This window comes from Terrabacter sp. P2_E3 (assembly GCF_056403915.1).
Map to the genome: position 1 here is coordinate 279858 of NZ_JBFUEN010000009.1, position 56815 is coordinate 336672.

General features: G+C 71.5%; 51 protein-coding genes and 1 pseudogene (2 of these 52 only partly in view). 30 read left to right on the plus strand and 22 right to left on the minus strand.

Annotation, left to right across the window (positions count from 1 at the left end):
* A protein-coding gene (locus tag AC1DW8_RS13755) for a nitrate reductase subunit alpha (RefSeq protein ID WP_478094687.1) crosses the window boundary here: on the minus strand, positions 1 to 1528 show its start. 2249 nt of this gene lie to the left of the window's left edge; the window shows 1528 of its 3777 coding nt (coding positions 1-1528); the start codon lies at positions 1526 to 1528; its stop codon lies beyond the left edge, outside the window.
* A 258-nt stretch (positions 1529 to 1786) separates the two neighbouring features.
* Here AC1DW8_RS13755 and AC1DW8_RS13760 point away from each other — a divergent pair, with 258 nt between their 5' ends.
* Entirely contained in the window at positions 1787 to 2554 is a 768-nt protein-coding gene (locus AC1DW8_RS13760; RefSeq protein ID WP_056825093.1) for a helix-turn-helix transcriptional regulator, read from the plus strand.
* A 79-nt stretch (positions 2555 to 2633) separates the two neighbouring features.
* Positions 2634 to 2918, plus strand: a complete 285-nt coding sequence (locus AC1DW8_RS13765; protein WP_478094689.1) for an ANTAR domain-containing protein — start codon at positions 2634 to 2636, stop codon at positions 2916 to 2918.
* 52 nt (positions 2919 to 2970) lie between these two features.
* Here the strand turns inward: AC1DW8_RS13765 and AC1DW8_RS13770 are convergent, their stop codons facing one another.
* Both AC1DW8_RS13770 and AC1DW8_RS13775 read right to left on the minus strand, forming a co-directional pair.
* Complete coding sequence (locus tag AC1DW8_RS13770) at positions 2971 to 3207, minus strand: hypothetical protein (RefSeq protein ID WP_478094691.1); 237 nt, start codon at positions 3205 to 3207, stop codon at positions 2971 to 2973.
* Positions 3208 to 3247: 40 nt separating this feature from the next.
* Positions 3248 to 3694, minus strand: a complete 447-nt coding sequence (locus tag AC1DW8_RS13775) for a hypothetical protein (RefSeq protein ID WP_478094693.1) — start codon at positions 3692 to 3694, stop codon at positions 3248 to 3250.
* Between the two features lie 181 nt (positions 3695 to 3875).
* Between AC1DW8_RS13775 and AC1DW8_RS13780 the strand changes: the two genes are divergently transcribed.
* The 3 genes from AC1DW8_RS13780 (at position 3876) to AC1DW8_RS13790 (ending at position 7112) form a co-directional block, all read left to right on the plus strand.
* Positions 3876 to 6221: a molybdopterin cofactor-binding domain-containing protein gene (locus AC1DW8_RS13780; RefSeq protein ID WP_478094695.1), complete on the plus strand. Its 2346-nt coding sequence runs from the start codon at positions 3876 to 3878 to the stop codon at positions 6219 to 6221.
* 11 nt (positions 6222 to 6232) lie between these two features.
* A complete protein-coding gene (locus AC1DW8_RS13785) occupies positions 6233 to 6709 on the plus strand; it encodes a (2Fe-2S)-binding protein (RefSeq protein WP_056772970.1) in 477 nt (158 codons plus the stop codon).
* Between the two features lie 220 nt (positions 6710 to 6929).
* Complete coding sequence (locus AC1DW8_RS13790) at positions 6930 to 7112, plus strand: hypothetical protein (protein ID WP_156023350.1); 183 nt, start codon at positions 6930 to 6932, stop codon at positions 7110 to 7112.
* Between the two features lie 149 nt (positions 7113 to 7261).
* Here the strand turns inward: AC1DW8_RS13790 and AC1DW8_RS13795 are convergent, their stop codons facing one another.
* Positions 7262 to 9034, minus strand: a complete 1773-nt coding sequence (locus AC1DW8_RS13795) for a serine/threonine-protein kinase (RefSeq protein WP_478094698.1) — start codon at positions 9032 to 9034, stop codon at positions 7262 to 7264.
* A gap of 204 nt (positions 9035 to 9238) precedes the next feature.
* Here AC1DW8_RS13795 and AC1DW8_RS13800 point away from each other — a divergent pair, with 204 nt between their 5' ends.
* The 5 genes and pseudogenes from AC1DW8_RS13800 to AC1DW8_RS13820 all read left to right on the plus strand — a co-directional run bounded on the left by AC1DW8_RS13800 (position 9239) and on the right by AC1DW8_RS13820 (position 13437).
* Positions 9239 to 10261, plus strand: a complete 1023-nt coding sequence (locus tag AC1DW8_RS13800; RefSeq protein ID WP_478094700.1) for a YihY/virulence factor BrkB family protein — start codon at positions 9239 to 9241, stop codon at positions 10259 to 10261.
* Positions 10262 to 10343: 82 nt separating this feature from the next.
* Entirely contained in the window at positions 10344 to 11558 is a 1215-nt protein-coding gene (locus tag AC1DW8_RS13805) for an FUSC family protein (RefSeq protein WP_056772978.1), read from the plus strand.
* Between the two features lie 159 nt (positions 11559 to 11717).
* Complete coding sequence (locus AC1DW8_RS13810; protein ID WP_157623380.1) at positions 11718 to 11897, plus strand: hypothetical protein; 180 nt, start codon at positions 11718 to 11720, stop codon at positions 11895 to 11897.
* 33 nt (positions 11898 to 11930) lie between these two features.
* Complete coding sequence (locus AC1DW8_RS13815) at positions 11931 to 12326, plus strand: MerR family transcriptional regulator (RefSeq protein ID WP_056772981.1); 396 nt, start codon at positions 11931 to 11933, stop codon at positions 12324 to 12326.
* A gap of 75 nt (positions 12327 to 12401) precedes the next feature.
* Positions 12402 to 13437, plus strand: a pseudogene (locus AC1DW8_RS13820) (aldo/keto reductase).
* A 51-nt stretch (positions 13438 to 13488) separates the two neighbouring features.
* Here the strand turns inward: AC1DW8_RS13820 and AC1DW8_RS13825 are convergent.
* Positions 13489 to 15258 carry a hypothetical protein gene (locus tag AC1DW8_RS13825; RefSeq protein ID WP_056773055.1) on the minus strand — a complete coding sequence of 590 codons (1770 nt, stop codon included), beginning with the start codon at positions 15256 to 15258 and terminating at the stop codon, positions 13489 to 13491.
* Between the two features lie 169 nt (positions 15259 to 15427).
* Between AC1DW8_RS13825 and AC1DW8_RS13830 the strand changes: the two genes are divergently transcribed.
* The 6 genes from AC1DW8_RS13830 (at position 15428) to AC1DW8_RS13855 (ending at position 20374) form a co-directional block, all read left to right on the plus strand.
* Positions 15428 to 16081, plus strand: coding sequence for an MBL fold metallo-hydrolase (locus tag AC1DW8_RS13830; protein WP_056772985.1), 654 nt, complete (start codon positions 15428 to 15430; stop codon positions 16079 to 16081).
* A gap of 22 nt (positions 16082 to 16103) precedes the next feature.
* Positions 16104 to 16910 carry an ABC transporter ATP-binding protein gene (locus AC1DW8_RS13835; protein WP_056772988.1) on the plus strand — a complete coding sequence of 269 codons (807 nt, stop codon included), beginning with the start codon at positions 16104 to 16106 and terminating at the stop codon, positions 16908 to 16910.
* Positions 16886 to 18457 carry a hypothetical protein gene (locus tag AC1DW8_RS13840; RefSeq protein ID WP_056772991.1) on the plus strand — a complete coding sequence of 524 codons (1572 nt, stop codon included), beginning with the start codon at positions 16886 to 16888 and terminating at the stop codon, positions 18455 to 18457. The genes AC1DW8_RS13835 and AC1DW8_RS13840 overlap by 25 nt, the downstream gene beginning before the upstream one ends.
* Before the next feature lie 125 nt (positions 18458 to 18582).
* Complete coding sequence (locus AC1DW8_RS13845) at positions 18583 to 18756, plus strand: hypothetical protein (RefSeq protein ID WP_156415467.1); 174 nt, start codon at positions 18583 to 18585, stop codon at positions 18754 to 18756.
* Positions 18753 to 19445 carry a cytochrome b N-terminal domain-containing protein gene (locus AC1DW8_RS13850; protein ID WP_478094705.1) on the plus strand — a complete coding sequence of 231 codons (693 nt, stop codon included), beginning with the start codon at positions 18753 to 18755 and terminating at the stop codon, positions 19443 to 19445. The genes AC1DW8_RS13845 and AC1DW8_RS13850 overlap by 4 nt, the downstream gene beginning before the upstream one ends.
* Complete coding sequence (locus AC1DW8_RS13855) at positions 19442 to 20374, plus strand: serine/threonine-protein kinase (protein WP_478094707.1); 933 nt, start codon at positions 19442 to 19444, stop codon at positions 20372 to 20374. The genes AC1DW8_RS13850 and AC1DW8_RS13855 overlap by 4 nt, the downstream gene beginning before the upstream one ends.
* An 80-nt stretch (positions 20375 to 20454) precedes the next feature.
* Here the strand turns inward: AC1DW8_RS13855 and ppgK are convergent, their stop codons facing one another.
* Both ppgK and map read right to left on the minus strand, forming a co-directional pair.
* Positions 20455 to 21213, minus strand: coding sequence for a polyphosphate--glucose phosphotransferase (ppgK, locus tag AC1DW8_RS13860; protein ID WP_478094709.1), 759 nt, complete (start codon positions 21211 to 21213; stop codon positions 20455 to 20457).
* A gap of 109 nt (positions 21214 to 21322) precedes the next feature.
* Positions 21323 to 22198 (minus strand): type I methionyl aminopeptidase, encoded by an 876-nt coding sequence (gene map, locus AC1DW8_RS13865; protein ID WP_056773000.1) that lies wholly within the window; start codon positions 22196 to 22198, stop codon positions 21323 to 21325.
* A gap of 112 nt (positions 22199 to 22310) precedes the next feature.
* On the opposite strand from map, the gene AC1DW8_RS13870 reads away from it, so the two are divergent.
* Complete coding sequence (locus tag AC1DW8_RS13870) at positions 22311 to 22520, plus strand: hypothetical protein (RefSeq protein WP_056773001.1); 210 nt, start codon at positions 22311 to 22313, stop codon at positions 22518 to 22520.
* A 61-nt stretch (positions 22521 to 22581) separates the two neighbouring features.
* Here the strand turns inward: AC1DW8_RS13870 and panB are convergent, their stop codons facing one another.
* On the minus strand, positions 22582 to 23472 hold the full coding sequence (panB, locus tag AC1DW8_RS13875) for a 3-methyl-2-oxobutanoate hydroxymethyltransferase (protein ID WP_478094713.1): 891 nt from the start codon (positions 23470 to 23472) through the stop codon (positions 22582 to 22584).
* Between the two features lie 278 nt (positions 23473 to 23750).
* On the opposite strand from panB, the gene AC1DW8_RS13880 reads away from it, so the two are divergent.
* The 4 genes from AC1DW8_RS13880 (at position 23751) to AC1DW8_RS13895 (ending at position 31933) form a co-directional block, all read left to right on the plus strand.
* On the plus strand, positions 23751 to 26078 hold the full coding sequence (locus AC1DW8_RS13880) for an immune inhibitor A domain-containing protein (protein ID WP_478094715.1): 2328 nt from the start codon (positions 23751 to 23753) through the stop codon (positions 26076 to 26078).
* Positions 26079 to 26233: 155 nt separating this feature from the next.
* Complete coding sequence (gene glnA, locus AC1DW8_RS13885; protein WP_056758289.1) at positions 26234 to 27571, plus strand: type I glutamate--ammonia ligase; 1338 nt, start codon at positions 26234 to 26236, stop codon at positions 27569 to 27571.
* Positions 27572 to 27635: 64 nt separating this feature from the next.
* Positions 27636 to 30668 carry a bifunctional [glutamine synthetase] adenylyltransferase/[glutamine synthetase]-adenylyl-L-tyrosine phosphorylase gene (locus AC1DW8_RS13890; RefSeq protein WP_478094718.1) on the plus strand — a complete coding sequence of 1011 codons (3033 nt, stop codon included), beginning with the start codon at positions 27636 to 27638 and terminating at the stop codon, positions 30666 to 30668.
* Positions 30665 to 31933: an MFS transporter gene (locus AC1DW8_RS13895; RefSeq protein WP_478094720.1), complete on the plus strand. Its 1269-nt coding sequence runs from the start codon at positions 30665 to 30667 to the stop codon at positions 31931 to 31933. The genes AC1DW8_RS13890 and AC1DW8_RS13895 overlap by 4 nt, the downstream gene beginning before the upstream one ends.
* Before the next feature lie 66 nt (positions 31934 to 31999).
* Here the strand turns inward: AC1DW8_RS13895 and AC1DW8_RS13900 are convergent, their stop codons facing one another.
* The 3 genes from AC1DW8_RS13900 to AC1DW8_RS13910 all read right to left on the minus strand — a co-directional run bounded on the left by AC1DW8_RS13900 (position 32000) and on the right by AC1DW8_RS13910 (position 35231).
* Positions 32000 to 32941, minus strand: a complete 942-nt coding sequence (locus tag AC1DW8_RS13900; protein ID WP_478094722.1) for a peptidoglycan-binding domain-containing protein — start codon at positions 32939 to 32941, stop codon at positions 32000 to 32002.
* Positions 32942 to 33279: 338 nt separating this feature from the next.
* Positions 33280 to 34791: an MFS transporter gene (locus AC1DW8_RS13905; protein ID WP_478094724.1), complete on the minus strand. Its 1512-nt coding sequence runs from the start codon at positions 34789 to 34791 to the stop codon at positions 33280 to 33282.
* Entirely contained in the window at positions 34788 to 35231 is a 444-nt protein-coding gene (locus tag AC1DW8_RS13910) for a DUF1810 domain-containing protein (RefSeq protein ID WP_056773065.1), read from the minus strand. Before AC1DW8_RS13910 ends, AC1DW8_RS13905 begins: the two co-directional genes overlap by 4 nt.
* A 117-nt stretch (positions 35232 to 35348) precedes the next feature.
* Between AC1DW8_RS13910 and AC1DW8_RS13915 the strand changes: the two genes are divergently transcribed.
* From AC1DW8_RS13915 to AC1DW8_RS13930, 4 genes are all read left to right on the plus strand, one after another.
* Positions 35349 to 38204, plus strand: a complete 2856-nt coding sequence (locus AC1DW8_RS13915; protein WP_478094726.1) for a winged helix-turn-helix domain-containing protein — start codon at positions 35349 to 35351, stop codon at positions 38202 to 38204.
* Between the two features lie 108 nt (positions 38205 to 38312).
* Entirely contained in the window at positions 38313 to 39017 is a 705-nt protein-coding gene (locus AC1DW8_RS13920) for a hypothetical protein (protein WP_056773020.1), read from the plus strand.
* The gene (locus AC1DW8_RS13925; protein ID WP_478094729.1) at positions 39014 to 39742 is read left to right on the plus strand and encodes a DUF2306 domain-containing protein; all 729 of its coding nucleotides are present in this window, start codon (positions 39014 to 39016) and stop codon (positions 39740 to 39742) included. Before AC1DW8_RS13920 ends, AC1DW8_RS13925 begins: the two co-directional genes overlap by 4 nt.
* Positions 39739 to 39990 carry a hypothetical protein gene (locus tag AC1DW8_RS13930; RefSeq protein ID WP_478094731.1) on the plus strand — a complete coding sequence of 84 codons (252 nt, stop codon included), beginning with the start codon at positions 39739 to 39741 and terminating at the stop codon, positions 39988 to 39990. Before AC1DW8_RS13925 ends, AC1DW8_RS13930 begins: the two co-directional genes overlap by 4 nt.
* Before the next feature lie 209 nt (positions 39991 to 40199).
* On the opposite strand, the gene AC1DW8_RS13935 is transcribed toward AC1DW8_RS13930, so the two are convergent.
* A complete protein-coding gene (locus AC1DW8_RS13935; RefSeq protein ID WP_478094734.1) occupies positions 40200 to 41321 on the minus strand; it encodes a glycosyltransferase family 87 protein in 1122 nt (373 codons plus the stop codon).
* A 458-nt stretch (positions 41322 to 41779) separates the two neighbouring features.
* Positions 41780 to 43204: a type I glutamate--ammonia ligase gene (glnA, locus tag AC1DW8_RS13940; RefSeq protein ID WP_020145414.1), complete on the minus strand. Its 1425-nt coding sequence runs from the start codon at positions 43202 to 43204 to the stop codon at positions 41780 to 41782.
* A gap of 198 nt (positions 43205 to 43402) precedes the next feature.
* Here glnA (AC1DW8_RS13940) and AC1DW8_RS13945 point away from each other — a divergent pair, with 198 nt between their 5' ends.
* Positions 43403 to 43885, plus strand: a complete 483-nt coding sequence (locus AC1DW8_RS13945; RefSeq protein WP_478094737.1) for an RDD family protein — start codon at positions 43403 to 43405, stop codon at positions 43883 to 43885.
* An 89-nt stretch (positions 43886 to 43974) separates the two neighbouring features.
* On the opposite strand, the gene AC1DW8_RS13950 is transcribed toward AC1DW8_RS13945, so the two are convergent.
* The 5 genes from AC1DW8_RS13950 to lipB form a co-directional block, all read right to left on the minus strand.
* Positions 43975 to 44709, minus strand: a complete 735-nt coding sequence (locus AC1DW8_RS13950) for a DUF4191 domain-containing protein (protein WP_020145416.1) — start codon at positions 44707 to 44709, stop codon at positions 43975 to 43977.
* A gap of 5 nt (positions 44710 to 44714) precedes the next feature.
* Complete coding sequence (gene lipA / locus AC1DW8_RS13955; protein ID WP_478094739.1) at positions 44715 to 45740, minus strand: lipoyl synthase; 1026 nt, start codon at positions 45738 to 45740, stop codon at positions 44715 to 44717.
* Positions 45741 to 45863: 123 nt separating this feature from the next.
* Positions 45864 to 46913 (minus strand): ABC transporter permease subunit, encoded by a 1050-nt coding sequence (locus tag AC1DW8_RS13960; RefSeq protein WP_478094741.1) that lies wholly within the window; start codon positions 46911 to 46913, stop codon positions 45864 to 45866.
* Complete coding sequence (locus AC1DW8_RS13965) at positions 46910 to 47878, minus strand: ATP-binding cassette domain-containing protein (RefSeq protein ID WP_478094743.1); 969 nt, start codon at positions 47876 to 47878, stop codon at positions 46910 to 46912. The genes AC1DW8_RS13960 and AC1DW8_RS13965 overlap by 4 nt, the downstream gene beginning before the upstream one ends.
* 144 nt (positions 47879 to 48022) lie before the next feature.
* A complete protein-coding gene (gene lipB / locus AC1DW8_RS13970; RefSeq protein WP_478094745.1) occupies positions 48023 to 48682 on the minus strand; it encodes a lipoyl(octanoyl) transferase LipB in 660 nt (219 codons plus the stop codon).
* Between the two features lie 36 nt (positions 48683 to 48718).
* On the opposite strand from lipB, the gene AC1DW8_RS13975 reads away from it, so the two are divergent.
* Both AC1DW8_RS13975 and AC1DW8_RS13980 read left to right on the plus strand, forming a co-directional pair.
* Positions 48719 to 49786, plus strand: coding sequence for a Gfo/Idh/MocA family protein (locus AC1DW8_RS13975; protein WP_478094747.1), 1068 nt, complete (start codon positions 48719 to 48721; stop codon positions 49784 to 49786).
* Positions 49787 to 49910: 124 nt separating this feature from the next.
* Positions 49911 to 51401, plus strand: coding sequence for a protein kinase domain-containing protein (locus AC1DW8_RS13980; RefSeq protein ID WP_478094751.1), 1491 nt, complete (start codon positions 49911 to 49913; stop codon positions 51399 to 51401).
* Here the strand turns inward: AC1DW8_RS13980 and AC1DW8_RS13985 are convergent.
* Genes AC1DW8_RS13985 through lpdA form a run of 3 tightly spaced genes read right to left on the minus strand, consistent with a single transcriptional unit; the run spans position 51379 to position 55573 of the window.
* Positions 51379 to 52287, minus strand: a complete 909-nt coding sequence (locus tag AC1DW8_RS13985; RefSeq protein ID WP_056825143.1) for a TIGR01777 family oxidoreductase — start codon at positions 52285 to 52287, stop codon at positions 51379 to 51381. The two genes, AC1DW8_RS13980 and AC1DW8_RS13985, sit on opposite strands and share 23 nt — an antisense overlap.
* Before the next feature lie 24 nt (positions 52288 to 52311).
* Positions 52312 to 54162 (minus strand): 2-oxoglutarate dehydrogenase, E2 component, dihydrolipoamide succinyltransferase, encoded by a 1851-nt coding sequence (gene sucB / locus AC1DW8_RS13990; protein ID WP_478094754.1) that lies wholly within the window; start codon positions 54160 to 54162, stop codon positions 52312 to 52314.
* Between the two features lie 31 nt (positions 54163 to 54193).
* Positions 54194 to 55573 (minus strand): dihydrolipoyl dehydrogenase, encoded by a 1380-nt coding sequence (lpdA, locus tag AC1DW8_RS13995; RefSeq protein WP_056781308.1) that lies wholly within the window; start codon positions 55571 to 55573, stop codon positions 54194 to 54196.
* Positions 55574 to 55774: 201 nt separating this feature from the next.
* On the opposite strand from lpdA, the gene AC1DW8_RS14000 reads away from it, so the two are divergent.
* Both AC1DW8_RS14000 and AC1DW8_RS14005 read left to right on the plus strand, forming a co-directional pair.
* Entirely contained in the window at positions 55775 to 56122 is a 348-nt protein-coding gene (locus AC1DW8_RS14000; RefSeq protein ID WP_056781210.1) for a hypothetical protein, read from the plus strand.
* Between the two features lie 133 nt (positions 56123 to 56255).
* Positions 56256 to 56444, plus strand: coding sequence for a DUF5302 domain-containing protein (locus AC1DW8_RS14005; RefSeq protein ID WP_020145427.1), 189 nt, complete (start codon positions 56256 to 56258; stop codon positions 56442 to 56444).
* Between the two features lie 63 nt (positions 56445 to 56507).
* Here the strand turns inward: AC1DW8_RS14005 and AC1DW8_RS14010 are convergent, their stop codons facing one another.
* Positions 56508 to 56815: the 3' end of a leucyl aminopeptidase gene (locus AC1DW8_RS14010; protein ID WP_056825729.1), read on the minus strand. The gene runs 1162 nt beyond the window's last position; the window shows 308 of its 1470 coding nt (coding positions 1163-1470); its start codon lies off the right edge, out of view; it ends in the stop codon at positions 56508 to 56510.

Consider the following 56815-nt stretch of genomic DNA (forward strand, 5'->3'; position numbering starts at 1 on the left):
CCGGCAATCCTTCTCGCTCGACGCCGTACTGCGCGAGCATGAGGTCGTAGACGGTCGTCACGAGGTGGCCGCCGACGCGCCGGGCGGGAACTCCTCGACGCAGCACCGAGCCGGTGCCGTCGGGCTCGACGAACGCCGGGAGCAGCACCTCGACGGCCTCGGCGGCGCCGCCCGTCATCGTCAGGGCGGGGGCCACGCCGTCGAGGTCGAGGTTCCATCGGCCCTTGCCGGAGTCCGCGTAGCGAAAGCCCATCGAGCCGTTCGGCACGACCGGCTGTCCAGTCACCTCGTCGAGCAGCACCGTCTTCCAGGCATCTTCGTCGGGAACGGCGGCGCCATCAGCCGAGAGGTCGGACGCGGTGAGGAACTTGCCGGGCACGAAGGGGGCACCGGCCCCCTCACCCGACGCGGCGGCATACGGCTCCTCGGGTGCCTCCAGACGGATGAGGAAGGGGAGGTCGCTGTAGGTGCGCACGTAGTCGGTGAAGAAGGGCACCTCACGGTCGACGAAGAACTCCTTGAGGAGCACGTGGCCCATGGCCATCGCGAGCGCTGCGTCCGTGCCGGCCTGGGCGGGCATCCACTCGTCGGCGAACTTCGTGTTGTCGGCGTAGTCGGGGCTCACCGTGACGATCTTCGTGCCGCGGTAGCGGACCTCAGCCATCCAGTGCGCGTCGGGCGTGCGGGTCACCGGGACGTTGGAGCCCCACATCATGAGGTAGGTCGCGTCCCACCAGTCGCCCGACTCCGGCACGTCGGTCTGGTCGCCGAAGACCTGCGGGCTCGCGACGGGCAGGTCGGCGTACCAGTCGTAGAAGCTCGTCATGACGCCGCCGATGAGCTGGATGAAGCGGGTGCCGACGCAGTGCGACACCATCGACATCGCGGGGATCGGCGAGAAGCCGGCGACGCGGTCGGGGCCGTACTCCTTGATCGTGTGGACGTGCGCGGCGGCCGCGATCTCGACGGCTTCGCCCCACGACGCGCGCACGAGGCCGCCCTTGCCGCGGGCGCTCTGGTAGCGGCGGCGCTTGTCGGGATCGGTCGTGATCTCGTGCCAGGCGGCCACCGGGTCGCCGAGGCGGCCCTTGGCCTCGCGGTACATCTCGAGGAGGACGCCACGCACGTAGGGGTAGCGCACGCGGGTGGGGGAGTAGGTGTACCAGGAGAAGGCCGCGCCGCGCGGGCAGCCGCGGGGCTCATACTCCGGTCGGTCGGGGCCGACGGACGGGTAGTCGGTCTGCTGCGTCTCCCAGGTGATGATCCCGTCCTTGACGTAGACCTTCCACGAGCAGGAGCCGGTGCAGTTGACCCCGTGGGTCGAGCGGACGACCTTGTCGTGGCTCCACCGGTCGCGGTAGAAGACGTCGCCCGCTCGCCCGCCCTCGCGGAAGACGGCACGCCCGTCGTCGGACTCCTCCCAGCGCGTGAAGAACCGGCCGGCACGGAGCAGCGCGGCCGAGGCCGGGCCGTCGACCCCACCCCTGGCCGTGTCGGTGCTGCGGAAGGCCGCGCTCACGGGTGCCACCCCGGTCGGGCAACGCGGTGGGGCAGGAGAGGCATGAGTCCTCCAAATCGACGATGGGGGGTGCATCGAAGCGATCGGTTGCGCGGGTTCGACGACCGCCGTGGCACGGCCCCGGTGTCCCCGAACTGAGCGCAACGCTACTGCTCCCAGCGGGTTCCGGCGCGGCAAACGGCTATCGGGCCAACGGCATTCTCGATCCCGCTTTTCGCTGAGGCAGGCTCTGGCTTATCCTCCAAATCAACGAAAAGGAGGATCGGCGTGCCGGGTGCCATCCGCAGCGACGTCCAGACGTCGCCCATGCGTCGGGCCGTCCTCGACCTGCTCGCCGACTCCGGCGACCCGGTCGGGACCCACGACGCCTCCGCCGGGACGCGCGGCCGCGAAAGAGGCGGGCTCAGCGCCTCCGAGGTCGGTGCCGCCCTCGGCCTCCACGTCACCACGGCCCGCTTCCACCTCGAGCGGCTCGTCGGCGCCGGGCTCGTCGCGACCGTGCAGCGGCGCGGCGCCGTGGGTCGGCCCCGCAAGATCTACGTCGACGCCCGGAGCACGCGGCCGGGCCTCGCGAGCCAGGAGGCCCTGCATGCCTTCACCGAGCTGCTGACGAGCGCCTGGTCCGACGCGGCGGACGGCTCGCCCGGCGACCCCGAGGGCGCCGGAGAGCGCTGGGTGCGTGGACGGCGCGAGGAGCCCGCGCCGCCGCCGGCCTCGACCCCGGGTGGCTGGCTCGGCAAGGTCGGCATGGCCGTCGACCTGCTCGACGAGTGGGGCTACCGGCCCGAGCTGGCCACCTCCGAGGGTGGCCGTACCGTCGAGCTCACCCTCAACGACTGTCCCTTCCTCGCGATGGCGCGGGCCCACCCGGAGGTCGTGTGCGCCATCCACCGGGGGCTGATCCGCGGCACCATGACCGCCGTCGGCGAGGAGGGCGCCGAGGTCGAGCTGCAGCCCTTCGTCACCGATCGCACGTGCTCGGCACGTCTCACGACGCCAGCCACCTTCGGTCGCGAGCGGCCCGCTCGGGCCTGACGCCGCACGGTCAGGTCGGGTCCGAGCCGGCTGGTGGCCGCGGTGAGAGGACCGGGCACCTGCCGGGTATGGGTGCGAGGTGAGCACGTCGTCAGCGCCCGGAGCCCCGCGCGGCCGGTCAGAGGGCGCCAACGGCCGGAACGTCGGCCGGACCCTCGACCGGTCCCCGGCGACCTCAGGGCGGTCGGGTCCGTCCGACGGCATCGACCTCGCAGTGGCCGTCGACCTCGTGGTGGTGCGCCGCGGCCTGACCGCCGACGAGGCCCACGCGCTGTTGTGCAGGCACGCCGAGGCAACCGGCCGCGACCTCGACGACGTGGCGAGCGACGTCATCGACCTCGGGACCTCGCGCCTGCCGCGCTGAGGGGCAACCGCGGGATCTCGCGCCTCGTCGGCGAGTGGCTCGCCGACGTCGGCTAGGGCTCGGGGGGAGCCTCGCCATTGGCCACGGTCTCGACCCAGTCGACGGCGGCGTCCGAGAGCCCCAGCCCGTCAGGCCCACGGCCGGCGACCCACCAGGCGTCGGGGTCGACGGGACCGCTGACTCGCGTGATGTCCTCGACGACGTCGAGCGGGAGCGGTTCGCCGTTGTGGGCGACGATCCAGTCCCTGGTCTCGGGTCGCACAGCGGACCACCACGTCTCGAGTGACATGAGCCCACTGTCGCAGCCTCGCGGGCGCACGTCGAGGGCCTCAGCCCGCAGGCGCCGGAACCCGCGACGGAGGGGCGAGCAGCCGGCGCACGACGAGCAGGCTCAGCAGGAGCGTGAGGATGAGCAGCGTCACCGACACGAACCCGCCGAGGCTGACGCTGTCGCCGAAGACGAGATCGATGGTCTTGAGCACGACGAACTTGCTGCCGACGAGGACGCCCCACAGGAGCAGCCCGGCGCCGACCTTGCCCACGGCGCTGCGCGCGGCGGTGAACCGGCCCCTCGCCCGCTTCTTCACCGCGACGACGACCTCGAGGACGCCCTTGAGCAGGACCGCCGTGAGCAGCGACAGCGTGAAGGTCTCGCTGATGACCGCTGGGACGTACTCGATGAAGAGGTTGAGCACGACGACGTAGACGAAGACGTCGACGACGTCGGCGGCGCGCCCGGTATTCGATCGGGGCGTCGGATCGACCTGACTGGGCACGGAACCCACTGTATGGGTGCCATCTCGCGGCGCCCGTGACATCGCGCCTCGTCGGCTCGTTGGGGCAGGGCAATCCGGATCCGCCTCTGCGGCGAACCACGGAGGCACCACCACGTGCGACCCGCCCCCACCCCACGGCACCCCGGACGCACGTGCACGTTCCGAGAAGGGACCCCAGTCAATGACGACGACGCCCGGCCACCCGCACGCCCAGAGCTCCGTCCAAGCCCATGGCTCACCACCCGACGGCATCAGCCGTAGGCGCTTCATCGGCTTCGTCGTCGCCGGGGCCACGCTCACCGTCGCGGCGGAGGTCGGCGGCGCCGCTCCTGCCTCGGCCGCGGTCCCGAGTGCGCCGCAGGTGCCCGAGCTCTACGACCTCGGCGACCTCCAGACCCACTCGGCGCTCCCGACGTCGCAGCTGATCACCATCACCGTCGACGACCACGGCCTGGCCCACTTCGCGATCCCGCGGATGGAGGTCGGGCAGGGCATCACGACGGCCGCGGCCATGATCATCGCCGACGAGCTCTCGATGCGCGTCGAGGACGTACGCGTGACACTGGCCCCCGCGCGCCCCGAGCTCGTCTTCAACCAGCTCACCGGCGGGTCGAACACGATGCAGTCGATGTTCACCCCGATCCGGGTGGCCGCCGCGGTGGCCCGTGGGGCCCTCCTGGAGGCCGCGGCGACCGCGCTCGGCGCCACCGTGGCCTCGCTCGTCGCCAAGGGCGGTGTCGTCACCGCTCCGGACGGCGGCACGCGAACGTATGCCGAGCTGTCGGGCGCCGCCGCGAGCTCGACGACGGCGGCCGTGGACGTCGAGCTCACGGCGACGAGCTCGTTCGACGTCATCGGCACGCCCCGCAGCCGGATCGACGCGCTCGATGCCGTGACGGGGCGCAAGCGCTTCACCATGGACCTCGACGTGCCTGACGCCCTGCCGACGATGGTGTGCCGCCCGCCCACGCTCAACGGATCGCCGCGCAGCGTCGACAACCTCGCGGCGGTCCGGGCCCTGCCCGGCGTCACCGACGTCGTCGTCGTCGACACGGGTGTCGCCGTGCGGGCCGAGACGTTCGGCCAGTGCATCGACGCCGTCCGCGCCCTCCGGGTCACGTGGGACGGCGGCCCGGTCGAGGGCGAGTCGGACGACTCGGTGCTGCGCCGGCTCAAGGCCGCCGAGCTGCCCATGACCGTGCCCAAGGTGCCGCTGCTGGCGCAGACCGTCGACCTGCGCTTCGAGTTCATGTTCCGCAGCAGCGCGGCCCTCGAGCCCAACTGCGCCATCGCCGACGTCCGCGACGACCGAGCCACCGTCTGGGCCGGCCTCAAGGCTCCCATCGTCGCCCAGCGCAACATCGCCAAGGCCCTCGGCCTGCCGATCGCCCGCGTCGCCGTCAACGTCGTGACCGGCGGAGGGTCCTTCGGGCACAAGCTCTTCGGTGACGCGGCGATCGAGGCCGCGAAGATCTCCCGGGCCATGGGCAAGCCCGTCAAGCTCATGTGGCACCGGGCCGACGAGCCCCGTCAGGGGCGCACGCACCCGATGGCGACGTCACGGATCCGCGCCACGCTGCTCGCGGGTGAGGTGCTCACCTTCGAGCAGCGGCACACGAGCATCAAGACCGACTTCTCGCACGGCCTGGGCGAGCGGCTGACCGCGATGGCGTCAGAGCTCCCCGCCGGCCTGGGCAACCTCGGTCTGGCGGAGTCGATCTTCACGCTGACCCAGGAGCTGCCCTACGACTTCGGGGTCGTGACCCAGCTGCTGGGCGAGGTCGACATGGGCTTCAACACCGGCAGCATGCGCAACATCTACTCGCCCGACGTCGCCTGCGCCAACGAGCTGTTCATCGACCAGCTCGCCAAGAAGCTGCGCAAGGACCCGCTCGCCTTCCGCCTGGCGTTCCTGCGCAACGAGCGCGTCAAGGCCTGTCTGCGCAAGGTCGCCGAGGTCGGGCAGTGGGGACGGTCGATGCCGTCCGGCACCGCCCAGGGGATCGCGATCCACTCGGAGTACAAGGGCGCGACGGCGGTCCTCGTCGAGATCGACTGCCGCCCCGAGACCGTGAACCGGCAGGTCCGAGACGCCGTGACCGGTCCCCGCGTGACCAAGGCCATCATCGCCATCGACGCCGGGCTCGTCGTCAACCCGCGCGGACTCGAGGCGCAGATGATGGGCGGCGTCTCCGACGGCATCGCGCTCGCCCTGACGAGCAGCAACCACCTGCAGGACGGTCACTTCCTCGAGGCGAGCTGGGACAACTACTTCTACACGCGCCAGTGGAACGTGCCCCTGACCTTCGAGTGCATCGTCATGCCCTCGGACGCCGAGCTCCCCGGCGGCGCAGGTGAGGCCGGCGTCGCCGCCTCCGTCGCCGCCACGGCGTGTGCCTACGCCCGCGCCACCGGCACCGTCCCGACCCGGTTCCCGGTGAACCACGGGACCGTGTCGTTCACCCCGAAGACCTTCGTCCCCCCGGTGCCGCCGTCGCCCACCGACGGCCTCGCCCACACCTACTGAGGAGCACCCCCATGGCACAGCACACCTTCCGGGTGAACGGCGAGTCCGTCACCGTCGACGTGGCCGACGACGTGCGGCTCCTCTGGGTCCTGCGCGACGTCCTCGGCATCACGGGACCCAAGTACGGGTGCGGCATCAACGTCTGCAAGGCCTGCACCTCGCACCTCAACGGCAAGGCCTTCAACCCCTGCTCGGTGCAGGTCAAGGACGTCGGCCCCGACGACGAGATCACGACGATCGAGGGCCTGCCCGACACGGTCGGCGCCGACCTGCATCCCATGCAGGAGGCGTGGCTGCAACGGGACGTCGCCCAGTGCGGCTACTGCCAGCCCGGCCAGATCATGGCGGCGGTGGCGCTCGTGCGCAAGGTCAGGGCCGAGGGTCGCGCCATCACCGACGACGACCTCGACGGCATCCGCAACGTCTGTCGGTGCGGCACGTACACCCGCATCCGCGAGGCGATCCGGGACGGCGCAGAGCGCATGTAGCTCCGGCGCCGGCCGTCGACCAGCGGTCGGTCGACGGCCCACCGACGGCCGCGCGCCCTTCTGGCCGCGGCCGTCGGCTGACCATCCCTTGCACGTTTCTTGAGACTTTCTTGCAGAAAGTCGGGCAATAGGGACGTATCCGCCCTTTGCGGCTGGTACACCTACTCCTGGGACACCGGCCACAGGGTAGAGCCGGGTGCCGCGACCAGGGAGAACCACGATGAGTGCAGTGACGGCGGCCGACGACGAGACGTTCGCGACCGTGATGACCGGCAGCGAGCGGGCAGCGATGCTCGAGCGTCTCGCGCAGGCCTGCACGACGAGCGTGGTGGCCCCGGTCGGCGCGGCGCGGAACCGAGCAGGGCACTCCGCTCGTTCACTGGTCATGTGGCGTTGCCCCTGACGGGATCCCCCGTCACCGTCGAACCACACCCCGAGCACCCCGCCGTCCGCGGCGCCCCGCCCCAGATCTGAGGCACGGCCACCCGAACGCGGTCGGCGGGGGCTCGACACACATCGACCCACCTCGGCGCGTCGCCGAGCCGTTGCCCGTCAGAGCTGGCGACTGCTCAGCACCGACGAGCGGTCGATCTTGAGGATCCCGCCGTCGTCGACGAGGGAGTATGCCGTCCGCTCCTCGAACCGACGCCCGTCGTCGAAGGCGTAGCGCAAGGTCGCCACGACGGACCGCGGTGCCGACCCGGTCGCCTGGCGGACGTCGACGGAGGAGACGGAGCCCCAGAAGCGCTCGTAGGTCGCGCGGCTGCCGGACGTCGTGGACCGGTAGCGGTCGGTCAGGCGCGCCCACCCCGCGTCCGTGTTGCCGGGGAGCAGCGCGTAGTAGTCGCGCACGGCGCGGGCGAGCTCGGCGTCCGTCGGGCGCCCCGACACCGTCGTGGACGGAGCCGTCGAAGGAGCCGTGGACGGCGTGTTCGACGGGGTCGCCGGGCGCGTGCTGGTCGGAGCGGTCGTCGAGGGCGAGGGCGACTCGGCCCGCGACGTCGTCGGCGACGTCGGCGGTCGCGTCACGCTGGGTGTCCTCGGGCTGGTCGACGCGACGGGCGGCGCAGCCTGCCCGCCGGGGTCGGTGGTGTCGCGCTGCAGGCCCCAGATGGCCAGGCCGGCGCCCGCGAGCACGAGGAGGGCCACGACGAGGAGCACGGCGGAGCGGCGACGGACCGGGGCCTCGCCGTCCCGGTCCACGTCAGCGCCACCCACGCCACCCTCGTCACCGTCGTCGTCGCCGCCCTCGAGCCGCGTCGCGTCGGAGGGTGGAGTCGCCATGACTCGGGCCGGCGCGTCGGTGGCGCCGGACGCCCCCGCCGCCGGCAGTCGGCTGGTGTMCGAGGTGTCGCCGCCCAGGTTGTCGCCGGCGACCGGCGCTGCGCCGCCCGCGGCCGCTGCGCCGGCGGTCCGGGCCGTCCCGCCCACGGGAAGAACCCGCGTACGGTCGGGCCGGAGTTCGGTCCCGGCACCGGGAGGGGGCACGGGGCCCCGGGGCGGACGTCCGGCGGCGACGTCGGCGAGGTCGGCCGAGACGTCCTGCATCGAGGGACGGTCGTCGGGAGACGCGGCGAGCATCGCGAGCAGGACAGGGGCGAGTGGACCGTCACCGGGCGGGGTGATCGAGCCGGAGGCCACCCGGTGCAGGAGCGCCATCGGGTTGTTTCCGGTGCCGAACGGCGGCGAGCCCTCGACGGCGGCATAGAGGGTCGCGCCGAGGGAGAAGACGTCCGAGGCCGGGCTCGACGGCGCCCCGCGCGCGACCTCCGGGGCGAGGTAGGCCGGGGTGCCGGTCACCATGCCGGTCGAGGTGAGGGACACGTCGCCCACGGCGTGCGAGATCCCGAAGTCGGTGATGCGGGCCGTGCCGTCCTCGGCGACGAGCACGTTGCCGGGCTTGACGTCGCGGTGCACGATGTCGGCGCGGTGCGCGGCGGCGAGGGCCGAGCCCAGCTCGGCGCCGAGCTGGGCGACCTCGCGCACCGGCAGGGGGCCGCGCTCGGCCAGCACGGCGTGCAGGCTCCGCGACGGGAGGTACTGCATGACGAGGCACGGCTGGCCGTCGTGGTCGACGACGTCGAAGACGGGCACCGCGTTGGGGTGGTGCAGTCGGGCCGTGTTGCGGGCCTCCCGCATGGCGCGTGCGTGGGCGACGCGAGCGTCGGCCTCGTCGAGGCCGACGGGGGAGTGCAGCTGCTTGACGGCCACGGCGCGGCTCAGTCGCTCGTCCCAGGCCAGCCACACGTGACCCATGCCGCCGGAGCCGATCCGGTTCATGAGCCGGTAGCGCCCGGCGATGAGGTCAGGCTGTACGTCCACCATGCGCGGCCTCTCCCTCCGGTTCGTGTCGGCACGTGCCGACGTGCGGTCAGTGGTGCCCGCCGTCCGGAGGCGACCACCTGCCCTGTCGGGCGACGCGTAGTGCTTCGTACCCACAGCAGCGCCCCATGCTGCCATTGCCCGACGACCACCCGGGACCGGCCCCCGTCCCGTGCGGTCGTCCCACCCACTGGGTACGGGCAGGGAATGGCACCAGCAAGCGACCCCTCACGCAGCAGCCGCAGCCCGGCACAGTCCGACACCCCCGACAGTCCCTCCGACCTGCCTCGGTCCTCGCTCGTCGCGGCCGTCAAGCGCGCCCGGGTCGAGTTCAAGCGGGACAACCTCACTGACCTCGCCGCCTCGTTGACCTACTACGGCCTTCTCTCGATCGCCCCGGCTCTCGCCGTGCTCGTCGCCGCGCTCGGACTGATGGGCCGCGACGCCACCGCGCAGGTGGTCAGCCAGGTCCAGGCGATCGCACCCGGTTCGAGCGCGGACTTCGTGCGCACGCTCATCACCCAGGCACAGGCGAACCGGACGAGCGCCGGCTTCGGGGCGGTCCTCGGGCTGCTCGTGGCGCTCTGGTCGGCCTCGGGCTACGTCTCGGCGTTCATGCGGGCCTCCAACGTCATCTACGACATCCCGGAGGGTCGTCCGATCTGGAAGACGGTGCCGATCCGCGTCGGGGTGACCCTGTTCGCCGTCGTCGTCATGGTCGCCAGCGCGGTGATCGTCGTCGTCAGCGGGCCGGTGGCCGAGCAGGTCGGCAACCTCATCGGTGCAGGGGACACGGCCCTTCTCGTGTGGGGGGTGCTCAAGTGGCCCGTGCTGCTGGTCCTCGTGTCGGTGCTCTTCGCCGTGCTCTTCTGGGCCAGTCCCAACGCGAAGCAGGGAGGGGTCAAGTGGGTCAGTCCCGGCGGCGTCATCGCCGTGCTGATCTGGCTCGTCGTCTCGGGGCTGTTTGCCGTCTACGTCGCGCTGTTCTCGTCGTACAACAAGACCTACGGGTCCCTCGCCGGTGTCGTCATCTTCCTCGTCTGGCTGTGGCTGACGAACATCGCGATCCTGCTCGGCGCCGAGGTCAACGCCGAGCTCGACCGGAGCCGCGCGATCGCCGAGGGCGTCCCGGAGGACCTCGAACCGTTCGCGGTGCCGCGGGACACCCGCGCCATGGACGACATCGACAAGCGGGCCGTCGAAGAGGCCTCGGAGCGCAGGTCCCCGTGAGCGCCCCCGCCAGAAGGCCGGGCGCGGGTGAGCGGGCACCAGGGGCGGCCGGTCCTCCGGACGCGGCGGCGGGTCACCGCACATGAGCCAGTGGCGGGACGACACCAACCAGAGGCTGCGGGCCCTGCGTCGGGCGCTGCACCAGCCCGGGCCGGAACGCGACGCCCTGCTTCTCCTCGTCAAGGCGGCGGTCGCGACCGTGCTGGCGTGGCAGTTCGCCGTGCGGGTGCTCGACAGCCCGGTCCCGTTCTACGCGCCGATGGCCGCCCTGCTCGTCGTCGACCGCACCATGGTGCGTTCCCTGTCGGCCAGCGCCCAGCGCATCGCCGCCGTCGTGCTCGGGCTCAGTGTCGCGTGGGTCGTCGCCACGGTCTTCGGGGTCACGTGGTGGACGATGTTCGGGGTCATCCTCGTCGCGCTCGTCATCGGGCGGTGGTCGCGTCTGGGGGAGCACGGCATCCAGGTGCCGGCCATGGTGCTTCTGTCGCTCATCACGGCCGGTGGCACCGACGAGCAGTTCACCTATCTGACGATCGTCGAGACGGTGGCCGGCGGCATCATCGGGGTGGCGACCAACGCGATCGTGCTCGCACCGCTCCACCTGACCAAACCGCGTCAACGGGTGTCGGCGCTCGCGCGACAGGTGCGTGAGCTCCTCGAGGAGATGGCCACCGGGCTCCGCGGTGACTGGGACGTCCAGTCGGCACGTCGGTGGTACCGCCGCGGGGGCGAGATCGGCGACAAGGCGCCGTACGTCGTCGACGACATCCGCACCGGTCGCGAGAGCATGCGCTTCAACCTGCGAGACAACATCCGTCCCGCAGACGTCGACTGGGACGGCTACGAGCGCACCGTCACGACGCTCCGCCGGACCGTCTGGGAGGTCACGGGCATCGGCCGGACCCTCGTCGATGCCGCTGACGAGCGACGTCGACGGCCCGCGCCCTCCGACACGTTCCTCGCGGAGTACGCCGACGCCCTCGACGGCATCGCGCAGGCCGTCTCACAGCTGGGCCGACACGACGACGAGGCGACCCGGAGGTTCGACGAGGGCGCGGCCAGGGCTCGGGAGGTCCTCACCTCGCTGAGTGAGCAGGTGCGCACGACGCCCCTCGAGGACCCCGAGCAGTGGCCTGTCTACGGCTCCCTCATCAGCGACTCGCTGCGGGCCGTCGCCGAGCTCGAGTCCGCGCGCGAGGCGGCGGTCGTCCCGGGTGACACCGGGTCGCTGCGGCTCCCGCCACCCACGGCGGGGCTGTGGTCCCGGCTCCGAGGTCACGGACAGCCCCGTCACTGATGTCGGCCGGCTACCGACGCGTAACCCCGGGGGGTGTCACGTCGTTCCCAGAGCACGCGGCCACGAGGTGCGCGTCCAGCGTGGCCGTTCGGCGGGGCCGGCGAACGGGGCCGGGGGACCCGCCCCGTTCGGTCGCCCGCCGAGGAGAGAGGAGCGACCGTGCCGGCACCCACCCCGCCTGACGCCGCCGGCTGGGAGTGCTGGACGTGGCCGGACGCCCAGGAGCGACGCCGCGCGTCCACGCGCGGCGTCGGCCGTCGTCGCCAACGGCTGCTCCGCGTCACCGTGTGCCGGCCCGTGTCGGGTGGACGGGAGCACGGCAGCCGCCCTCCCGCTTGACTTCGAGTGTGCTCGAAGCGTCAGCATGGTCCCGTGACCGTCATCGCACCGCCCCAGGGGCTGACCATCGCCGAGGCCTCCGAACGCACCGGCCTGACCACGCACACGCTGCGCTACTACGAGCGCGACGGGCTGATGCTGCGCGGCGTCGGCCGCACGAGCTCGGGTCACCGCGTCTACACCGAGCGCGACCTCACGTGGGTGCGGATGCTGACGCGCCTGCGCGCCACGGGAATGCCGATCCGCGAGGTCAAGGCGTATGCCGCGCTCTGCCGGCAGGGAGACGGCAACGAGACCGAGCGGCTCGCGCTGCTCCAGAACCACCGGGCGCGGGTGCTGTCCCAGCTCGCCGAGGTCACCGAGCACCTCGGCGCCATCGACAACAAGATCGGGATCTACCAGTCCGCGCTCGAGCGCGCCGAGACCTGAGGTTCCAGCACCGGCGCGCGGCGGCGCGGTCGACTGCTTGACTTCGAGCGCGCTCGAAGCGTTTCACTCGATCGCATGACCCAGATCCCCGAGACCACCACCCCTGCAGGAGACCGAGCACCGCTCGGCACGCGCACCCTCGGCGCGGCGTCACCACTGACCGTCTCGACCATCGGCCTCGGCTGCATGGGGATGTCCGAGTTCTACGGCACGGGTGACGAGGCCGCCGCCGTCGCGACGATCCACCGCGCCCTCGACCTCGGCGTCACCTTCCTCGACACGGCCGACATGTACGGGCCGTTCACCAACGAGAAGCTCGTCGGTCGGGCCCTCGACGGTCGCCGTGAGGGCGTCGTCCTCGCCACGAAGTTCGGCAACGAGCGAGCCGAGGACGGCACCCGGCTCGGCATCAACGGCCGCCCCGACTACGTCCGCCGCGCGGCCGACGCCTCCCTCCAGCGGCTCGGCATCGACCACATCGACCTCTACTACCAGCACCGCGTCGACCCGAACGTGCCGATCGAGGAGACCGTCGGCGCCATGGCCGAGCTCGTCGAGGCCGGCAAGGTCGGCCACCTCGGTCTCTCGGAGGCCTCGCCCTCGACCATCCGGCGCGCCCACGCCGTCCACCCGATCACCGCGCTCCAGACCGAGTACTCGCTCTTCACCCGCGACGTCGAGGACGAGATCCTCCCGACGCTGCGCGAGCTCGGCATCGGGCTCGTGCCCTACTCGCCCCTCGGACGCGGCATCCTCACCGGGGCCATCACCTCACCCGACGACCTCGAGGCCGGCGACTTCCGCCGCCGCCTACTTCCCGCGCTTCCAGGGCGAGGCCCTCGAGGCGAACCTGGCCCTCGTCGCGCGGGTGCGCGAGATCGCCGAGTCGAAGGGAGCGACCGCCGGACAGCTCGCCCTCGCCTGGGTTCTCGCCCAGGGTGACGACGTCGCGCCGATCCCCGGGACGAAGCGGGTGCGCTACCTCGAGGAGAACGTCGGGGCCGCATCCGTGCAGCTGACCGCCGAGGACCTGGCCGCGATCGACGCAGCCGTGCCGAGGGCCGCGGTGCGGGGTGCCCGCTACGGCGACATGTCGAGCATCGACGCCTGAGCCCGGATGTGGCGATGGTGGATCCGGCGCGCCCGTGTTGCCGCGCCGGGTCTACCGTCGCAGGACGTCGCGCAGGTTGACGACGAGCACGACCACGGCCACCGACACGAGCACCCAGTACGTCACGGGTTGCCAGTTGCCCGCGAACTCGGCCACGAGCGCGACGACGCCGAGCACCGCGACGACGCGGACGGCATACGCCAGGAAGTAGCCGCGGGTGAAGGCCTCGACCCCGAGGACGAGCACGAGCAGCACGGCGGCGCCGAGCGGCCGGTCGGTCACCTCGGGCTTGAAGAAGCCGGCGACGAGGTAGAGGACGAGGGGCGTGCTCACGACGGCCCAGACCGCGAGCAGGCGGTCTCGCGAGCGATCGCTCGCGGTGATCGGCGTCCGACGACGGGACAGGTGTGCGTGGGGTGTTGCCGTGGGGAGTCCGTCACGCAGGGCACGCTCCATCCGGGACCGCTCGTCGCGCAGTCGCACGGCATCCATCCGGAGGGACGTCAGCTCCCGCTCGTCGGACGCCAGACCCCGCACGTCGGGGCTGTCGGGGCCGAGACCGGCGGCGCGCGTCGTCAGGGAGTGGACCCTGGCGTCGGACTGCTCGGTGAGGTCGGCGAGCTGCTGGTCGATCTCGTCGATGCGATCGGCGACGAGGGCCGCCTCGGCCTCCGGGCTCGGGGCGACCTTCGCGAGCGCGGCCCAGCCGACGGGGTCTCCCCACGACAGCCGGACCGTGGCGTTGCGCTCGTAGCGCGGGCCGGCAGGCCCTCGTTCACCTCCGAGACGGTCCTTCGTGTCGTGGCCCCAGAGCCCGCGGTAGTCGCGCACCCACGGGGTCCGGTCGTCGATGACGACAGGACTCCAGGCCAGCTCGGCCGACGGGCCGATGGACGGGCCGTCCCCGCGGGCGTAGTCGATGTAGGGGATGCCCAGCCCGGCGCCCTGGGCCGCTCGCGCCCACGGGGCGAAGAGCTTGGCGAGGCGGCGCACGGCCGGGATGACACCGCCCCAGGACGGGGGTGCGACGGTGATGAGGTAGTCGCCGGGAAGGTAGGCGCCGGAATGGGATCCGGCCCCGGCGAAGACGACGGGATGGCGTCCGTCGACCGTTGCGAGGTCGGGGTCGTCCCAGCGGCGCCGCAGGTCGTCGCCCGTCTCGTCGTGGGCGCTGAAGACGACCCAGCGGGGTGGCGGCAGGCCGTCGTCGCCGAGCGTGCCCGTGCCGTCGAGGAAGACCGTCACCTGCTCCCAGTCGGCCTCGTGCTCGTTGACCCCGGAGAAGCCCGAACGCCAGTTGTTGAACGCGTAGAAGAACCAGTACTGGCACACGACCCAGCCGTCGCTGCGCACGACGCGGCCGTAGTAGGTCGGGCGGTCGGGGGAGAGGTGCGCCTGCTGGACGGCGTACGCGGTCGCGGCGCTGCCGCCGGGCACCGATCCGCGGAGCAGGAGCGAGAGCCGGCTCAACGTGTCGATCGTCCGGCCGAGCAGGCCGACCTGCGCGAGACGGCTGCCGGCGCGGAAGCTCGGGCGGGCGCCCGGCAGCGCGCGACGCAGGCGTTCTCGGAACGACCGCGGCTCGGTGATGCCGGACAGTGACAGGCCGGGCCCGTCGTGGTCCGCACCGTGGGCAGCGAGCGCGGCCAGGTCCAGGGTGCCCGTCGGCGTGAGGACCGTGGCCGACCCCGCCTCGTCGCGGATGAGGCTCGCGTGTGCCACGTAGGCGTCGACGGCGACCGGCAGGAAGTACTCGCCGCGGGTGAGGCGCACGACGGGCTCGTATGCCCGGAGCAGGCGCAGGTCAGCGTCGTGCGCCACGGTGTCCACCCGTCGTCACCCCGATCCGGCCGAGCCAGCACGCGCCGGTCCACGGTGCGACCGGTCCTGCGGTGAGTCTGGCACCCGGCAGCGACGCGTGCAGAACGTTGAGGCCCCGCGTGTGCTGTGTCTCGCGGTTCGGTCGAGGGGACCGTGATTAGGTGGTGGCATGCGTGTGACTCACCTCGGACATGCCTGCCTCCTCGTCGAGGCCGCCGACCGCCGCATCCTCATCGACCCGGGCAGCTTCTCGACGGGTTTCGAGGACCTGACCGGCCTCGACGCGGTCCTCGTCACCCACAACCACGCCGACCACTTCGACCCGGAGCGGGTCAGCGCCCTGATCCGCGCCAACCCCGGAGCGACGGTGCACACCGACCCCCTGACGGCCGAGAAGCTGCGCGACGAGGGCCTGCCGGCGGTGCCGTCCCGGCAGGGCGAGGACTTCGCCGTCGGCGACGTCACGGTCACCCCGGTCGGCGAGCTGCACGCCTTCAACCACGCGGCGATGCCGCGCATCCCCAACGTCGGTGTCGTCCTGCGGGCCGACGGCGAGCCCTCCCTCTTCCACCCGGGCGACGCGTACGACGGCGAGCCCGGCCCGGTCGACGTCCTCGCCCACCCGCTCAGCGCGCCGTGGGCCGCGAGCCGGGACTCGATCGCCTTCGTCGGTCGCATCGCCCCGAAGGTCTTCATCCCCATCCACGACGCGCTGCTCAGCGACGTCGGGCACCGGATGTACTCCGGCCACATCGAGCAGTTCTCCGGTGTCGACGGCCTCACGTACACCCCGCTGCGCGACGCCGAGTCGGCGATCTTCTGACGCTCGATCTCGGGGCTGTGACATGAGCGACGTGACCGATCTGCCTGCACCACAAGGCGATCCGACTGAGGGTCCGGCGATCGCGTTGCGGGGGCTGGGCAAGCGATTCGGCGACCTCATCGCGGTCAAGGGGATCGACCTCGACGTGCCGCGAGGCTCGTTCTTCGGGCTCGTCGGGCCCAACGGCGCCGGCAAGACGACGACGCTGTCGATGGTGACGGGACTGCTGCGCCCCGACGCCGGACAGGCGTTCGTCCTGGGTCGCGACGTCTGGGCCGACCCCGTCGCCACCAAGCGGCTGATCGGCGTGCTCCCGGACGGGCTCAAGGTCTTCGACCGGCTGACCGGGCTCCAGCTGATCACGTATGCCGGCCTGCTCCGTGGGATGCCGCGCGAGCTCGCGTCGGAGCGGGCTGCAGAGCTCGTCGCCGCGCTCGGCCTCACCGAGGCGCAGGGCAAGCTCGTCGTCGACTACTCGGCGGGCATGACGAAGAAGGTCACGCTCGCCTCGGCGCTCGTCCACGGTCCCCGCGTCCTCGTGCTCGACGAGCCGTTCGAGGCGGTGGACCCGATCTCGGCCGCGACGATCCGCCGCATCCTCGCGGGCTTCGTCGAGTCCGGCGGCACCGTCGTCCTCTCGAGCCACGTCATGGACCTCGTCGAACGCATCTGCACGCACGTCGCCGTCATCTCCGACGGGCTCGTCCTCGCCGCGGGGGAGCTCGACGACGTCCGGGGCGACCGGTCGCTGGAGGAGCGGTTCGTCGACCTCGTCGGCGGGTCCACCGAGGTGGTGGGGCTCTCGTGGTTGCGCACCTCGTCCGACTGAAGCTCACCCTGCTGCGCAACATCTTCCGGCGCAGCCGGGCCCAGGCGATCGGCGCCGTCGTCGGCATCGTCTACTTCGCCGTCCTCGTGGCCGGGCTCGCCGTGATCCTCGCCTCCTTCCGCGGGTCCCTCGACGCGGCGCGCGTCGTCATCCCGCTCGCCGGCGCCGCCGGCATCGTGCTCTGGACCGTCGTGCCGCTCTTCTCCTTCGGCTCCGACCCGACCCTCGACCCGGGTCGCTTCGCCACCTTCGCCGTCCCACACCGTGACCTGACGATCGGCCTCGTGGCCGCCGCCCTCGTCGGCCTGCCGGCGATCGCGTCGATGGTGCTGTCGGTCGGGGTGGTCGTCGCCTGGTCCCACACGCTCGCCTCGACGCTCATGGCCGTCGTCGCGACGGCGATCGGTCTGCTGACGGCGATCACGACGAGCCGATGGGTGTCCGCGGTGATGACCCAGGCGATCTCGAGCCGTCGCGGTCGTGACGTCATCGCGGTCCTCGGCCTGCTCCTGCTCGTCGTCATCGGTCCGGCGATCTCCGTCGTGGCCAACCTCGGAGCGAGCCTGCGCGACGTCGCCACGACAGCCGCCGTCGTCGTCGGCTGGTCGCCTCTCGGCTGGGCCTGGGCCGCCCCGGGTGACGTGGCGGCGGGCGACATCGGCACCGGGCTGGTGCGCCTGGCCCTGGCCGCGGGACTGCTCGTCGTCGTCTTCCTGCTGTGGTCCCGGGTGCTGCGTGACGAGGTCGACAACCCGCGCGCGGTCTCGCGCTCCGACTCGGGCACCTCGTCCGGAGACGACCTCGGCCTGCTGGCCCGGCTGCCCGGTACGCCGCTCGGCGCCGTCGCGGCGCGCGTCCTGACCTACTGGCGCCGTGACCCCCGCTACCAGATCAGCATGGCCATGACCCCCGTCGTGCCGCTCGCGCTGCTCATCCCGTTCGTCACGGGCGACGTGGCGTGGACCCCGCTGCTCATGGGCCCGCTCGTCGCGTTCCTCCTCGGCTGGAGCGAGCACAACGCCGTCGCCTACGAGTCCGACGCCCTGTGGCTGCACGTGGCGTCCGGCACGTCCGGGCGGGACGACCGTCGCGGGCGCCTCCTGCCTGACCTCCTCCTCGCCGCCGTCCTCGTCCCCGTCTACGTCGTCGTCGGGGTCGCGGTCGCCGACCGCTGGGACCTGCTCCCGACTGCGCTCGGACTCTCCGTGTCCCTGCTCGGAGCGGGGTATGCCGTCTCGAGCGTCATGAGCGTCGTGCTGCCCTACCCCGTGGCGGAGTCGGGCGAGAGCCCCTTCAACGCGCCGCCGGGGGCTGCCGGGATCACCATCGCCGCGCAGTCGATGGCGAGTCTCGGCACGCTGCTGCTCGCCTCGCCGACGATCCTGCTCGCCTGGTGGGCCTGGCAGGGTTCCGTCGCCGCCGGCTGGGGGGCGGGCATCGTCGGGGTGCTGCTCGGCATCGTCGTCGGGATCGTCGGGGTGGGCGTCGGCGCCCGGCTCTACGAGCAGCGGGCGCCCGAGCTGCTCTCGGCACTGCGGCGTTCGTAGGCCCCGGGGGCGCCGAAGATCACATTCGGGCGCCGGTGCAGGCCGCGCAGATCTACTCTTACGGTGTGTAGTAGATCTGCGCCGGGCAGGAGGACTCACAGCTTCGCACTCCCCGGAGGCCAGAGATGATCACCCAGTTCCTCGCCGCGTCACAGCCGGTTCCTGCAGGTCCTGTCGTCCAGTGGGGATGGCTGACGATCACGGTCGCCAACCTCTTGGTCATCCTGCTCATGGTCGTCGTCTTCGTGCTCGCCCTCCTGCTGCCCTTCCCTGCTCCCCGTGAGGACGAGGACCAGTGAGCGGGCCCTCGACGTCCCTGCGGTCCGAACCGGCCGAGCCGCAGACGCGCCACGCCCACGACACGTGGACGGCCGCCCTCACCCGTTGGGTCGAGGGCCTCGTGCCTCGCGGGCAGTGGCTGCCCGACCGGCAGCCCGTCTACGTCGCCTCGTGGATCTACGTCTTCGGCGTCGCCTGCCTCGCCAGCCTCGTCGTCATCATCGTGTCGGGCCTGGTCCTGTCCCTCGGCGGGGTGGCCTGGTGGCACGTGAGCACGCTCGGACACTTCGTCAACTCCGTGCACCTCTGGAGCGTCGAGCTCTTCTTCGCCACCATGGTCATCCACCTGTGGGGCAAGTTCTTCATGGCGTCGTGGCGCGGCAACCGCGGACTGACTTGGGCGACAGGCGCGCTCGCCTTCTTCGGGTCGCTGGGGACGGCCTTCACCGGCTACCTCATCCAGACGAACTTCGACGCACAGTGGATCTCGACCCAGGCCAAGGACGGGCTCAACGCCGCGGGGGTCGGGGCCTGGTTCAACGTCATGGACCTCGGCCAGATGATGCTGTGGCACGTCTCGCTGCTCCCGCTCGTCGTCGGGGCGATCGTCGTCGTGCACATCGTCCTCGTGCGCCGACGCGGTGTCGCGCCACCCATCGGAGCCACCGAGCCGGCACCTCCTGTCTCGCGCACCGAGGTGGAGTCATGAGGCGCGGGACGGGCGGGTGGGGGCCCACGCCCGACTCGCACGCCTTCCCGACGCGCCGCTACGACCTCGTCAAGGAGTTCGTCATCGCGCTCGGTGTGGTCTCGGTGCTGTCCGTCGTCGCCGCCCTCGTCTTCTCGTCTCCCGACGAGCCCGCGATCTCCTTGCAGCAGTGGGCGCGTCAGGCGCCGGCGGACGTCGTCGCCACCGCTACGGGAGAGCTCGCCGGTACGACGACCAGCGCCGGCTACGGCCCGCCCTACAACACCGCCGGCGAGGGGCAGAGCCTCGGCCCGGTCAACCTCCAGACGCTGCCCGGGGTCACCGTCCCCGTCGACTCCGCGAAGGACCTCGTCCTCGACCCCGTCCGCAGCCTCACGTCGGACCCGGCCGTCGTCGCGGCGGTCCACGCCTGGGACGCGGCGTCGGCCGACCGGCAGCAGGCGTGGTCCGCGGCCTACGCCGACGCCCTGGCGGCCGCGCCGGACGGAGACCCGGCCAAGGTCGCGAGCGGTGACTACGGACCGGTCCCGATCATCGCGGCAGCCGAGCTGCGCCTGGCCGACGGCGGCGCGCTCGAGGGTCTGCTGACCTCGCGCACGACCTTCTTCGGTGTCGACAGCACGCGGGCGCTGCTGCTGCTCGCAGACGGGACGCACCTCGAGGACGCGGCCCGCGCCCAGAACCTCGGGGGCGACCAGTGGGGGATCATGAACGAGACCGGCAACTACCCGGGTCAGCCGTGGCTCTGGCTGTACTCGCTGTGGTACCAGGTCCCGCCGTTCTCGACGTCGGAGAACGCCGACATCGCCGTCTGGTCCCTCATGATCCTGCTGAGCATCGGCTTCATCTGCATCCCCTGGATCCCCGGTCTGCGCACGCTGCCGCGGCACCTCGGGGTGCACCGGCTCGTGTGGCGGACCCGACGCTGACGCGGGACGGCGGGAGGGGCTGCCCGGCGGTCGCCGGGCAGCCCTTCCCGCTGCTCGGACGGGTGCGCTCGGACCGGTGGTCAGGCGAGGTCGGCGGCGAGGTGCGCGGCGCCGATGATGCCGGCCTGGTTGCGCAGCTGGGCCGGGACGATCGGGCAGCGCAGCTTGAGCTCGGGCAGGAAGTCGTCGCTGTCCTTGGAGATGCCGCCACCGACGATGATGAGGTCGGGGGAGAAGAGCTTCTCGATGGTGTCGTAGTAGGTCTGGAGGCGTTCGGAGTACTCGTCCCAGGACAGGCCCTCGGCGTCCTTGACGGATGACGCGGCCCGGTCCTCGGCGTCGTAGCCGTCGATCTCGAGGTGGCCCAGCTCGGAGTTCGGCACGAGCCGCCCGTCGTGGATCAGCGCGGTGCCGATGCCGGTGCCGAGTGTCGTGAGGATGACGAGGCCCTGCACGCCCTTGGCGGCGCCGTAGTACATCTCGGCGAGACCGGCGGCGTCGGCGTCGTTGAGGACGGTGACGGCGCGACCCGTGTGCTCCTTGATGAGAGCCTCGGCGTCGGTGTTGATCCACGAGGGGTCGATGTTTGCCGCCGAGAGCACGGTGCCGCGGATGACGACCGCCGGAACGGTCACGCCGATGGGGGAGTCGCCCGTCACGTCGGCGAAGTGGTCGACGATCTGGTCGACGACCTCGGCCACGGCGTCTGGCGTGGCCGGCTTGGGCGTCAGGATCTTCAGCCGCTTGCCGGCCAGATCGCCGGCCTTCAGGTCGACGGGGGCGCCCTTGATGCCGCTGCCGCCGATGTCGATGCCGAGGGGCTTGCCGTGCTTGGCCATGGTCCGTACTTCCTTGTCGAGGACGTGGTCGTGGGGTGTCAGCTGGTGATGCGGGGTGACGAGGTGGTGCCGCTGCGGCGAAGAGGACGACGTGGGTGGCCGCCCCCGCTCAGGGGGCGTCCGCGGGGAGGGTGAGGATCTCGTGTCCGTCGTCGGTGATGAGGATCGTGTGCTCGAACTGGGCCGAGCGCCTGCGGTCACGGGTGACGACGGTCCACCGGTCGTCCCACATGTCCCACTCGGGGGTCCCGAGGTTGAGCATCGGCTCGATGGTGAAGGTCATGCCGGGCTCGATGACGGTCTCGTAGTGGGGAGCGGCGTCGTAGTGCGGCACGATGAGGCCGGAGTGGAACTCGAGCCCGATGCCGTGTCCGGTGAAGTCGCGCACGACGCCGTAGCCGAAGCGCTTCGCGTAGCTCTCGATAACGCGGCCGATGACGTTGATCTCGCGACCCGGGCGGGCGGCCCGGATGCCGCGCATCATCGCCTCGTGCGTGCGCTCGACGAGCAGCCGCGACTCCTCGTCGACGTCGCCGACGAGGTAGGTGGCGTCGGTGTCGCCGTGCACGCCGTGGATGTAGGCCGTGACATCGATGTTGACGATGTCGCCGTCCTCGAGCGGCCGCGCGTCGGGGATGCCGTGGCAGATGACCTCGTTGACGCTCGTGCACACGGACTTCGGGAAGCCCTTGTAGCCGAGGGGCGAGGGGTAGGCGCCGTGGTCGAGCATGTACTCGTGGGCGACCGCGTCGAGCTCGTCGGTCGTGACACCGGGCGCGATGGCCTTCGAGGCCTGGACCATGGCCGTGGCCGCGATCCGCGACGCGATGCGCATCTTCTCCACGGTCTCGGCGTCCTTGATGCGCAGGTCGCCGTCCTCGCGCGGGTTGGGCACGTCGACGTAGTGCGGCCGCTCGATCGAGGCGGGCACCGGTCGTCGCGGACTGAGGGGGTGTGCTGACACCCGCGGCTGGAGCAACGGCATACGGTGGAGTCTAGGTCGTCAGCGGGTGCCGTCCGCGAGGGGCGTTCACGAGGCGGACCCGCTCGAGCCGGATGACAAGTCGGAAGAGTCCGAAGAGAGAAGGAGTGCGCACGTGAGCTTCTGGTACAACGTCGACACGGGTCGGGTCGAGACCGACGAGAACCGCAGCCGGGGTGAGCAGGTGCTCGGCCCGTACGCCACCGAGGCGGAGGCCCAGGCGGCCCTCGACACCGCCCACAAGAAGACCGAGCAGTGGGACTCCGAGGACCGCGACTGGAACCAGCGCGGCGGCTCGTCCGCGGCCGGCGACAGCGACGCCTGACCTCTGGCAACCCCCAAGCAGTGCCCCGCCCGACCGGTAAGACCGGTCGGGCGGCGGCGTCTCAGGACTCGAAGGAGTGCTCGGCGTCGGGGAAGGCACCCGACTCGACGTCGGCGGCATACGCCCGGGCGGCGTCGAGCAGCGTGCCGCGCAGGTCGGCGTACTTCTTGACGAAGCGCGGGGCCTTGCCACTGCGCAGGCCCGCGAAGTCGCTCCACACGAGCACCTGGGCGTCGGTGCCGCTGCCGGCGCCGATGCCGATGGTCGGGATGCTCAGGACCTCGGTGACCCGCGCCGCGACGGGCGCCGGGACCATCTCGAGGACGACGGCGAAGGCGCCGGCGTCCTGCAGCGCTCGGGCCTCGTCGACGAGCGCGTCGGCGGCGTCGCCGCGACCCTGCACGCGGTAGCCGCCGAGCTGGTGCTCGCTCTGCGGCGTGAAGCCGACGTGCGCCATGACGGGGATGCCGGCGTCGGTGAGGGTCTTGACGAGCGGGACCATGGCCGTGCCGCCCTCGAGCTTGACGGCGTGGGCGAGCCCTTCCTTCATGAGCCGCACGGCACTCGCGAAGCCCTGCTCGACCGACCCGCCGTAGGAGCCGAACGGCAGGTCGGCGACGACGAGCGCGCGGCGGGCGGCCGTCGACACGGCGCGGACGAGCGGGATCATCTCGTCGAGCGTCACGGGCACGGTCGTCTCGTAGCCGTAGACGTTGTTGCCCGCCGAGTCGCCGACGAGCAGCACGGGGATCCCTGCCTCGTCGAAGATCTGGGCGGCATACATGTCGTATGCCGTGAGCATCGCCCAGCGGCGTCCCTCCGCCTTGAGGGCGTGCAGGTGGGGGATGCGCACCTTCCGTGGGGACGGCGCGGTGCTCGCGGCCGCGGGGGCGTCCTGGGCCCGGCTCCCGGATCCGTAGGGACTCTGCTCCTCGGGGGCGTCAGTGCTCATGGCCGGAGCATATCGGCGCCTCGAGGGATCGCCCCGGTGGTCGATGGCGGGCTTCGCGGATGCCTCTGTGACAGATGGGCTTCTCTATCCGAGACCGGGGTGGTCTGGGAAGGGTGGACGCCCGTCTCTTTACGAAGATTTTACGTTCTTTGCGATGAACTGCCTTGCAGCACAAGTTTTTTCGATTCCTCTGGCACAGAGCGCCACATTGTCTGTGTTCTGTGTTCTTATACGCGAGGTGCCGGATTTGCGGTGCCTTGTGACCAGGAGGACAGATCGTGAACAAGCGCCATTGGAGTGCTGTCTCGGGATTGGCCGTGGGGGCGCTCGTCGTCACCGGGCTCGCCCCGATGCAGGCTCAGGCCACACCCGTCGCCAAGGCCCCGGTGAGCGGAGACCCCGCAGCCGCCCAGGCGTCGCAGCCCGACAACCTGCCCAACCCCCTTGCCGACGCCCAGGCGGCCGAGCGCAAGGACGCCGTCGCCAAGCTCCTCAAGGGCGAGGCCACGACCAAGACCATCAACGGCAACCGTGTCATCGAGGTCAAGAGCAAGGGCAAGGGCAAGGACGGCAAGCCGGCCAAGTCCAAGTACGTCAACTACCCCGTGAACCGTGAGGAGGACATCTTCACGATCCTCACGGACTTCGGCACGCAGACGAAGTCGCCGTTCAACACGACCCCCGGACCGGTGCACAACCAGATCGCCGCGCCCGACCGCACGTGGGACGGCAACGCGACCGACGACAACTCGACGTACTGGGTCAAGGACTTCAACCGCGACCACTACCTCGAGATGATGTTCGGCACGGGTGAGTCGTTCAAGGACTTCTACCTCAAGCAGTCCAACGGCCGCTTCCTGGCCAAGGGTGACGTCTCCGACTGGGTGACCGTCCCCTACAACGAGGCCCGCTACGGCGCCAAGAACGACGCCGACGGCTACTGGAACTACGTCAGGGACACCGCGACGGCCTGGTACAACGCCCAGAAGGCGGCCGGCAAGAGCGACGCCGACATCAAGACGTACCTCGCGCAGTTCGACAAGGTCGACCGCTACGACTACGACGGCGACGGCAACTTCAACGAGCCCGACGGCTACATCGACCACTTCCAGGCGATCCACGCCGGCGAGGGCGAGGAGGCCGGCGGCGGTGCCCAGGGCACCAACGCCATCTGGTCGCACCGCTGGTACGCGTTCTCCAACCAGGCCGGCGTCACGGGCCCGTCGTTCAACAAGCTCGGCGGCGTGGCGCTCGGCACCTCCGGCATGTGGATCGGCGACTACACGACCGAGCCCGAGAACGGCGGCCTCGGCGTGTTCTCGCACGAGTTCGGCCACGACCTCGGTCTGCCCGACCTCTACGACACCAACGGCGGCGACAACAGCACCGCCTTCTGGACGCTCATGAGCGGTGGCTCGTGGCTCAACCGCGGCGGCGACTCGATCGGCACGACGCCCGGCTACATGGGTCCGTGGGAGAAGCTCCAGCTCGGCTGGCTCGACTACACCACCGTCCCCTTCGGTGAGGACACCTCGGTCAAGCTGAGCCAGGCCGACCTCGCCACGAAGAGTGGTTCGGTCCAGGCCCTCGTGGTCCCGCTCCCCGAGCGCACGGTGACCTCCGACCGCAACACGCCGCACTCCGGCAAGGCGGAGTGGTGGAGCGGCTTCGGTGACAACCTCAACTCGACCCTCACTCGCACGGTCGACCTGACCGGTGCCAAGACCTCGGCCTCGATCAGCGCCTGGGTCCAGGGCAACCTCGAGAAGGACTACGACTACCTCTACGGCGAGGTCTCGACCGACAACGGCGCCACCTGGACGCAGGTCGGCACGCCCGTCAACGGCGTCTTCGGCTGGGCGCAGAAGTCGTTCGACCTCTCGGCCTACAAGGGCCAGAGCGTCCAGTTCCGCTTCCGCGTCGCCACCGACGGTGGTGTCTCGAGCGAGGCCTTCGTCGACGACGTCGCCGTCACGACCGACGGTGTCGCCGGCACGGTCGACGACGTCGAGTCGGGCGCCGGTGCCTGGGTCGCCAAGGGTGGGTTCTCCATCATCGACGGCACCACCTCGAAGCAGGTCCAGGACTTCTACCTCGCCGAGAACCGCGTCTACAGCGGCTACGACGCGACGCTGAAGACCGGCCCGTACAACTTCGGCTGGGGCAACAGCAAGCCCGACTGGGTCGAGCGCTTCCCGTACCAGAACGGCATGCTCGTCTGGTTCGCCAACGGTGAGTACGGCGACAACAACACGATCGACCACCCCGGTGGCGGTGAGGTGCTGCCGGTCGACGCCCGTCCGGCGCCGGTCATGCTCAACAACGCCAACGGCACCACGACGATGATGGGCAACCGTCGCCAGCCGTTCGACGCCACCTTCGGGCAGGAGGCCACCGACGCGGTGACCTTCCACCGCAACGGTGTCGCGACGACGGTCCCGTCGTCGCCGGCGATGCCGACGTTCGACGACTCGGACGTCAACCGCTACTGGTCCTCTGCGAACCCGCTCGGCTCCACCAAGGTGGCCGGCTCGGGCACGACGATGACCGTGACGAAGACGCGTGACGGCGGCAACGAGCTGCAGGTCAAGGTCGCCTTCAAGTGACTCCTCCGATGACCGCGAGGTCATGAGTCCGAAGGGCCCCCGGGACACGTCCCGGGGGCCCTTCGCGTGCCCGCCCGGCGGCATACGACAGGGCTCTCGTCCCAAAGATCGTGTGTCGCAACATCCGTGAAACAGCCATGCGGCAGGATCGACACATGAACCGTCAGGAAGAGTTCGTGCTGCGCACGATCGAAGAGCGAGACATCCGGTTCGTCCGTCTGTGGTTCACGGACGTCCTCGGCACCCTGAAGTCGGTGGCGGTCGCGCCGGCCGAGCTCGAGGGGGCCTTCGCGGAGGGCATCGGCTTCGACGGTTCGGCGATCGAGGGATTCGCTCGCGTCTACGAGGCCGACATGCTGGCCAAGCCCGACCCCTCGACCTTCCAGATCCTGCCGTGGCGCGGTGACCCGCCCGGCACGGCACGCATGTTCTGCGACCTCCAGCTGCCCGACGGCACGCCGAGCTTCGCCGACCCGCGGCACGTGCTCCAGCGGGCCCTCGGCAAGGCCGCGGACCTCGGCTTCACCTTCTACACCCACCCCGAGATCGAGTTCTTCCTCCTCGAGCAGGGACGTGGCCCCGACGGCCGGCCCGTCCCCGTCGACGATGCCGGCTACTTCGACCACGTGCCCCACGGCACCGGGCACGACTTCCGCCGCGCCGCCATCACGATGCTCGAGAACATGGGCATCTCGGTCGAGTTCAGCCACCACGAGGGTGCCCCCGGTCAGAACGAGATCGACCTGCGCTACGCCGACGCCCTGAGCACCGCCGACAACATCCAGACCTTCCGGACGGTCGTCAAGGAGGTCGCCCTGACGCAGGGGATCTACGCGACCTTCATGCCCAAGCCGTTCTCCGAGCACCCCGGGTCCGGGATGCACACGCACCTCTCGCTCTTCGAGGGCGACTCCAACGCCTTCTTCGAAGCCGGCGCGCCCTACCAGCTGAGCAAGGTCGGTCGGCAGTTCATCGCGGGCCTGCTGCGCCACGGCGCCGAGATCGCCGCCGTGACGAACCAGTGGGTCAACTCCTACAAGCGTCTCTGGGGCGGGGGAGAAGCCCCGGCCCACCTCACGTGGGGCCACAACAACCGGTCGGCGCTCGTCCGTGTACCGATGCACAAGCCCAACAAGGGACAGTCGACGCGCGTCGAGGTCCGCTCGCTCGACGCGGCCTGCAACCCCTACCTCGCCTTCGCCGTCCTGCTCGGCGCCGGCCTCAAGGGCATCGAGGAGGGCTACGAGCTGCCTCCTGAGACCGAGGACGACGTCTGGAGCCTCACGGACTCCGAGCGCCGGGCCATGGGCATCAAGCCGCTCCCGTCCTCGCTCGGCCGCGCGCTCGAGGTCATGGAGGAGAGCGAGCTCGTCGCCGACGTCCTCGGCGAGCACGTCTTCGACTTCTTCCTGCGCAACAAGCGCCAGGAGTGGCTCGACTACCGTCACGAGGTCAGCCGCTTCGAGCTCGACCGCTACCTGCCGCGGCTCTGACCGGACCCGACCCTCCCGGACCCGACCCTCCCGGGGCCGACGACCACCGAGCGATTCGACACCGATGTCATCACGCACCAGCACGACCGAGGGGGCCCTGGCCAGGCTCGGGTTCGCCGACCCCGACCGCGCGGTCGGGCTCATCGACGACCGCGCGCTGCTGCCGATCCGCGCGGCTGTCGAGGACGGCCAGCTCGACCCCCTGGCCGCCGTCATGGGCGACACCGCCGACCCCGACCAGTGCCTGCTCGGGCTGGTGCGGGTCGCGGAGTCCCTCGCCCGTCTCGGGGACCCGCCCGACTGGGGCATCTCCGCTCTCGCGGCCGAGCTCGCGGCCCCGGGCGTCGGGCGCGAGCGCGTCCTCGGGGTGCTCGGTGCCTCGACGGCGCTCGTCGACGAGCTGGTCCGGCACCCCGAGCACTGGGTCGACGCCGCGCGTGCCGAGCGACGCCCGGGTGAGCAGGTGCGCAGCGACCTCGTGCGCGCGGTGACCGACGAGCGGGGGGAGCACACGCCGCTCGACGCCCTGCGCATCGCGTACCGCCGGGGGCTGTTGCGGATCGCCGCCCTCGACGTCACGTCCGCCGACCCGCTCGCCGAGATGCCCGCCGTGGGCGAGGCCCTCGCGGAGCTGGCCGAGGCGGCCCTCGAGGCCGCCCTCGTCATCGCGCGGGAGGAGTACGGCGAGGGCCATGAGGTATGCCGTCTCGCTGTCATCGGGATGGGCAAGACGGGCGGCGGCGAGCTCAACTACGTCAGCGACGTCGACGTCATCTTCGTCGCCGAGCCGGCCGAGGGCGCCGACGAGGACCTCGCGCTGCGAGTCGGCACGGCGCTGGCGACGGCCGTCATGCGCGCGTGCTCGACCCCCACACCCGAGGGCAGCCTGTGGCCCGTCGACGCTGCGTTGCGCCCCGAGGGCAAGCAGGGGCCGCTCGTGCGGACCATCAGCAGCCACAAGGCGTACTACGAGCGCTGGGCCAAGACGTGGGAGTTCCAGGCTCTGCTCAAGGCCTGGGTCTCGGCGGGGGACAAGGAGATCGGGCTGCGCTACAAGGCGGAGATCTCACCGATGGTCTGGGAGGCGGCCGGGCGGGACAAGTTCGTCGAGGACGTCCAGGCGATGCGCCGCCGGGTCGAGCAGCACGTGCCCGCCAACGAGGCGGCGCGCCAGCTCAAGCTCGGGCCGGGGGGCCTGCGCGACGTCGAGTTCAGCGTCCAGCTGCTCCAGCTCGTGCACGGCCGCACCGACCCGAGCCTGCGGTCCGCGACGACGCTCGAGGCGCTGGCGGCGCTGGCCCGCGGCGGCTACGTCGGCCGCGACGACGCCGCCATCCTCGACCGGGCCTACCGTCACCTGCGCTGCCTCGAGCACCGCATCCAGCTGCACCGCCTCCGGCGCACGCACCTCATGCCGGTGACTGAGCCCGACCTGCGCCGGCTGGGTCGTGCGATGGGACACCGGACGCACCCGGAGCGGGCCGTCGTGGCCGACCGTCAGTCCTCGGCCCGCGAGGTGCGTCGGCTCCACGAGCGCCTCTTCTACCGGCCGCTGCTCGCGGCCGCCGCGAAGCTCAGCCCGACCGAGGCACGTCTCAGCCCCGAGGCGGCCCGTCAACGCCTCCTCGCCCTCGGCTTCCGCGACCCGGCAGGCGCCCTGCGCCACATCGAGGCGCTGACGACGGGCGTCAGCCGTCGCGCCGCGATCCAGCGCACCCTGCTCCCGGTCATGCTCGGCTGGTTCGCCGACGAGGCCGACCCCGACGCCGGGCTCCTGTCCTTCCGCCGGGTCTCCGACGAGCTCGGCTCGACCCACTGGTACCTCAAGATGCTCCGCGACGAGGGCCGCGCCGCCGACCGCCTCGCCCACTGCCTGGCGCGCAGCCGGTATGCCGCGGACCTGCTCGTCCGCTCGCCCGAGAGCGTCTCGATCCTCGGGGACGACAACGGCCTGACGCCGCGCACGCGCGAGGCGATCACGGCGACGATGCAGTCCGCGGCCGGACGGCGCGACTCGGCCGCCGACGCGGTGGCCGCGGTGCGCGCCATCCGCCGCCACGAGCTGCTCCGCATCGTCATGGGTGACCTCGTCGGCGTCATCGACCTTCCCGGGGTCGGGGCGGCCCTGACCGACCTCAGCGGTTCGACGATCCAGGTCGCCCTCGAGGCGGCCATCCGTGAGGTCGAGCGGCGCGAGGGTGAGCCCGTCGGCGGCGACATCCTCGTCGTGGCGATGGGCAGTCTCGGTGGGCGGGAGCTCGGCTACGCCAGCGACGCCGACGTCATGTTCGTGCACCAGCCGCACCCTGGGTCGTCGGAGAAGGAGGTCCAGGCTCGCGCGACGATGGTCGTGCAGGAGCTGCGCAAGCTCCTCTCCGGCTCGGGTCCCGACCCGGGCCTCGGGCTCGACGCCGACCTGCGCCCCGAGGGCAAGGGCGGACCGCTCGTGCGCAGCGTCGACTCGTTCCGCACGTACTACGAGCGCTGGGCGCTCACGTGGGAGTTCCAGGCGCTGCTGCGGGCCACCCCGATCGCCGGCCCGTCGGCCCTCGCCGACGCCTTCCTCGAGCTCATCGACCCGCTGCGCTGGCCCGAGGGCGGCATCAGCGACAGCCAGGTGCGTGACATCCGGACCCTCAAGGCGAGGGTCGAGAGCGAACGCCTCCCGCGCGGAGCCGACCCGCGCACCCACATCAAGCTGGGCCGTGGTGGACTCACCGACGTCGAGTGGGTCGTCCAGCTGCACCAGCTCGAACACGCCCACGCGCACCCGGCGCTGCGGGTCACTGGCACCATGGCGGGGCTGGCGGCGCTCGAGTCCGAGGGGCTCGTCGCGACCGACGACGTCAAGGCGCTGCGCGAGGCCTGGCGTCTCGGTGCGCTGATGCGCAACGCGGGCGTCCTGTGGCGGGGGAGACCCATCGACAGCGTCCCGTCGGACCTGCGTGACCTCGACGGGATCGGCCGGATCATGGGTCGGTCCGCGGGCGAGGGAGCGGCGCTGGCCGAGCTGTGGCGCCGCGTCGCGCGACGCTCCAGGCACGCCACTGATTTCAACTTTTACGACACCCCACCTCGGGGTAGCGTCGTCACGTGAATCCGAGCCAGGGGCAGGGCGAGAGCGCGCCGACGTACGCCGCCGTCCTCCGCGTTCCGCGGTACCTGCCGGTGTTCCTGGCCAACGCCCTGTCGATGTGGGGCGACTACATCGCGCGCGTCACCATCGCTGCCGTCGTCTACGAGCGCACCCGGTCACCGCTCGCGACCGCCACGACGCTCGCCGTCAGCCTCGTGCCCACCTTCTTCGGGCGCAGCCTCATCGGACCGGTCGTCGACCGGTTCCCCTACAAGTGGGTCCTCATCTGGTCGCACCTGCTGCGGGCCGCCTGCGTGCTGGGCCTCATGTGGCTCGTCCTCCAGGGGTCGAGCCTCTGGCTCATGTTCCTCGTGCTGTTCGGGCTCGAGCTCATCGGCGGGGCGTCGACCGCCTCGTACATGGTGCTCGTGACCGACCTCTTCGACGACCGCCATCTCTACGCGCGGGCCGTGGGGTTGGGGGCGATGTCCGAGCAGTTCAACCAGGCGATCGGCCTGGCCGTCGGCGGCGGGCTCATCGTGCTGGTCGGTCCCGAGACAGGGCTGCTCTTCGACCTGCTGACGTTCGTCGTCGCGGCACTGGTGACCCTCTTCGTCGTCGAGCTGCGGCCCGTGTCGGGCGAGCGGGGCCGTGGTCTGCGTGGCTTCACGCGCGACCTGACGACCGCCGCGGGCGACCTGGCCAGGCACCCGGTCCTCGCACGACTCGTGACGCTGAGCGCCGTCGCGTGCCTCGGCATCGTCGCGCCCGAGGCGCTGGCCCTGCCGATCGCCGGCCAGAACGGCTGGGGCGGTGTGCTGATGGCCTCCCCGATCGTGGGGGCCGTCGTCGGCATCATCCTCATCGGGCGGCGCGACGTGCACCAGCAGAACCGGTCCATCGTGCCGCTGGCCCTCGCGATGCCGATCCCGCTCCTGCTGATCGCCGTCGAGCCACCGATCTGGCTCGTCGCGGCGCTGTTCTTCGTGTCCGGGATGATGCAGGCCTTCATGGTGCCCCTGCAGGCGACGTTCGCCCTCGTGACCGAGCCGGCCCTGCGGGGTCGCATCTTCAGCCTGGCCGGGTCGGTCTCGATCGCGGCCGCGGGCCTGTCCTACCTCGCGGCCGGCTGGGTCGGCCAGCACTCGAGCGCCTACCTCGCCGTCACCATCTGTGCCGGCGTGTGTCTGGCCCTCGTCTCCCTCATCGCCGCGACGTGGCCCCACAGCCGGGTCCGCTCGGCCGTCGACTCCGCCTACGCGACGACGTCCTCCCGCGCCGCCTGAGCGACGCGGGAGGACGTCGGCACCGGAGCGGGTCCGGCGAGCTGCCCGCAAACGCGGGCCATCGCGTCAGCGCATGCCGTTGGCGGCGAGCAGGGCCCGCCACGTCGACGGGTAGGCGATGCCCGTGGCCCCGAGTCCGTGCGTGGTCTGCCACGTCTTGAGGCGGCTCGTCGTCACGGAGGCGAAGGTGCCGGTCGCCGGTGACACGCCGATGGCGTTCTGCAGCGTGGTCACGGCAGGTCCCGACATGCCGGGACGCAGGACCATGCCCGAGCGCGGGACGAGCTGTCTGAGCAGGGTGCTCGCTCCGACCGGAGCCTTGACGACGGGGTAGCTGGTGCAGCGCTTCGGGTTGGGGGCTGCCTGCCCCTCCGACCAGTTGAGGTCGGCAGGGCGGCAGGGGCCCCAGTCGACCGGGGCGACCGTCTTGGTCCAGAAGGAGGTCCGACCGTTCGCGCCCTCCCACGAGAGGCTGAGGTGGATGTGGTTGCGGTGACAGGCGGTGTCGTACGCCGAGGAGGGCGTGTCGGCGCAGGTGCTGTACGGGCGCCATCCCTCCGCCGGGCGGTACGAGCTCCACATCTTGTCGTTCCAGATGATGTACATGACGCCCAGGCGTCGCGCGTTGGCGTAGCGGTTGCCGGACTTGTCGTAGGCGAGCAGCCACGTCAGCACGGCACTGGCCTCGGCGCGCTCGGTGGCGTTGCGCACGTTGAAGAAGGTGTCGATGGCGCGTCCGTCGAAGTGTTCCGAGGAGGGCGTCGTCGCCGACGTGCAGGTGCGCGAGAGGCCGTACGTGTTGCCGTAGGTCGCCTGGATCAGCTTGGCGAGCTTCGCGGAGCCGGTCCGGGTGCGCAGGTCGCAGCCGGTCGGGGGGACATAGGGCGACAGGCCCTCGATCGCGACCGGGAGGCCGGTCGGGGTCGGGGGCACCGCGACGGCGCCGCCGCCGGCCGTGGCCGACGGGGCCACGGTGGACACGATGGCGAGCGACGCGACGGCTGCCATGAGCAGACCGAGCGCTCGCGGGCGTCGAGGAAGGACGGGGTGTTTCATGGTGGGTCTCCGAGACGGGGATCGGTGGGATCCACCCGGGCCGAGGCAGGGTGGCAGGGCGCGAGGGGTGTGGGGTTGTGATCCCGTGCGCGTGGAGAGAGGCCGTCAGGGAACCTGCGAACGCGGGTGTGACAATTTAACCCATTTGTCCGATTACTACCGAGTCAACGCGAAAAGTCGCTGACGCGACACGCCGTGTCGATCACGAGACGTACGCCCGTCTTGCGATAAAGAACGCCGGTCGAGGTCGCCGGCGCGGGTCGGACGGGGCCGGAGACCGAGGGCGGGTTCTATCGTCCGGTGTGGGTCTCCGTGCGTGCGCGTCGCCGGCGCCCACGCAGGTCGAGGGCGCTGGCGAGCAGCGCCACTGCGACGAGAGCGGCAGCGACGCGGAGGGCGGTCGACGCGTCGAGCGCGCCGCCTGCAGCGGCGTCCGCGTAGAAGACGGCCCCGATGAGGGCGATCCCGGCTGCGGTGCCGATGCGCTGGCCGGTCTGGAGGAGCCCTCCTGCGGTGCCGGCTCGCTCGACCGGGACCCGGTCGACCGTGAGCGTGATGTTGGGGGAGATGACCAGACCGCTGCCGAGGCCCGCGACGAGCAGGGGGCCGGCGAGCCACCAGCCGAGCGAGGTGTCGTGGACTGCGCTGGTGACGACGTCCACCGCGACGAGACCCACGAGCACCACGGTGAGCCCAACGGTCACGAGCGAGCGCCCGAAGCGGCTGACGAGGCGCCCGCCGATCGCGGACGTCACGGCCGACCCGGCGGCGAAGGGGGTGACGGCCAGCCCCGCGAGCAGGGGCGAGTAACCCAGCTGCTGCTGGAAGAAGATCGTCAGCACGAAGAAGATGCCGGTGAAGCCACCGAAGTAGATGGTGCCGACCGCTGCACCAGAGGCGTAGCCGGGCACGTGGAAGAGGGCCAGGTCGACGAGAGGGCTCCGGCCGCGCCGGGTGTACGTGCGCTCCCACCAGAGGAAGGCGACGAGGAGGGCCGCTCCGACGAGGGCCACCCACCACGGGACGCCCGCGCCGCCACGCCCCGTCTCGACGACGGGCAGCAGGACGCCGAGCACGCCGGCGCCGAGCAGCACGACGCCGACCGGGTCGGCGTCGACATGCCGCTGGGGATCGCGAGGCGGGGGATCGGGCAGCCAGCGCATGGCGAGCACCACCGCTGCCACGGCGATCGGCAGGTTGACGAAGAAGATCCACCGCCAGCCGCTCTGCTCGCCCAGACCGTCGAGGATGACCCCGCCGACGACGGGACCCACGGCCGTCGAGATGCCGATGGTCGCGCCGAGCAGGCCGAACGCCCGGCCACGCTCGTCGCCGCGGAACAGCTGCTGGATCAGGCCCGAGACCTGAGGGTTGAGGATGCCGCCGGCAGCACCCTGGACCAGCCTGGCGACGATGAGCAGGGTGCTGTTCGGGGCGATCCCGCAGGCGAGGCTCGCGAGCCCGAAGAGGACGACGCCGACGACGAACACGGTGCGCCGGCCGAGGACGTCACCGAGGCGTCCTGCGGGGACGAGCGTCAGGCCGAACGCGAGGGCGTAGCCCGAGACGACCCACTGCAGGTCGCTGGGCGTGGCGTGCACCCCGGTCTGGATCGAGGGGAGGGCGACGTTGACGATGCTGACGTCGAGGAGGGTCATGAAGCCGGCCACGAGGCACACCCACAGGGCCTTCCAGCGCCGCGGGTCGGGCTCGGCGGCGGGTGCGCGCCCACTGGCCCCGGGTGCCGGCTCACGGCCGGTCTCGTGCGTGGCGACGCGGGCCTCGACGTGGTCGTCGTTCACGAGCCGAGGATCCCCGTCGTCGCGTCGTCGCGGCGGCCTTCGAAGAAGTGATCGAGCACGCGAGCGAAGGGCGCGGCGTCCTCCGGGTCGCGGGCCGCCAGCTCGAAGAGGGTCATCGACGAGCGCAGCTTCGTCGCGTCGACAGGACCCAGCACGCGCACGGGGTCGTCGGTGTCGAGGGCATCGAGCGCGTCCGCGCACTCGCGCAGCCGAGGTCCGAGGATCGGGTGGCGCAGGTAGGCGCGCGCCTCGCGAAGACCCGACACGGCATACGTCCGGGCGGTCTCGCTCCTGCCGAGCCCGCTGACCTGGGGAAGGACGAACCACATCCAGTGACCGCGTTTGGTGCCGGCCCGCAGCTCGGTCAGGGCGCTGGCGTAGGTGCCGCCCGCATCCTGGGCGCGGACGAAGCGCTCGAGGTCGGGAGAGTCGTCGGTCATGTACTGGGTCGTACCCGTGAGGGCCGCCCGAGACGACACCCTGTCCAGGGTCAGACCGCGACGCGTACGCCCGGCGCGGGCTCCGTGTCGCCCGGCCCGCGCGCCTAGGGTGGTGACATGCCGGTGCTGGGCACGAAGCTGCACGTCCCGAGGGCCCGTCGGCCCCTCGTTCCGCGCCGACGCCTGACCGACCAGCTCGACATGCCCGGGGCATCACTCCCCAGGCTCGTGCTCGTATGTGCCCCAGCCGGATTCGGCAAGACCACCCTCATGGCCCAGTGGCTCGCCCAGCAGGACGCCGATGGTCCGGACGGGTCTGGGGGTGGCTTCGCCGGGAGGGTCGCCTGGCTCTCCCTCGACGGCGGCGACGACGACCCGTTCCGGTTCCTGGCCCACCTCGGCGCGGCTCTCGATGCCGCGTCGTCCGGAGACGTGACCTCCACACCGTCGGCGCCGGAGGATCCGGGCCCTCCCGGGACGGACGACGAGCCGCTGCTCGAGATCGTCGCCGCCCTGTCCGACACCGCCCGGACCGTGATCGTGCTCGACGACTACCACGTCATCACCGACCCGGACGTGCACGCTCTGGTGACGTCGCTCGTCGACCGGCTGCCGCACCGGGCCACCCTGGCCATCACCACGCGCGCCGACCCTCCACTGCGGCTGTCGCGGCTGCGCGCCCGCGGCGAGGTCCTCGAGCTGCGTGCGGCTGACCTCCGCTTCACGCCCGACGAGGCCCAGGACTTCTTCCATGACGTCATGGGGCTCGACCTCGAGCGACGGCACGTCACCCTGCTCGAGGCGCGGACCGAGGGATGGGCAGCCGGCCTGCAGCTCGCGGCCCTCTCGGCCCGGGGACGCACCGACCCCGACGACATCGACGCCTTCGTCGACGCCTTCAGCGGCAGCCACCGGCTGGTCCTCGACTACCTCGTCGAGGAGGTGCTGGCCGGCCTGCCCGACGACCTGCGTTCCTTCCTGCTCGACACGGCAGTCCTCGACGCCCTCACCGCGCCGTTGTGTGATGCGCTGACGGGGCGTGAGGACGGCCAGCGCTCGCTCGAGCTGCTCGAACGCGGGAACGTCTTCGTCGTGCCGCTCGACGACCACCGGCAGTGGTACCGCTACCACCACCTGTTCGCCGACACCCTGCGTGCTGGCCTCGTCACCGAGCGACCCGGCGAGACCGCAGGGCAGCACCGGACGGCCAGCACGTGGTACGCCGGCCAGGGGCTCGTGGCCGACGCCATCCGGCACGCGATCGCAGGCGGCGACGCCGAGCAGGCCGCGGAGCTGCTGGAGCTGGCGCTGCCGGACCTGCGCCGGCGCCGCCAGGACCGGACCCTGCTGCAGTGGCTCACGGCGCTGCCCGACGACGTCGTCGGTCGTCGACCCCTGCTCGCGACCGCACGGGCGTGGTCGCGGCTGTCCGTCGGTGACCTCGACGGCGTCGAGGCCTGGCTCGATGCTGCCGAGGCCGGCCAAGCCGACCAGACCGGTGGTCACGGGCGGGATCCGATCCCGGCCTCAGCCCTCGCCGAGGCCGAGCGGGCCCGCGACGAGGAGCGCAGGAGCGTACCGGCGACGATCGAGATCTACCGGGCCTCGGTCGCCCAGGCCCGCGGCGACGTCGCGGGCACGGTCGCGCACGCGCGGCGGGCTCTCGAGCTGGCGGGGGATCGCGACCACCTCGCCCGAGCCGGAGCCTTCGGCTTCCTCGGCCTTGCGGCGTGGGCGGCCGGCGACCTCGTCACCGCCGTCGACACCTTCAGCGAGGCGCGGCGCAGCCTCGCTGCGGCTGGAGCGCTGGCCGACGAGCTCGGCGCCGTCGTCGTGCTCGGCGCCATGTGGGTGGCGAGAGGTCGTCCTGACGAGGCGCGTCGGCTCTACGAGGACGCGCTCGAGACCGCGGCGCGACACCTCGGTCGGCTGCCGGCGACGGTGGGTGACGTGCACGTCGGCCTGGCCGAGGTGCTTCGCGAGCACGGTGAGCTCGACGCGGCGCAGCACCACCTCGAGGTCGCGCGTGACCTCGGCGAGAGGGCATCCCTGCCCGAGAACCGGCACCGGTGGTTCACGACGATGGCCGGTCTGCTCCGGGCGCGCGGGGACCTCGACGGCGCGGTGGCGATGCTGCAGCAGGCCGAACCGCTCTACGTGGCCGGCTTCTTCCCCGACGTGCGTCCCATCGCCGCCGAGATCGCGCGGCTCCGGGTCGCCCAGGGCCGACTGCCGGAGGCCGAGAGCTGGGTCCGTGCCTGCGGCGTCACCCGCATGGACGAGCCCTCCTACCTCGCGGAGTTCGACCAGCTCACGCTCGCCCGACTGCTCGTTGCGCAGACCCGCGCCGCCCAGCCGAGCTCGGGCTCGGCCGGCGAACCCGACCCGAGGCGGGGTGCGGGCGGGAGTGCTGTCGATGTGGCGACGCGCGTGCTCGCCGCGGGCGAGCTGGCACGACGCGACGGCACGGTCGTCGAGGCGCTGCTCGTCCGTGCGCTCGCCCACCACGTGTCCGGTGACCTCGACCGCGCCGTGGCGGACCTCGACCGCGCCGTGAGTCGTGGTGTCCCTGCCGGCTACGTCCGGCTCTTCCTCGACGAAGGCCCGGCGCTGCAGGAGCTGCTCCGGTCCACCCGGGCTGCTGGGGTCGATGCGTCGCCGGCGCTGCTCGACCTGGTCCACCTGGCCGCGTCGGCGGCCGACAGTGACACGGATGCTCCCGCGGAGCCGGACTCGGGCCTCCGACCGGGCCTCCATCCGGGCCTCCAGTCGGGGCTCCAGTCGGGGCTCAGCAGCCGCGAGCTCGAGGTGCTGCGCCTGCTCGCCACCGATCTCAGCGGCCCCGAGATCGCGGCGCGACTGTTCGTCTCGGTCAACACGCTGCGCACGCACACCAAGCACATCTTCACCAAGCTCGACGTCTCCACGCGCCGAGCGGCGGTCTCCCGGGCGCACGCGTCCGGCCTGCTCTAGGTCACCACCTCGGTCACCCGATCAGGTGATGTGGGCTCACCCTGGGCGTCCCTAGCGTCGTGGACATCGCCGGACACGCCGTCCGGCCCCAGTCACCGGGAGCCCGACATGACCATCACGACCACCAGCCTCACCCGTGCCGCCGGCGGTGCCGCCGCGGTCGCCGGACTCCTCTTCATCGGGGTCCAGGTCAACCACCCAGCCATGGACGTGTCCTCCGTCGGGAGCACCGAGTGGGTCCTGCGCAACACCGCGAAGGTGGTCCTCAGCGCCCTCGCGCTCGGCGGCGTCACCGGGATGTACCTGCGCCAGGTGCGGCAGACGGGCTGGCTCGGCCTCGTCGGCTGGGTCCTCTCAGCGGTCGGCTTCCTCGTCATGGGCAGCGTCGCGTTCGTGGCGGCATACGTCCTGCCGACCCTGGCGGACACGGCGCCCCGCTACGTCGACGATGTGCTCGTCGCCGCGAGCGGAGGGCACCCCGTCGGCGACATCGGGCTCATGCAGGGCGTGTTCCTCGTCTCGGCCGTCGCGTACGTCGGCGGAGGGGTCACCCTCGGCGTCGCCCTGTTCCGGGCACGGGTCCTGGCTCGCTGGGCGGCCGCCCTGCTCGCCGTCGGCTGCGGCGCCACCGTGCTGCTGTCCGTCCTGCCCCACTCGTTCGAGCGGCCGATGGCCGTCCCGACCGGGGTCGCCCTCATCGGCCTCGGAGTCTCCTTGTGGCGCAACGCGACCCAGACATCCACCGCCACCACGTCTGCCGACGCGAGCTCGTCCGACGCAGCCGTGCCCGCCGTTGCCAGCGCCGTCCGATGACCGACGACGTGGTGGGCCGGCGCCGGATCGCCCGGCGCCGGCCCGGCCGGCGGGCGAGGTCCGCCGGCTGGGGCGGTCCGGTGGCGATGATCGCCCTGTCGGCCGTCCCGCTCGCGGCCGGCGCCCTGCGGCTGGCCCAGCTCGGCGGCGTCGCCCAGGTCGTGCCGGCGGACCGCCGCTTCGCCGACGCGCCGGCCCCGCTCGTCCTCCACATCGTGGGGGCCGCCGTCTACGCCGTCGTCGGGGCCCTCCAGCTCGTGCCCGGCCTCCGGCGCCGGCACCCCGCCTGGCACCGCCGCGCCGGTCGCGTCGTCAGCGGCGTGGGCGTGCTCGTGGCCGGGTCGGCGTTGTGGATGACCCTGCTGTATGCCGCGAAGCCGGGCACGGGCGCCCTGCTGTACGTCCTCAGGCTGGCCTTCGGGTCGGCCATGGTCGCGTGCCTGGTCCTCGGGATCACGGCCATCCGCCGCGGCGACGTGCCGCATCACCGGGCCTGGATGATCCGCGCATACGCCATCGCGCTCGCCGCCGGGACGCAGATGTTCACCGAGGGCATCGGCGGCGCCCTGTTCGGCACCGGTGGGGTGAGGGGCGACCTCGCCAAGGCCGCCGGATGGGTCATCAACCTCGCCGTGGCCGAGTGGGTCATCCGCCGCTCGGCGCCCGCCCCGACCGCCCGGCGGGGCCGACGCCCCTCCGTCGCGGCCACGGGTCTGTCGTCGTGACCGACCGGACCGTCGTCTACGAGATCCGGGTCGAGGGGCACCTCGACGGCCATTGGTCGGCGTGGCTCGGCGGCCTGACGATCACCCGCCACGACGACGGTACGACGACCCTCTGCGGTCCTGTCGTCGACCACTCCCGGCTGCACGCCGTCCTGGCCCGACTGGGCGACCTCGACGTCACCCTGCTGTCCCTGTGCGCCCTGGGTCACGAGCCGGGGAGCGTCGACGCCGGTGAGGCGGGCGGCTGAGCACCGGATAGGCGAAACGCGGGTCCCCGTAAGGACCCGCGTTCCGAGAGTGGCTCTCCCAGGGGGATCGGCCGTGCTGCCGTGACGACTCAGATGTCGACGTACATCTCGAGCTCGTGCGGGCGGAAGCGCATCGGGTCCACCTCGTTCTTGCGCTTGTGCTCGACCCAGGCCTCGATGAGGTCCTCGTGAAGACGTCGCCCTCGCCGTCAGGCGTCCGGACGTTCGTTCTTCGCGTGTTTTGCCACCTGCGCAGCAGGACCGCCGCGAGGCATGAACCAGGCTGCGACCACGACCGATACGCACAGAGCGGTGATGTCGGTCAGCATGATCGCGAGGAACTTCCAACGGTCGTCGACACCGAGCGGGGCGAGCAGCCACGGCATCGCCCAGCGCAGCATCATCACCAAGAACGCTGCGACTGCTGGAACGTTTCCCCTGGTCCGCAAGGCGGACGCGAACCACACCCAGATCAACGGCAGGAAGAGGACTCGGTACTGGTCGTGCGAAACCGGGAGCAGGAGCACCGCACCCATCACGATGTGCCAGAGGGAGAGCGCGGACTCAGCAGGTCTGCGGAGGACGAGCACGAGGGCAGCAATCACGAGCGCGGCGAGCGCGACGTCGGTCGCTCGCGCGAGGTCTGTCGACACGACGATCGGGATGAAGTTGCCCCGGTCGGTGAACAGTTCAGTCCCCACGCCCCACGCGGACCAGACGATGAACTTCTGGTCGCTCATGGCGTGGGTGCGCTCGATCCACCGCACGACCTCACCGGGGCCGGTGACGAGCGCCACCAGCAGGGCACAACCGGTGAGCAGCCCGAGGTAGCCAAGCAGCGATCTGGCTCGGGATCTGGCGCCGGCACGCAGGAGCCACATCACGAAGACCACGGGCCAGGTCTTGACGAGCGCCGCCAACGCCAACACGGCTCCGGACAGTCCCGGTCGTCCGCGTCGGTAGAGGAGCAATGCGACAGCCGTCACGGCGAGGACAATCGTGTCCGTCTGACCGAGAGCGAGCTCGACCCCGAGGCCCGAGTCCCCGAGGGCAGTCAGGACGCCGACCAGCGCCACCAGCGGACGCTCCCACGGCGACAGAGTCGGAGCCAGCGCCCAGACGGTCGCTGCCACGGCAACGAGACATGCGGCGATGCCCAGGACAGTCCACCAGGCGAAGGCGTCCGGAGACCATGCGAGAGGGCGGAGGAACCACGCGACGAGAGGCGAGTAGACGTAGAAGGGGCCTTCATAGACGCTGCCCCCAGAAACGGAGTCCCGTGCCGCGTCAAGAAAGTAGCCCAGATCCGTCCCGACGACGGTGAGGTCCACGGCGCGGAAGCGAACGACGAAGAGCGAGATGGTGACGAGAGAGACCAGTACCCACATCGCGGAGACGAGCTGCCTTGCTGGCATCGACGGGCGGGGGAGGGGGCGAGGCACCGTTGTCCTGCCGAAGCCCCCGACCATGGCGTCCTCTCGATGCAGGTGCGGCCGGGCTGGCCCCGTCGAAGCAGTCGTAGGGGACGTGAGCCCAGCCTGTGCTGTCGCATCAGCACGTTCAAGCGCGATCCTATGGGCTTGCTGGGCGTCGGCGCCCAGCTGAGCCTTGATGAGCCTTGATGAGCCTTGATGAGCCTTGATGAGCCTCGAGTCGGCCACCACCACCGGAGGACTCGGGCACCGTGGCGGGATCGGAGGCCCGTCCCACGACACGCGGAGAGGCCTCCGCGACTGCCACGTCGGGCACCACGAAGGCCTCTCCACACACGTCGGACGTGTGAGGTAAATCAGATGTCGAAGTACATCTCGAACTCGTGCGGGTGCGGACGGAAGCGGATCGGGTCCACCTCGTTCTTGCGCTTGTACTCGACCCAGGCCTCGATGAGGTCCTGCGTGAACACGTCGCCCTCGAGGAGGTAGTCGTGGTCGGCCTCGAGCGCGTCGAGCACCTCGGGGAGCGAGCCGGGCACCTGCTGGATCGCGGCGTGCTCCTCGGGCGGCAGCTCGTAGAGGTCCTTGTCGACCGGCTCCGGCGGCTCGATGCGGTTCTTGATGCCGTCGAGACCGGCCATGAGCTGGGCGGCGAAGCAGAGGTACGGGTTCGCCGACGGGTCGGGAACGCGGAACTCGATGCGCTTGGCCTTCGGCGACGTGCCTGTGATCGGGATGCGGACACACGCCGAGCGGTTGCGGGCGGAGTAGACGAGGTTGACCGGGGCCTCGTAGCCGGGGACCAGGCGGTGGTAGGAGTTCACCGTCGGGTTCGTGAAGGCGAGCAGTGACGGGGCGTGCTTGAGCAGGCCGCCGATGTACCAGCGCGCGAGGTCGGACAGACCGCCGTAGCCACGCTCGTCGTAGAAGAGGGGCTCGCCGTCCTTCCAGAGCGACTGGTGCGTGTGCATGCCAGAGCCGTTGTCACCGAAGAGCGGCTTCGGCATGAAGGTCGCGGTGTGGCCCTGCTTCCACGCGGAGTTCTTGACGACGTACTTGAACTTCATGAGGTCGTCGCCGGAGTGGAGCAGCGTGTTGAAGCGGTAGTTGATCTCCATCTGGCCCGCGGTGCCGACCTCGTGGTGGCTGCGCTCGACGTTGAGACCGACCTCCTTGAGGTCGAGGCAGATCTTGTCGCGGAAGTCGGCGAAGTGGTCGACGGGGGAGACGGGGAAGTAGCCACCCTTGTAGCGGGTCTTGTAGCCCTTGTTGCCGCCCTCCTCGACACGACCGGTGTTCCACGCGGCCTCGATGGAGTCGAGGTAGTAGTACGACGCGTTCTGCTTGGTCTCGAAGCGGACGTCGTCGAAGATGTAGAACTCGGCCTCGGCACCGAAGTAGGCGGTGTCGGCGATGCCGGTGGACTTGAGGTACTCCTCGGCCTTGCTCGCGATGTTGCGCGGGTCGCGGCTGTAGCGCTCGTCCGTGAAGGGGTCGAGGATCGAGAAGTTCATGACCAGCGTCTTCTCGGCGCGGTACGGGTCGATGAAGGCCGTGGCGGGGTCGGGCACGAGCTTCATGTCTGACTCGTGGATCGCCTGGAAGCCGCGGATCGAGGACCCGTCGAACATCTGACCAACGGTGAAGAAGTCCTCGTCGACCGACTCAGCCGGCACGTTGAAGTGCTGCATGACACCGGGCAGATCGCAGAACCGAATGTCGACGAACTTGACGTCCTCGTCCTTGATGAACGTGAGGACCTCGTCAGCTGAGCTGAACATCCAACCTCCTGATGTGGGGCGAGGTCGTCGCCCGGTCCTGGGCTCCGCGGAGCGGCAGGGATCGAGAGACGGCCTCGTGCTGTCGGTGTCGACACTATCGACTGCCGATTTCTCGGCAATGACCCTCATGTTTCACGGGTGTTACGGATGGACAGGCCCGGGCAAAGAGCCCGAGCCGCGTCTCGTTACGCTGGACCCGTGGTGGACCGCAAGGATTTCGGCTCGTGGCTCGAGGGCCCGCGCGCGCGTACGAACGCCGAGGGGCAGTACCGGGGTCGCGACCTCGGCCTGCCGCCGAGCGGACCCGGCTCGGTGGCCGGCTTCGGCATCCGGTTCGCGGGCGTGCTCGTCGACTGGACCATCGCCGCCTTGATCGCCCGGGGCCTCTTCGGCGTGCCGCTGCCGTTCTCGCAGCCGCCGGCGTCCGGCGCCCAGGGGTTCGTCGTCCTCGCCGTGTTCGGCGTCATGCACCTCGTGCTGGTCGGCACAGTGGGCTTCACGATCGGTCACCGGATCATGGGCCTGCAGGTGCGCTCGCTGGTCGGCGACCGCGTCCTGCCGCTCCAGGCGATCGCCCGCACCGTCCTGCTGTGCCTCTTCCTGCCCGCCGTGGTCTGGGACCGCGACGGCCGGGGACTGCACGACAAGGTGCCCAACACCGTCATCGTCCGAACCCGCTGACGCGAGGACGCGACTCGAGACGACCGAGTATGCGGAAGGGGCGGGTCCCTTCCGCATACTGCTGGGTCATGCCGCCGTGGCGGCCGGGATCACTTGCCGCGCAGGGCCTTCCGGTCCATGCGGGCGCGCATGGGGTCGACGCCGGGCGGGAGCGGAGCGCGCAGGCCACCGAGGGCCTTGAGGCGCTTGTTGACGAGCGCCATCTCGTCCTTGGTGATCTGCGGCTTGAGGCGCTGGACCTTGCTCGCGAGCTTGGGCAGCGGCACCTCGTTCTCGCCCGAGCCGACGCGCATCGTCGTGACGGGGACACCGGGGGCGACCCGCTCGACGCGCTTCTTCTCGGTGGCGAGCAGCTTCTGGACGCGGCTCGTGGGGCCCTCGCCGACGAGGACGACGCCGGGGCGGCCCAGCGCGCGGTAGACCATGGCGGCGGAGTTGATGTCGCCGGGACGCGCCACGTCGGCGGCGACGGGCTCGCGGTCGGTGTACCAACCGCGACGGATCGAGGTGAGCGCCGCGCCGGCGGCACCGGCCTGGCCTTCGATCTGGCTGTAGGCGGCCCGCTCGGCCCGGCGGCTCATGATGATCGTCGCGGCGAGGACGCCGAAGAGCACCCCGAAGATGCCGAAGATCCACGGCAGCTTGACGAGGAAGCCGATGACGAGCAGCACCCCGAAGACGACGAGGAACGACAGCAGCATGAACCAGCCGATGAGCGGGTCAGCCTGCTTGGAGACCCGGTAGACGTCACGGATCTGGGACAGTCGTCCCTGCTTCTTCTCCTGGGGCGCGCTGCTCGCGTCGCCGTCCTTGTTGCGTGCCATGGTGCTCAGGATACGGCGCTCTGGGCGCGGGCCACCAACGACGCCGCCTCCTGGCGGGCGGGGGAGCCGGCGGCCTCGGCCAGGTGCGACAGGTGAGCGGGGATCTCGCGTCCCCACTTGCGCATCGCGGTGGCCCAGAGACGCCCGGCGCGGTACGACGAACGCACGAGCGGACCCGCCATGACGCCCTTGAAGCCCATCTCCTCGGCGACGTCCGACCAGTGGACGAACTCCTCGGGCTTGACCCACCGGTCGATCGGGTGGTGCAGCTTCGAGGGCCGGAGGTACTGGGTGATCGTGAGGATGTCGCAGCCCGCGTCGTGGAGGTCGCGGATGGCCTCCTCGATCTCGGTGTCGGTCTCGCCCATGCCGAGGATGAGGTTGCTCTTCGTGACGAGCTCGGCCTCACGCGCCATGCTCAGGACGGCCAGCGACTTCTCGTAGGTGAAGGCGGGACGGATCCGCCTGAAGATGCGCGGCACCGTCTCGAGGTTGTGCGCGAAGACCTCGGGCCGGGCGTCGAAGACCTGACCGACGAGCTCGGGCTTGGCGCCGAAGTCGGGCGGGAGGATCTCGACGCCGGTGTTGGGGTTGAGCAGGTGGATCTGGCGGATCGTCTCGGCGTAGAGGCCGGCGGCGCCGTCGGGCTGGTCGTCGCGGGCGACACCGGTCACCGTCGAGTAGCGCAGGCCCATCTGAGCGACCGACTCGGCCACGCGTCGCGGCTCGTCGAGGTCGAGGGTGGTCGGGCGACCCGTCGCGATGTCGCAGAAGTCGCAGCGCCGGGTGCAGACGTCACCTCCGATGAGGAAGGTGGCCTCCTTGTCCTCCCAGCACTCGAAGATGTTGGGACAGGCGGCTTCCTGGCACACCGTGTGCAGGCCCTCGGACTTCACCATCGAGTGCAGGGCGGTGTACTCGGGCCCCATCTTCGCGGTGGTCCTGATCCAGGACGGCTTGCGCTCGATGGGGGTCTCGGCGTTGCGCGCCTCGACGCGCAGCAGACGACGGCCGTCGGGAACGACAGACACACGGGCTCCTTGGTCGGGATTTGCTGCTCCGCACAGGTTACGCCTCCCCACGGACCGTCCAGGACCACCCTCGACGAGGGCGTATGCCGGGTGGCCGGGTCCGGGGGCAGGCGCGCCCGTGCGTCAGGTGACGTCGCGGCGCCGGAAGGCGGCGACCCCCGCGAGCACGACCGCAAGGGCGACGACGAGCAGGAAGACCCAGCCGTGCGTGTAGCTGAGCGTCCGCTCGGTGTAGTCGCACGACGAGGGCCCGCAGGAATCAGCGAAGTACGTGGTGCCCCGGTCGATGAACGCCTCGATGTTCTTCAGGACCGACCACGGCTGGAGCCGACCCTGCAGGAACGCCTGCATGACGATGCCCTCGACGACCACGGCGAAGCCGAGCACGGCCCCGATGATCGCGGCCGTGTGCCGCAGGAGCAGACCGAGCGCCGCCCCGACGACTCCGGCGCCCAGTGCCAGCGCGACGATGCGCAGGCCGAGCACTGCGAGTGGCTCCTCGAGAGCCGGCGCTGGAGGCAGCTCGAGGTCCGATCCGGGTCGGTTGACGACGGCGACCATGCGGGCACCGAGGTTGGCCAGGACCAGGCCCAGGACGGCGATGGCGACGCCGCCGGCAGCTGCCGCCGTGAGCTTGCTGGCGGCGACGCGCAGTCGACGGGGCTGGAAGGTGAGCCACAGGCCCATCGAGCCGGTGGAGAACTCGGCCCCGACGAAGCTCGCTCCGAGGAGCAGGGCCACGAAGGCGAGCAGCAGGGCGATGGTCTTGGCGATGCCCTCCGTGATCGTGTCGGCCAGGGGGAGCGCGAGGCCCATCTGCTCGAGCGTCGGGGCCTGGCCCTGCTGGTCGCACCCGAAGTCGAGCGTCGGGTCACCGCTGCGGTCGCGCTCGATGGCCTCCTGCTGGTGGCACTCCTCGACCATGCGCGGTGCCTCCTGCTGCATGATCCGGTAGCTGTCGAGCTGCTGGGCGATGCGCTCGGGCGAGCTCTCGTTGTAGGCGTTGTAGACGGTCGCGCCGATGAAGACGACGACGGCGGCCACGACCACCTTGGTCAGGCGGCGCCACCACAGACGTCGCAGCTCGACGCCGACGAGTCCGGCGAACGACGTGCCCTTCGGCCGCCGGTCGGCGCGGGGGCGGGAGTCGGGGGAGACGAGCGTGCTGCTCATGCGGCACCACCGCTCCGTCGTCCACCGGCAGCCCGGTCGGCATCGGTGCCGAGGCCCTCGTCGGCGGTGAGGGCGAGGAAGGCGGACTCGAGGTCCGGGCGCACCGGCACGAGCTCGGCGACGTAGAGGCCGTGCCCGGCGAGCGCCCGGGTGACGGCAGAAGGGTCGTCGGTCCCGACGACGAGGTAGGCGTCGTCGCGGGTCAGGGTGAAGCCGTCGGCGGTCAGCACCTCGGCGGCTCGGTCCGGGGAGGCGACTCCGACCCGCACCTGCGCGGTGCCGGCGCCCGCGCCGCCGAGGATGTCGCTGACGCGCCCCTCGGCGAGCAGCGACCCGTGCCCGATGATCGAGACCGTGTCGGCGACCTGCTCGACCTCGGCGAGGATGTGCGAGCTGACGAGCACCGTCTTGCCCTGTTCGCCGAGCGTCCGCATCGTGTCGCGCACCTCGCGGATCCCGGCGGGGTCGAGTCCGTTGGTGGGCTCGTCGAAGATGAGCAGGTCGGGGTCCTTGAGCAGCGTCGCCGCGATGGCGAGGCGCTGCTTCATGCCGAGCGAGAAGCCGGCGTACCGGTCGCGACCGCGGTCGCCGAGGTGCGTCGCGTCGAGGACCTCGTCGACGCGGTGGCGTGGGCTGCCGATCGCGCTCGCGAGCAGGGTGAGGTTCTGGCGGGCGGTGAACGCCGGGAAGAACTTCGGTGACTCGACGATCGCCCCGACCCGGTCGACGACGTGCGGCAGCCGCTTGGGCACCGCCTCGCCGAAGACCTCGGCGATGCCGGAGTCGGCGCGCACGAGGCCGAGCAGCATCCGGATCGTCGTCGTCTTGCCGGAGCCGTTCGGCCCGAGGAAGCCGTGCACGCCTCCGAGGGGCACGGCCATCGACAGGCCGGTGACGGCGACGCGTCTCGACCCTCGGCTCAGGTACGTCTTGCGTAGGTTGACGGTGCGGACGGCGACATCCATCGATCCCCCTGGTTCGACCGGTTGGTGGTCGACACCCTAGGGGTGGGCCCGACGGACCGCGCGCGGACCCGCCGGGCACGACACGGCATACGGTCTCGGGACGGGCCGGGAGACGCCGGGACGGGCCGGTCCGGCCCGGACGGGTCAGGCGAGCGCGCGGCGGTTCGGCCGGAGAGCCCGGAGGATGTCGGCGAGGTGCTTCTCGACGTGGGGGAGCACCTCGGTGACCGGCACGTCGCGCCCGAGCTCGAACGACAGGGACGTGACCCCGGCACCGACGATGCCGCACGGGATGATGACCTCGCCCCAGGACAGGTCGGGGTTGCAGTTGAGGGCGAAGCCGTGCATGGCGACCTGGCGGCTGACCCGGATGCCGATGGCACCGATCTTGCGGCGCGGGCCGCGGTCGTCGGCGGCGATCCACGTGCCGCTCTCGCCCTCGACGCGGCCGGCCTCGACGCCGAAGTCGGCGCAGACGCGGATCATCATCTCCTCGATGTGCCGGACGTAGCCGACGACGTCGATGGGCGCGGGGAGCCGGACGATCGGGTAGCCGGTGATCTGGCCCGGACCGTGCCAGGTGATCTTGCCGCCGCGGTCGACGTCGATGACGGGCGTGCCGTCGTTGGGGCGCTCCTGCGGCTCGGTGCGCTTGCCCGCGGTGTAGACGGCGCGGTGCTCGAGAAGGTAGACGGTGTCGGGCTCCTCGCCCGCGACGACCTTCGCGTGGGTGTCGCGCTGGACCTGCCACGCCTGCTCGTAGTCGACGAAGTCGGGGTCGAGACCGAGGTGGACGAAGCGCATGCGGCCACCCTACGCCGGGCGGCATACGATGCCGGAATGCCTGCCACCGAGCCGTCCCCGTCCACCCCGCTGCGTGTCGGACTCGTCGGCTACGGCTCGGCCGGTCGGGGCATCCACGCACCCCTCATCGGGCGGGCCGGGCTCACGGTGGCAGCAGTGTCGACGTCGAACGCGACCCGTGCCGACGAGGTGCGGGCCGACCTCCCGGGCGCCGAGGTCGTCCCCGACCTCGAGACGCTCCTCGGGATCGACGGCCTCGACCTCGTCGTCCTCGCGTCACCGAGCGGCGTGCACGCCGAGCAGGCCGAGCGCGTCATCGAGGCGGGCATCCCGCTCGTCGTCGACAAGCCGCTCGCCGTGGACGCGAGCCGTGCCCTCGACGTCGTCGACCTCGCCGCCCACCACGGCGTGCCCCTCACGGTCTTCAACAACCGGCGCTTCGACCCCGAGCTGGCCGCGCTGCGCATCGTGCGCGACGACGATCTCGTCGGTGACATCTGGAGGGCCGAATACCGTTGGGACCGTTGGCGTCCCGTGCCCAAGCAGAGGTGGCGCGAGCAGGTCACCGCCGCGGAGGGCGGCGGTCTGCTCCTCGACCTGCAGACCCACCTCGTCGACCAGGCGGTGCTCCTGCACGGTGAGGTCGAGTCGGTCTATGCCGAGGTCGACTCCCGCACGACGGTCGCCGACGACGACACCTTCCTCGCGTGCCGGCACACCTCGGGTGTCGTCAGCCACGTCATGTCGAGCTCGGTCAACGGGGCTCCCGGCCCTCGCGCCCGCGTCAACGGCTCGACGGGCTCCTTCGTCATCGGCCGCCAGGTCGACGACGTCAGCGCGTTCACCGAGTTCGAGAACGACGGGGACGCCATCGGCTGGATCGTGCGCGGTGACGAGCGTGAGCGGGGACCCGTCGTGACCGACGCCGACCAGGCGAACTTCTACCGGGCCGTCGCGGCCGCCCTCGTCTCGTCGGACCCGCAGGCGACGATGCCGGTCGACCCGCGCGATGCGGTGCACGTCCTCGCCGTCGTCGACGCCGCACGGATCAGCGCCCGGGACTGCAGGGTCGTCGACGTCGTGACGCCCGGCCAGACCCCCTGAGGGTGGGCCCGACACCGACCGCGGGTGTATTCCGGGTGACCCGGTCCGTCGTCGGGTGCAGTCCTCGTCGGGACCCTGTGGACGACGCGCCCGCGGCCCGGCGCGGCGCTGCTTGCATGGTCGGGTGACCGAGCACGAGCGAGAGAAGCGACCGGAGCAGCCGCCGGAGCGTCCCCACGTCCCGGGGCACCGTGTCGACGCCGTCATCGGGACGGGCTCGTCGGCGGTCGTGTGGTCGGGGGTCGACGCGACGGGGCGTCGGGTGGCGATCAAGGTGCCGCACCTCGTCCGAGATGAGCTCGACCGGCAGCAGTCCCTCGCCGAGCAGCAGGTGCTGCTGGCCGTGCAGCACGACCACCTCGTGCCGCTCCGGTCGGTCGTGCCGCTCGCCGACGGTCGCGAGGCCCTCGTCTTCGACCTCGTCACCGGGGCACCGCTGTCCGCGATGGTGCGCAGTCGCGGACACCTGCGCGCGGGCGAGGTCGTCACCGTCCTCACTCCGGTCTGCGAGGCCGTCGCCCACCTCCACGCGGCGGGCGGGGTGCACGCCGACATCTCCCCGTCCAACGTCACCCTGACCTCCGACGGACGCCCCGTCCTGCTCGACCTCGGCGCCGTGCGCGTGCCCGGTCGCGAGCCCGGTGCAGTGCACGGCACGACCGGATACATCGCTCCCGAGGTGCTCCTCGGCGCGGCGCCGGACGAGTCCTCCGACGTGTACGCCCTCGGCGCCGTCGCGTGGTTCTGCCTCACCGGCAACGGGGCGCCGGACACGATGGTGCGGCTCGACGAGGAGATCATCGTCAGCCACGTCGGTCCCGAGCTCGCCGCCGTCGTCGCGGCGGCCATCGACCCCGACCCGACCCGACGTCCGCGTGCGGCCGAGCTGGCCGGCCTCTTCTACGACGCGGTCCCGGCCGAGCCGGTCGAGGTCGTGGTCGGGGCCGACCAGGCGTCAGCACTGACCCACCGGCTCCGGGCCGAGGCCGGGCGCGAGCCGGCACCCGCAGAGCAGGACTCCCGAAGGTGGCCTCGCCGGGCCGTCACGGCGGCGCTCGTCGCGGTGCCGCTGGTGGCCGCCGCGGGGTGGGCGTGGGCGGCCCGGGACCCCGCGTCGCTGACGCCACCCTCGACCTCGTCGACGCCGACCACACCGGCGGTTCCGACGGCATCGCCGGCTCCGGGCGACAGCGCGGCGGACCGGGTGCTGCGGGACGCCGCGAGCCCCTCGGCGCGGCCGGAGGACCTGATGCAGGCCCTGAGCGACCGGCGGTCGGCCGCCCTCGTCGGGCGGGACGCGACGGCACTGGCCCGGGTCCACGCGCCCGGCTCACCGAGCCTGTCGAGCGACCGGGCCCTGGTCTCGGGGCTCGTCGGCGCCCGGGCGCGCTGGGAGGGGCTGCGGCTCGAGGTCGCCGACGCGGCCTTCGTGACGGGGTCACCGACGGAGGCGGTCGTGCGCGCCCGGGTCGACTGGACGGCCTACGTCGTCGTCACCGGGGGTGGTGCACGGCTCGTGCGACCGGCGGACGCCGGTCGTCAGCTCGACTTCCGGCTGATGCGCGGGTCCGAGGGATGGCGGATCAGCGCGATCAGCGCTTCACCAGCCACCTGACGGCCCCGTCGAGGTCGGGGTGCTCGAAGGTGAAGCCGGAGGCGAGCAGGGCCTCGGGCTCGACCCGCTGGCTCGCGACGACGTAGTCGGCGAACTCGCCGATGACGGCGCGCAGGGCGAAGCGGGGTGCGGGGACGAAGGCCGGGCGTGACAGCGCCGAACCGATGGCCGACGCGATCTCACCCTGTCGGGCGACCCCGGGCGCGACGAGGTTGAACGGCCCGGCGAGCTCCGGATGGTCGACGAGGTGCAGGATCGCGCGGACCTCGTCGACGAGGGTGATCCACGGCCACCACTCGCGCCCCGATCCCATCGGGCCGCCGAGGCCGAGACGTCCGAGCAGGACGACCTGCTCGAAGGCGCCGCCCTCAGGAGCCATGACGAGCCCGGTGCGGACGAAGGCGACGGGGAGACCCGCGTCGACCGCCGGCTGCGCTGCGCCCTCCCACCGCACGACGACGCCGGAGAGGAAGTCCTGTCCCGGCTCGCTCGTCTCGGGCAGGTGCTCCTCGCCCCGGTCACCGTAGTAGCCGACGGCCGACGCGTTGACGAGACGGATGGCCTCGCCGGTGCGGTCGCGGTGGGCGACCAGGGCCTGGGCCACCGTGCCGGTCGCGTCCGTGCGCGAGCGCTCGACCTCGCGCTTGTGCTCGGGGTTCCACCGTCGGTCGCCGATGCCGACGCCGGCGAGGTTGACGACCGCGTCGACCCCGTCGAGCGCCCGCTCGTCGATACGGCCGCGGCTGGGGTCCCACTGGACCTCGTCCGCGGCGGAGGTGGCGTGGCGCACGAGGCGCACGACCTCGTCGCCGCGTTCGGCGAGCGCACGACGAAGCGCGCCGCCGATCAGGCCGGACGAGCCGGTGACGGCGACGCGCTTCGTCATGGGGTGCTCCTCATGCAGGCGACCTCAGGCCTCGAACTGGCCCTCTTCGAGCCTGGCCTTCATCGTGCCGAGGAACCGAGCGGCGTCGGCCCCGTCGACGATGCGGTGGTCGTAGGACAGCGCGAGGTACATCATCGAGCGGATCGCGATGGTCTCGCCGCCGTCGGCGTCCGTGACGACGACGGGCCGCTTGACGATCGCGCCGGTGCCGAGGATGGCGACCTGCGGCTGGTTGATGATCGGCGTGTCGAAGAGCGCGCCGCGGCTGCCGGTGTTGGTGATGGTGAAGGTGCCACCGGCCAGGTCGTCGGGCGTGATCTTGTTGCTGCGCGTGCGCGCGGCGACGTCGGCGATCGCCCGGGCGAGGCCGGCGATGTTGAGGTCACCGGCGTTCTTGACGACCGGGACGATGAGGCCCTTCTCGGTGTCGACGGCGATCGAGAGGTTCTCGCTGCCGTGGTAGACGACCTCGTCGCCGTCGATGCTCGCGTTGACCATCGGGTGCGCCTTGAGCGCCTCGGTGGCGGCCAGGGCGAGGAACGGCAGGAAGCTGAGCTTCGTACCCTCGCGGGCCTCGAAGTCGCTCTTGACCTTGGCGCGCAGGCGGGCCACCTTCGTGAGGTCGACCTCGACGACGGTCGTCAGCTGGGCCGAGACCTGGAGCGACTCGACCATGCGGGTCGCGATGACCTTGCGCAGCCGCGTCATCTTCTCGCGTGTGCCGCGCTTCGGCGAGACCGCCGCCGCAGCGGACGAGGCACCCGACGGAGCGGATGCCGCGGGGGCGGCGGGCGCAGCAGCCGGGGCTGCCGGGGCGGGAGCCGGGGCCTTCGCGGCCTCGGCGGCGTCGAGCACGTCCTGCTTGCGGATGCGACCGCCGACGCCCGTGCCGGTGATCGACCCGAGGTCGACACCGTGCTGGTTCGCGAGCTTGCGCACGAGCGGCGTGACGTAGGCGGCGGCGTCGTCGCGCGACGGCGTGGCAGCGGACGGTGCCGGTGCGGCGGCCTCGGGGGACTGCTGGGCGGGGGCGCGCTCGGCGTCGGCCGGCTTGCCGGCAGCCTCCTGCGTCGCCTCCTCCGGCTGCTCCTGGGCCGGAGCCTTCGGTGCCTCGGCGGCGGGCTCCGGTGCCTTCTCCGGCGCGGGCTCCGGCTCCGGTGCCTTCGCGGGCTCGGGCTCGGGTGCCTTGGCGGGCTCGGCGGCCGCGGCGGGCGCGGCGGGCGCGCCACCGCCGATGACGGCGAGGTCGGCACCGACCGGCACGGTGTCGTCCTCCTGGACGAGGATCTTGGTCAGGGTGCCGGCGACCGGCGACGGGATCTCGGTGTCGACCTTGTCGGTCGAGACCTCGAGGAGCGGCTCGTCGACGGCGACCTCGTCGCCCTCGGACTTGAGCCAGCGGGTGACGGTGCCCTCGGTCACGGACTCGCCGAGCGCCGGCATGGTCACGGTCTGGCCCTCGCCACCCCCGGACGACGACGCAGCAGCCTGGGGCGCCTCGGCCTGCTCGGCCTCGGGCTCGCTGGTCGCGGCCTGCGGCTCCTGCTCGGTGCTCGGGGCCTCGGGTGCCGGGGCGGCCTGCTCGGGCTCGGGGGCCTCCTCGGCGGCCGGGGCGTCGCCACCGGACGCGGAAGCCTCGCCGTCGCCGATGACGGCGAGATCGGCGCCGACGGGGACGGTGTCGTCCTCCTGGGCGAGGATCTCCTGGAGGGTGCCCGCCACGGGGGAGGGGATCTCGGTGTCGACCTTGTCGGTCGAGACCTCGAGCAGCGGCTCGTCGACCTCGACGCGGTCACCGACGTTCTTCAGCCAGCGGGTGACGGTCCCCTCGGTGACTGACTCACCCAGGGCCGGCATGGTCACGCGTTCTGACATGACGTGTTTTCTCCTCTTCCCAGTTTCTGGCTCAAGCGTGTGCGTGCAGGGGCTTACCCGCCAAGGCCAAGTGTGCCTCGCCGAGCGCCTCGTTCTGTGTGGGGTGCGCGTGGATGAGACCGGCGACGTCCTCCGGGTGCGCCTCCCAGTTGACGATGAGCTGTGCCTCGCCGATCTGCTCGCCCATCCGGGCGCCGATCATGTGGACGCCGACGACGGGTCCGTCGACCTGCCGCACGAGCTTGACGAAGCCCTGGGTGCCGAGGATCTGGGACTTGCCGTTGCCGCCGAGGTTGTACTCGTACGTCGCGACGTCACCGTGCTTCTCGCGGGCCTGGGCCTCGGTGAGGCCGACGCTCGCGATCTCGGGGTCGCAGTACGTGACGCGGGGGATGCCCATCTCGTCGATGGCGGCGGGTGCGAGTCCCGCGATCTCCTCGGCGACGAAGATGCCCTGGGCGAAGCCGCGGTGTGCGAGCTGGAGGCCGGGCACGATGTCACCGACGGCGTAGACGCCCGCGGCGCTGGTGCGCAGCCGCTCGTCGGTGGGCACGAAGCCGCGGTCGACGGTGACGCCGGCGGCTTCGTAGCCCAGGCCCTCGGTGACCGGGCCGCGCCCGACCGCGACGAGGAGCAGGTCGGCCTCGATGGTCCCGCCCGACTCGAGCGACACCGTGACGACGTCGCCCTGCTGGGTCGCGCCGGCGAAGCGCACACCGGTCTTGAAGGCGATCTTGCGCTTGCGGAAGGAGCGTTCGAGCTGCTTGCTGATGGCTTCGTCCTCGGCCGCGACGAGACGCGGGAGCGCCTCGACGATCGTCACCTCGGAGCCGAAGCTCTTGAAGACGGAGGCGAACTCGACGCCGATGACACCGCCACCGAGCACGACGACCCGGGCCGGCACGTGGTCGATGGCGAGGGCCTGCTCGCTCGTCATGATGCGGCCGCCGATCTCGAGCCCCGGGAGCGACTTCGCATAGCTTCCGGTGGCGAGCACGACGTTGCGACCGGTGATGCGGCGGTCGCCGACGACGACGGTGTGGGGCCCGTCGAGGACGCCCGACCCTTCGACGTAGTCGATCTTCGCGGCCTTCACGAGACCCTGGAGTCCCTTGTAGAGGCGGCTGATGACGCCGTCCTTGTAGGCGTTGACGCCCGACATGTCGACGGACTCGAAGGTCGTCTTCACCCCGAAGCTCGCACCCTCGCGGGCGACGTCGGCGACCTCGGCGGCGTGGAGCAGCGCCTTGGTCGGGATGCAGCCCTGGTGCAGGCACGTGCCGCCCAGACGCCCCTTCTCCACGAGTGCCACGGAGAGCCCCAGCTCTGCCGACCGCAGGGCACAGGCGTAGCCGCCGGACCCTCCACCGAGAATGACGACGTCGTAGTCGCCTGCGGCACCAGCCGGCATGTGCATGTGCTCCTTCGGGTGAATCGCCTGCTCCCGCCGTCGTGCAGCAGGAGTCCGCGGACGTTCTGGCGTACGCGTGGGTGGGCGTACGGGTGGGCGTGCAAGAGCATCTTGTCATTGATCGGATGAGACGTCACAGGCAGGTCACGCCTCCCGGCGCGCTGTGGTGGTGAGCACGGGTCGACCCCGTACAGTGCCGCCATGGGCTGGTTCTCACGACGCGGCAGCCGCAAGGGCAATCCCTTCCCCGGCCGGTCCGACGGGCCGCAGATGGAGATCGACCGGAAGGCGGTCGAGCAGCACCTGCGCGCGTTCGTCGAGTCCCGGCTCGGTGTCGAGGCCTACGTCGAGCCCGCCACGAGCGTCACCCCCACGACCATCGTGCTCATCGCGTGGGACGGCGAGTGGACGCGTCGCGCGGTGCCATCTCCCAAGGACGGCTTCGAGATCAGCCAGAAGCTCGGCGTCCCGGTCTACGACGTCAACAAGACGGGCTATCCCAACCGGATGCGCGAGTGGAGCAAGCGCCGACGTCAGGGTGACGCCTGACCCGGCGACACGGCATACGACCTCGTGGTCGGTTGCCGGGCAAAAGGGGTGGACCGGGTCCCGGTTCGCTGACAGGGTGAAAAGCGTTCAGTCCGTGCCGGATTCGGCGCCACAGCACACAGGAGGTTCTCGAATGTCGAAGCAGGATGGCGAATCCAGCGGTCCGAGCGAGGAGATGAAGGCCAAGTTCCGTGCGGCGCTCGACAAGAAGCACGCCCACGGTGGCAAGGACGTCTCCGACGACCACGACCGCACCAAGGTGCACGGTGCACACGGCCCCGCCAAGGCCCAGCAGATGTTCCGTCGCAAGTCCGGCGGCTGACCCCAGCCGCACACGCCGAGAGGCCCCGTTCCGTCACGGAACGGGGCCTCTCGCACGTCGGCGTCAGACGTAGGACTCGGCGAGGCCCACGAGGGTGCGCACCCCGAAGCCGGTGCCGCCCTTGGGCCAGTAGCCCGTCGGTGCCTTGTCGTTGTAGGCCGGTCCGGCGATGTCGAGGTGGCTCCACGGGATGCCCTCGCCGACGAACTCGCCGAGGAAGATGCCGGCGGTCAGCATGCCGCCCTCGGCGCCGCCCTTGTGCGCGAGATCGGCGTTGATCGAGTCGAGGCCCGGACGCAGCTCGGTCGGCAGCGGCATCGGCCACATGGCCTCGCCGACCGTCGACGCAGCGTCGAGGACCCGGGTGCGGA

Coding starts and splice junctions, on each gene's coding strand:
- panB (WP_478094713.1), bottom strand. CDS start 23,472: ATGAGCACTGACGCCCCCGAGGAGCAGAGTCCCTACGGATCCGGGAGC.
- AC1DW8_RS13920 (WP_056773020.1), top strand. CDS start 38,313: ATGACCATCACGACCACCAGCCTCACCCGTGCCGCCGGCGGTGCCGCC.
- AC1DW8_RS13975 (WP_478094747.1), top strand. CDS start 48,719: ATGCCTGCCACCGAGCCGTCCCCGTCCACCCCGCTGCGTGTCGGACTC.
- AC1DW8_RS13890 (WP_478094718.1), top strand. CDS start 27,636: ATGTCATCACGCACCAGCACGACCGAGGGGGCCCTGGCCAGGCTCGGG.
- AC1DW8_RS13830 (WP_056772985.1), top strand. CDS start 15,428: ATGCGTGTGACTCACCTCGGACATGCCTGCCTCCTCGTCGAGGCCGCC.
- AC1DW8_RS13780 (WP_478094695.1), top strand. CDS start 3,876: ATGACGACGACGCCCGGCCACCCGCACGCCCAGAGCTCCGTCCAAGCC.
- AC1DW8_RS13965 (WP_478094743.1), bottom strand. CDS start 47,878: ATGGATGTCGCCGTCCGCACCGTCAACCTACGCAAGACGTACCTGAGC.
- glnA (WP_020145414.1), bottom strand. CDS start 43,204: ATGTTCAGCTCAGCTGACGAGGTCCTCACGTTCATCAAGGACGAGGAC.
- AC1DW8_RS13985 (WP_056825143.1), bottom strand. CDS start 52,287: ATGACGAAGCGCGTCGCCGTCACCGGCTCGTCCGGCCTGATCGGCGGC.
- AC1DW8_RS14000 (WP_056781210.1), top strand. CDS start 55,775: ATGGGCTGGTTCTCACGACGCGGCAGCCGCAAGGGCAATCCCTTCCCC.
- AC1DW8_RS13800 (WP_478094700.1), top strand. CDS start 9,239: ATGGCACCAGCAAGCGACCCCTCACGCAGCAGCCGCAGCCCGGCACAG.
- lpdA (WP_056781308.1), bottom strand. CDS start 55,573: ATGCCGGCTGGTGCCGCAGGCGACTACGACGTCGTCATTCTCGGTGGA.
- AC1DW8_RS13915 (WP_478094726.1), top strand. CDS start 35,349: ATGCCGGTGCTGGGCACGAAGCTGCACGTCCCGAGGGCCCGTCGGCCC.
- AC1DW8_RS13805 (WP_056772978.1), top strand. CDS start 10,344: ATGAGCCAGTGGCGGGACGACACCAACCAGAGGCTGCGGGCCCTGCGT.
- map (WP_056773000.1), bottom strand. CDS start 22,198: ATGCCGTTGCTCCAGCCGCGGGTGTCAGCACACCCCCTCAGTCCGCGA.
- AC1DW8_RS13785 (WP_056772970.1), top strand. CDS start 6,233: ATGGCACAGCACACCTTCCGGGTGAACGGCGAGTCCGTCACCGTCGAC.
- AC1DW8_RS13910 (WP_056773065.1), bottom strand. CDS start 35,231: ATGACCGACGACTCTCCCGACCTCGAGCGCTTCGTCCGCGCCCAGGAT.
- AC1DW8_RS13835 (WP_056772988.1), top strand. CDS start 16,104: ATGAGCGACGTGACCGATCTGCCTGCACCACAAGGCGATCCGACTGAG.
- AC1DW8_RS13845 (WP_156415467.1), top strand. CDS start 18,583: ATGATCACCCAGTTCCTCGCCGCGTCACAGCCGGTTCCTGCAGGTCCT.
- AC1DW8_RS13770 (WP_478094691.1), bottom strand. CDS start 3,207: ATGTCACTCGAGACGTGGTGGTCCGCTGTGCGACCCGAGACCAGGGAC.
- lipB (WP_478094745.1), bottom strand. CDS start 48,682: ATGCGCTTCGTCCACCTCGGTCTCGACCCCGACTTCGTCGACTACGAG.
- AC1DW8_RS13790 (WP_156023350.1), top strand. CDS start 6,930: ATGAGTGCAGTGACGGCGGCCGACGACGAGACGTTCGCGACCGTGATG.
- AC1DW8_RS13925 (WP_478094729.1), top strand. CDS start 39,014: ATGACCGACGACGTGGTGGGCCGGCGCCGGATCGCCCGGCGCCGGCCC.
- sucB (WP_478094754.1), bottom strand. CDS start 54,162: ATGTCAGAACGCGTGACCATGCCGGCCCTGGGTGAGTCAGTCACCGAG.
- AC1DW8_RS14005 (WP_020145427.1), top strand. CDS start 56,256: ATGTCGAAGCAGGATGGCGAATCCAGCGGTCCGAGCGAGGAGATGAAG.
- glnA (WP_056758289.1), top strand. CDS start 26,234: ATGAACCGTCAGGAAGAGTTCGTGCTGCGCACGATCGAAGAGCGAGAC.
- AC1DW8_RS13900 (WP_478094722.1), bottom strand. CDS start 32,941: ATGGCAGCCGTCGCGTCGCTCGCCATCGTGTCCACCGTGGCCCCGTCG.
- AC1DW8_RS13950 (WP_020145416.1), bottom strand. CDS start 44,709: ATGGCACGCAACAAGGACGGCGACGCGAGCAGCGCGCCCCAGGAGAAG.
- AC1DW8_RS13960 (WP_478094741.1), bottom strand. CDS start 46,913: ATGAGCAGCACGCTCGTCTCCCCCGACTCCCGCCCCCGCGCCGACCGG.
- ppgK (WP_478094709.1), bottom strand. CDS start 21,213: ATGGCCAAGCACGGCAAGCCCCTCGGCATCGACATCGGCGGCAGCGGC.
- AC1DW8_RS13855 (WP_478094707.1), top strand. CDS start 19,442: ATGAGGCGCGGGACGGGCGGGTGGGGGCCCACGCCCGACTCGCACGCC.